This window comes from Photobacterium sp. 270122K (assembly GCF_059941365.1).
Genome location: NZ_JBPOEN010000002.1, coordinates 576,714 through 634,384, shown reverse-complemented (window position 1 = coordinate 634,384; position 57,671 = coordinate 576,714). Strand labels below are relative to the sequence as shown.

Here is a 57,671-nt window from a genome sequence, read left to right as displayed (position 1 = left end):
CTTACAGTGTTGAGTGGACTGCAGTAAGCGGCCGTCAAACGGTTAAAGTTGTTGCAACAGATGACGATGGCGCAACGGCTGAGAAGTCTGTTGTTGTTGTTGTACAAGACGTAGCAAACGAACTGCCAACCGTTGATCTTGCCCTTTCTGCATCAAGCGTTGATGCTGGCGCAGTGGTTACCTTCACATCGAATGCCGCTGACACAGACGGTACTGTCGAGAAAGTTGAGTTCTTCGTTAACGGTAAACTAGCGGGTACGGCGACATCTTCTCCTTACACTTATGCTTACACCGCGGCTGATGCAGGTACACACACTGTATTTGCACGTGCAACCGATAACGTAGGTGGCACGACCGATTCTGCAGCAGTAACACTGACTGTTGCCGGAGAAGTAACGCCTCCACCACCTCCAGGTGATAAAAACTGTCGTCCAGACGGTCTATACCAGACTGAAGGCGTAAACGTTCCTTACTGTACCCTTTACGATGAAGACGGCCGTGAGCTAATGGGTGCTGATCACCCACGTCGTGTTATCGGTTACTTCACAAGCTGGCGTGCGGGTGATGACCCACAAGCACAATACCTTGTTGACGACATTCCTTGGGAGCAGCTAACTCACATCAACTACGCGTTTGTGAGCATCGGTGCTGACGGTAAAGTGAATGTAGGTAATGTTAACGATCCTAACAACGCTGCAACAGGTAAAACATGGCCTGGCGTTGAAGTTGACCCAAGCCTAGGCTTTAAAGGTCACTTCGGTGCACTTGCAACTTACAAGAAAAAGCATGACGTTAAGACACTGATCTCAATCGGTGGCTGGGCTGAAACCGGTGGTCACTTCGGTGAGAATGGCGACCGTGTTGCTGATGGTGGCTTCTACACCATGACCACGAACGCTGATGGCTCTATCAACCACGCAGGCATCGAGACGTTCGCGACCTCTGCCGTTGAAATGATGCTGAAGTACAAGTTCGATGGTCTGGATATCGACTATGAGTACCCAACCTCAATGGCAGGTGCCGGTAACCCATACGATGCAGCGTTCATGGAACCACGTCGTCCATACCTATGGGCTTCATACCAAGAGCTAATGAAAGTCCTTCGTGAGAAGCTAGATGCGGTTTCTGCTCGTGACGGTCAACACTACATGCTAACCATCGCAGCACCATCTTCTGGTTACCTGCTACGTGGTATGGAAACGTTCGATGTTACTAAGTACCTCGATTACGTTAACATCATGTCTTACGACTTGCACGGTGCATGGAACGACCACGTTGGTCACAACGCCGCACTATTCGATACAGGTAAAGACTCCGAGCTAGCGGCTTGGGACGTATACAGCACTGCTGCTTACGGTGGTATTGGTTACTTGAACACTGACTGGGCTTACCACTACTTCCGTGGTTCTATGCCTGCAGGTCGTATCAACATCGGTGTACCTTACTACACCCGTGGTTGGCAGGACGTAACGGGTGGCGAAAATGGTCTATGGGGCCGCGCTGCATTGCCTAACCAGTCTCAGTGTGAGCCAGGTACCGGTGAAGGTGAGAAGAACAACTGTGGTAACGGTGCAGTAGGTATCGATAACCTATGGCACGATAAGAATGCTGCAGGTAACGAAATGGGTGCCGGTTCTAACCCAATGTGGCACGCTAAGAACCTTGCAGAAGGTATCTTCGGTAGCTACTCAACCGCTTACGCACTTGACCCTGTGAACAACCCTGAGCACCAACTTGTTGGTAACTACGTACGTAACTACGATAGCGTCGCTGTGGCACCATGGCTATGGAACGCAGAGAAGAAAGTCTTCCTATCGACAGAAGACAAAGACTCTATCAACGTGAAAGCTGACTACGTTATCGATAAAGAAATCGGTGGTATCATGTTCTGGGAACTAGCAGGTGACTATAACTGTTATGTTCTAGATGCAAACGGTAAGCGTACAACAATTGACTTGACTGAGAACGCATGTAAGACCGGTAATGGTGAGTACCACATGGGTAACACGATGACCAAAGCGATCTACGACAAGTTCAAGGCGGCGACACCTTACGGTAACAGCGTTGCGACTGGCGCAATCCCAACAGAAGCGGTTGACATCACCGTCTCTGTCGGTGGCTTCAAAGTCGGCGACCAGAACTACCCAATCAATCCGAAGATCATCTTCACTAACAACACCGGTGCTGCGCTACCGGGTGGTACTGAATTCCAGTTTGATATTCCAACGTCAGCACCTGACAATGCGAAAGATCAATCTGGTGGTGGTCTGAAAGTGATTGCTTCTGGTCACTCAGCAGCGAACAACATCGGTGGTCTACAGGGTGAAATGCACCGCGTTGCATTCACACTACCTAGCTGGAAAGATCTGCCTGCTGGCGGCACTTACGAGCTAGACATGGTTTACTACCTCCCAGTTTCTGGTCCTGCAAACTACAGCGTAAACATCAACGGTCAAGATTACGCATTCAAGTTTGAGCAGCCAGATCTGCCAATCGGTACGCCAGGTGAAGGCGGCGGCGGTAACCCAGATCCAGGCGGTTGTGACACAACGGGTGTTAACACTTACCCTAACTGGCCACAAACTGACTGGGGCGGTAACCCAAGCCACGCAAACCAAGGTGACAAGATGATCCACAATGGCGTTGTTTACAAAGCCAACTGGTGGACAAGCTCTACACCAGGTAGCGATGGTAGCTGGGCGAAAGTGTGTAATATCTAATTACGCTTAATCGTTCAAAAAACAAGCGCAGGGTTATCCCTGCGCTTTTTCATTTCATGTCCTCTTTCTTTTCAACCCGATGCCCTTTGCATGGTATTGCCACTCACTGTGCATACGTAACCCCAAAAAAGTGCTTTCTTTTTGCACTCTCGCGCTCAAAAAACAACCAATCAGTCAAACCAACAAGAATTCTTTGATTTCAAAATGTGTCATAAAATTTGTCTTTATCTAACAGCCAATTAAATTTTACTGACACGACTAATCCCCAAAATAACGTGATTCTGATAAAACTAGGATTAATCGTAATATAAAAAAAGCAATCGATTTTAATCGGCTGTATTGGCATCAGTTTTCACTCTCCCCCGCCAATAAAACGTGATTTTTTTGTGTTTCACGCACGCCTTTCAGGGTATACCTATAAGTCATACTTTGTGTTTTTTATGATACAGTCTGGCTCCATTAATCATAACCTACACAATATTGCGTTTTACAGGGACAATGAAAAAATCACTTATCCTTTTGGTTTTGGCATGCTTGATGGTGCCATTGCACGCCATGGCTGGTGCAACACACACTCCACATTACAGTTCTCAATCGCATCCTGATCTGCTGATTAAAGATGTTTATAAAAAAGCGAGACTGCAAGGAATTATTGATTATCAGGTATTTAAAGAGGGCTATAAGGCTTATTACAATACCAAGGGTCGTAAAAAATCATTACTGACCATCATTGACTACGGAAAACCGTCTACTGAAAAACGTTTTTACGTCATTGATTTAAAAACCAATAAGTTGATTTACCATACTTACGTGACGCACGGCGTAAATAGCGGGGGGAAAACGTCAACACGATTTTCTAACGTGGTTAATTCCCGTCAAAGTTCGTTGGGTACCTTCTTAACCGACAATACCTACTACGGTGGCAATGGTTACTCATTACGCCTAGATGGCCTCACGCACGGTGTGAATGATAACGCACGACGTCGCTATATTGTGGTTCACGGCGCCAAGTATGCGAATGAATCGTTCATTCGTCGCAATGGCTACTTGGGCCGAAGTTGGGGCTGCCCTGCACTCCCGACACAACTCGCTCGCCAAATCATTGATAAAATTAAAAATGGTAGCGTTATTTATGCCCGCGCATAAACACCATACCACGGTGTAACGCTTTATTTCGTCGATGAATACCGAAAAATAAAAGCAGTATCCGCCCGATTATATAGGCAGATGCTGCTTTTTCATTTGCACGGTAAATAAGGCAACGGCATCTAATTAAAATAACAACACGACCTCTTTATACATAGGGGCTCACCAGATAACAGCAATAAAAATCCCCCCATTAGCATGCCAATGAGGGGGGGGGGGATTAATACGAAATAAGAAGGATACCTTTTATCCTATCGCCTTATCGCCTTATCGCCGTTATGCAATTGCGGTTGCAGGGGCAACGTATGGCAAGTCGAGCGCATGCGCCACTTCTTCACAAGTCACTTTGCCACGGTAGATATTCAGCCCATTAAGCAGGTGCGGGTCATCTTGCAATGCCGCTTTATAGCCTTTATCTGCCAGCGTTAAAATATACGGCAGCGTGACGTTGTTGAGTGCAACGGTGGATGTTCTTGCCACCGCCCCCGGCATATTGGCCACACAGTAATGCACCACATCGTCCACGATATAAGTAGGATCACTGTGCGTGGTCGCGTGAGAGGTTTCAACACACCCACCCTGATCAATCGCCACATCCACAATGGCAGCACCCGGCTTCATCTTTTTCACCATTTCTGCCGTGACGAGTTTGGGCGCAGCCGCCCCTGCCACCAGCACACCACCGATCACCAAATCGGCCTCTAACACATGTTTTTCAATCGCGTCTTTGGTGGAATAAACACATTGCACAGCACCGGCAAACTGGGCATCGAGTCGACGCAGTACATCAATGTTACGGTCAAGCACCACCACATTAGCCCGTAAGCCTACCGCCATCTGCGCGGCATTGGCCCCCACAACACCCCCGCCAATCACCACCACTTTCGCCGGTTCAACACCCGGAACACCGGCTAATAACATGCCTCGGCCACCACGGGATTTTTCTAACGCAAAGGCACCCGCTTGAATCGACATGCGACCGGCGACTTCCGACATCGGTGCCAGCAACGGTAAACGCCCTGCGGCATCAGTGACCGTTTCATACGCAATGCACACCGCCTTACTCTTGATTAACTCTTTGGTTTGTTCCGGATCCGGTGCAAGGTGGAGATACGTAAAGAGCAACTGGCCTTCACGCAACATCGCGCGTTCAACCGCTTGTGGCTCTTTCACTTTGACTATCATTTCTGCTTCCGCAAAGACTGCCTCTGCCGTCGGTAAAATCTGCGCCCCTGCGGTAAGGTAATCCTGATCACTGAATCCGATCCCTTCCCCTGCTTGGGTTTCAACATACACAGTGTGACCATGAGCTACGGCTTCATTGACGGAGGCTGGTACCATGCCTACTCGGTATTCATGGACTTTAATTTCCTTAGGTACGCCAATAATCATCTCTAGTATCCTTGCTGCTGTGTTAACGGTTATATACACAATAATGAAAAACCCATGGAATGTGCGACCATTTTTTAACGAGTTTACAACAAGAGAAACCAGCATATTTGCGATAGACAGACGAAAGCTCTAACTTTGACTAGCGTCACACAAGAAAAAACCACTATTTCACTTACATTTAGGCCGGATTACTGGATTAGAGAGAAAAAGCAGATTTATAGATTGCACAAAGGCGGTTTTCTTGGTGAATATCACCATGAAAGACAAGGGTATGTGCGCGCTAATCACGCCGTTGACGGCTTTCTATTGATGCCTCACACCTTTTCCCGATTAGCACAGCATAAATGACTAAGGTATTGGGTTTCTCCCCCACAAGAGATGACACACAAAACGATCAAATATCACACACACAAGTAACAAAAAAGCCGCACAAGGCGGCTTTAGCTATACGCAGTAGCGATAGACCCTCGCGGATTATCGACAGGTGCTTAATCGGCTCGTTTCAAACAGATTAGTCTTCAAAATCCCACGGCATATCAGGTAGCGTATTCAGGTTTTCACTGTAACGCTTCAGATCAAAGCTGCCGCCATTTTTAGCCACATCAAACACTTCAATCGACAGTGCACACGCGATCATCTGTACGGCTTCTTCACGAGGTGTGCCCGTCATCATCAAACGCATCAACGTTTCTTTCACCTTGATAGGGTTGCCTTCGGCCAACTGGTTTTCCACGGTGTCTACTAGCATATCGCCAGTCATAAATTCTTCGTCTTGCATCATACTACCTGTCATTGTTTCATGACCGCTGGCGTACACTGCAATGCGTATTGTCCAACGGCTTTCGGGTTTAGCTCTAGGTCTAGAGCTAGAGATTATATGTCGAGCTTATTTGTGCGTTATGAAGCCACGCGCCAGGACGCTTGGTCAGCATGCACATCAAGCAAAGTGGCGTAACGGTAAGGTGTCATACCTTCCCCGACAGGATGAATATCATTCACCACCACCACGCGTAAGCCTGCTGACGACGCCGATTGAGCGCCGGTTTGGCTGTCTTCAACCGCCACCACTTCATGCACACCTAAGCCTAAAGTCTGGCATGCTAATTGGTAGATATCCGGCGCGGGTTTGTTCATCGGCACATCTTCACCGCAGAAGATATGATCAAAATACGACAACCAGCCTAATTTCGCCAAAATGCCTTCAACATAAGGGCGCGGCGCCCCTGTCACAACGGCCAAAGGCACTTGACCATGCAGTTCCGCTAAGAGTGCAGCGGCACCGTCTTTGGCGGGAATACCGCGCGCTAACAAGGCGTCATGCGTCAGTGCTTCCATCTTTTCCACGGTCGTTTGTGGGCAATGGGCAAAATCAAACACTTGATGAAAAGCCTCGGCCACTTTCACCCAAGGGATCCCGGCATATTCACGCAAAAAAGCATCTGGGGAGATATCTACCCCACAGCCGGCGAAATACTCATGCCAATTTTGGGCATGAAAAACTTCTGAATCGACAAGGGTTCCATCAAAATCAAAACAAACGGCGCGCATTGGTTTACTCCATTACCTTTAACCGGCGTATCTTACTCGGGATGGCCTTTCAAAGCGAACTTGCCGCGTGAATCGCGTAAACAAAAACGCCCCGATCACTCAGGGCGTTTTCATGTTGTCACCTATTCATTAACGGTTTGACGCGAGCCGCCATTAACGGTATTACGCGGTGGTGGTGTGACGCGGTAACCAAAGAGAGATCAGTGTGGTCGCCGCCAAGAAGGTGAACGAAACCCACAAACAGGCGGCCAAGCCGAACTCTTGATAAACCAGCCCTGATAACACCGTGCCGATTAAGCGCCCCATGGCGTTCGCCATGTAGTAAAAACCCACGTCTAATGAGACGCCGTCTTCTTTGGCATAGCTGACAATCAAGTACGAGTGCAGTGATGAGTTCACGGCAAACACCGCCCCAAAAATCAATAACCCCACCACAATCGTGATTTCCGGCTGCCAGCCCACTTGCACGGCCAATGCGATAGCGGCGGTGACCACGGCCAATACGCCCGCCCACCCCATGGCTGCGCGACCATCCGGTAACGTCCCTTTGGCTTTGCCTGTAATGCGCGGGGCAAACCCTTGCACAAATCCGTAGGCAATCACCCACAAGGCCAAGAAACCACCGACCATCGAATGGTTCCAGCCAAACACATGGCTAAGATACAGTGGCAACGCAATCACAAACCACACATCACGGGCGCCAAACAAGAACATGCGCGCGGCTGACAAGATGTTGATGCTGCCACTTTTTGAGAAAATTTGAGAAAACTTGATGGCTTTCTTCGCTTTCCCCATGTCTTTTTCCAGCCATTTCAGGCTCATGAGTAATACGACCACCAGCACGGACGCCATGGCGACAACCGCACCCTGAAAACCCAACAACGTCAGTAATAAACCACCGATGAAGAAGCCCGCCCCTTTCAGCGCGTTTTTCGAGCCGGTTAGAATGGCAATCCACTTATACAGGGCCCCTTGCTGACCGTCTGGTACCAAGGTTTTAATCGCGCTTTTCGCGCTCATTTTATTGAGATCTTTGGCTATCCCTGACATCGCTTGAGCGAGCATCACCCAAGGCACGGACAAGAAACTCGACGGCACGGCAAGCATTAACAACGCCACCACTTGCATGCCCAAGCCAATATTCATGGTGCGGTTCAGGCCCAATTTGGCACCCAACCAACCGCCAATCAGGTTCGTCACGACACCAAAAAATTCATAGAAAAGGAACAGTGACGCAATTTCTAACGCGGTGTAACCCAATTGATAAAAATGCAGCACCACCAACATGCGCAATGCGCCATCTGTAATGGTGAAATTCCAGTAGTTAAACGTCACCAACATATATTGGCGGACATCTTTTGAAAGCGAAGAAACGGTCGCGATCATAATTACACTCACACGATTGAATTAACCGGTCAGCCGGCAAGGCCATGGATTCGGCTTGTGAATCCATGACCTTGCGACTGAAAAACGGTCAGCTTACGCCTGACCTACCTGACGGATCAGCTCAGCGGTACGGGTTGCATAACCCATCTCGTTGTCATACCACGCATAGATTTTCACCATACGTTTGTTCACAACCATAGTCGATAGCGCATCAACGATGGTAGAACGCGGGTCGCCTTTGTAGTCAATCGACACCAAAGGTCGTGCTTCAAAGCCCAGTACGCCCGCCAGCTCATTGTCAGCCGCCGCTTCCAGTAAATCGTTCACTTCTTCCGCTGTTGTGTCGCGGCTGACATCAAAGATAATGTCGGTCAGTGAGGCGTTCGCCAATGGTACACGTACGGCGTGGCCGTTAATCTTGCCTTCAAGTTCAGGGAAAATTTCGACAATGGCTTTGGCTGAACCTGTCGTGGTTGGGATCAAGCTCATGCCACACGCACGGGCACGACGCAGATCTTTATGCGGTGCATCCAAAATAGTCTGCGTGTTCGTCAAATCATGGATCGTCGTGAAAGAAGCTTGCTCAATGCCCAACTTCTCATGGATCACTTTCACCACAGGGGCAATACAGTTCGTGGTGCACGATGCTGCTGTTACGATACGGTGAATGGCTGGGTCATACAGGTGATCATTCACACCCACTACCACGTTTAGCACGCCGTCTTCTTTGACGGGTGCAGACACCACAACACGCTGCACACCTTGTGCCAAGTATTTATTCAAGAACGCTGTTTTACGGTGTACGCCGGTTGCTTCCAACACCACGTCACACTCCGACCAATCCACCGCATCGATATCGCGTTCTTGGGTACAACGGATCACGGTATCACCGATCACCATGTTGTTGCCGTCAACTTGCACGCCATGCTGCCAACGACCTTGTACGGAATCAAACTCTAACAAGTGCGCCAAGGTTGCCGTATCACCCGCCACGTCGTTGATCTGTATAATTTCAACATCGGCCCAATCAAATGCTGCACGCAGTGCTAGACGGCCGATACGACCAAAACCATTAATACCCACTTTTACTGTCATCGTTGCTTTCCTTCTCTGAGAACGTTGAGAGATAACACATCACATATGAGCAATTACATACGAACAATCATATATACGCCTTTCCGCATATACTAGCCATTCCCACCGCGAGATGCCAGATCTTTTTTGAAAGATTCATAAGTGTATGATTTCTCAGAACCACTCAGATAACATCCTTCACTCGCGTCCCTAAGCGCACACGGTGCTTCACCAATAATAGACATAAAAAAACCCTACCGAAGTAGGGTTTTATACACACTGTTTATGGGATCACTACGTCGTCTGTTGTAGAACGATCACTTGAACATATGAATGTAGTCAATGTGCGCCTGACGGGTAAATGCCCCCGGACGTAATGCTTGGATCTGCGCAATCGTTGTATCCAATTCACAACCACGCGCCAACATAATGCGCGCCGCAATCAAGCCGGTACGGCCAGAACCGCCCATGCAGTGAATCGCAATGCCTTCACCACGGTCTAAAATCGCTTGCGCCGCTTTATTGGCTTGCGCCCAGCCCGCATCAAACAAGGCACCAGGAGCACAGTCGTCTTCAATCGGTAAGTGGTACCACTTTAAGCCCTGTGCTTGGCACGCTTCTGCCAGCTCCGCCAGGCCATCATCCGGTAAATCCGTTGGCTCTAAGGCCGTGATCACCGCCGTCGCCCCTGCTGCTTTTAATTGCTCAAGTGCGTCGACCAACGCCGTTTCTTTGGTACCCGGACACGGCGTCAAAAGCAATTGACCGCCTTCTTCTAATGGCAGTGTCCAAAATGGATGAGTTGTTGACATATCTACACCTATATAATTGCGAGGCGTCCACACAACATAAACTGGACGCAAATAATGGATCAGCTCACTTGGCTAAAACCCGGCTTCTTACGCCCGCTGAGCTGACTCAAGGTAATTTTTTCTTGATTAATGATCCCCGGCTGGCCATTACGAACGGTCGCAATGGTATGACGCACCCAGGTTGGCAATTGGGGTGACAATTGATAGAAAATCCATAACCCTTCACGTTGGGTATCCAGCACCCCGCCATCGCGCAATAACGCCAAATGACGTGACACTTTTGGCTGGCTTTCGCCTAAGACTTCCACCAAATCCCCCACGGTGACCGCGGATTCATCTTCCAATAGCATGAGGATACGCAAGCGCAGAGGATCACTCATGATCTTGAACAGTTCCACCGGCCCCATCACTCCGTTTTGCTCACCGCCATTGAGCATAAGAAACAGCGCAATGCGTTGCTCTAGCCCCGTCAGCGCATCACGGAAGGGTTGATGCCCTGCCTGCGGTTTAGGATCCAAGAAGTCCCAATGCAACAAGGCATCTGAATCGGCAAACAACGCACATTCATTGCTGGCTTTGTCACACAAGGTGATCACGAAATCAAAATGTTGATCCTGAAGATCGGCAGCCGACAGACTGTGCAGGTTATCGCTATTGATGCCCCGCTCTGCGAGTACATCGTACACACGAGGATCCACCGTTTCTGGCTTCATACCCGCGCTTAACACCTCATACTGGCTACCGCCCATGTGCCGCATCAGCGCTTCCGCCAACTGGGAGCGGGCAGAGTTACCGGTACAAAGAAAGAGAATACGTTTCATGCTAGTCAACCCACGCGATTTCATCATGACATTCTTCACACGGCTACCCATTGCATTCACACAAGGGCCGAACAATCGTGCATCAGAACAATGCCACCAATATATATGGTTTTTATTATATATGGAAGTGTGGATATATGAGCATATCGATAGCCCACGCTGTTCGATTAACTTTTACGCTGGCGCATTCGCCAATACCCATTGCACCAATTGCTTGCTGATCTGTGGATGTGAGAGTAAATCAACGTGATTAATCCCACCGACCAGCCATTGATGATTGTCCGGATAGTTCAGTGCTTGCACGTCTTTCGTCGCGGCGCCCAAGGCACTGTCAACGGGGACAAGGCCATCACCTAACCGGCGGTGTTTATCATCATGGATATGCTTGCTCAGGCACGTGGCGACCGCATAGCAGTGAGCGTTTGCTGGCAGCAAAGGACGGGCTTTCAATGCCGTATCAGTGCGGTCACCCGTTTTAAGGCTTGTTTTCAGTGGCGCTTTTTGTTGCCACGCGTGATGGGTAATATAACCACGGCTTAAATCTTTAGTCCCACTGCTGCGCATGTCACCGATTTTACGCAGTAGCGCTAACGAAGGAATGCCGGCCACATAGTCATCAATCCAGCAGGCCAAACGGGCTAATGGTGCCCCATTGTGCGGGGTACCCAATGTAATGAAGGTGGTAAGGTGTTGCGGCCAGCGCAATGGATGTTGCTCTGCATAATGACACGCGCTTCGACTGACTAGCCCGCCCATGCTATGGCCGATGATCACCAACTCTTTCACCGGACAAGGCCACGCTAACAGTAACTTCTCTAGCCGAAAAGCTAACTCCTCGCCATTAAGTGAAATATGCTTGCCGGTGTTGTAGCGCAAATATAACGGCGTATAGCCCATCGCAGCAAACTGTTGCCCGTGATCATGCCCTTTGCGCAGCCAGCCTTTATCAGCCATGCACCAACCGTGTACGCACAGCACAATCCGCCCCGTTGCGTGCGGTAATTGTGTGGCCAGTTGTGCGCAGTTATCTGCAAGTACCTGCTGCTGATCCGTCAGTACCATCGGCAAGGCTAACCGACTTTTTCGGCGAAGTAAGTGATCGCCCATCAAGCCATTGAGCAAGGCAATAAACGCTTGGCTCTGACGTGGCGGGACCCCTTGTTCCAAAAATGCCCGGGCGCGCTGTTTGGCGTGTTCAGAATTGGTTTGCAGTTTCAACGATACGCCCTGCCGGAGGGTATTGAATTGCTGACGCCAAATGTACTTCGCTTTCATGCTGACCTCACCCTGTTACGTTCATAGCGGTTATCGCCACACGAGTATCGCCACCGATTACCGCAGTAACCCATCATTACCTGAAAGTGGATAGCTGTAAATAGACGAAAAAAAGGCCGCTTTCGCGGCCTTAACACATTAGGCGGTTCTCATCACTACACGCATTACGGCGTGGGGGTGATCGCACGACGGTGCCAGTTTTCGTAGTGCCAACGATCGCTGAACGCTTCACGGTTAATCAGCCCGCGATTATCGTGATAGTCGGTCGTGAAGAAGGTTTCTACTACCGGTTCCGACACCTCATCTAAGGTTGGCTGACCGTTCTCATCATAGAACGCCGCTTCCCATTGACGTTGGATCACACAGGCTTGAACAAATGTACCGGTGGCATTGTCATACACTTCTTGTGTACCGGTATACATGTCCCAAGTCACCTGAACAAGATTATCCCGCTCTGGCGTTGCCAATAATGGTTTGCCAGTGACCATACGAATCTCCGGCAACAAATAACTGCCGGGCACTGACTGCAAGACATTACTCACAAGGTCATTACCCCACGCCGTTTCCAGACCACCATTTTGCGTGGCTTCTAGCCCAACCATGGTACCTGCAGTGTCTTCGTAATACTTTTCAGTAAATGTATAGAACGGCGGCAGATCCGGCTGCATCTCGTCATAGAACGCCCCTTGCAGCATGGATTCCGTCAGGTTATCTTTCCCTCGCCAGCTGACATTCTCAGCGGTCAACGGACGCATGGTATAGATCCCCATCTGGAAGCTATCTGTATCGAAATTACCACGATTCATGTCGTACTCAAGGCTGTCACCCATTGCTGGGGTGTAGCCCTGATCCGGTAATGACGCCAGACACTGTTCAAAGTTAAGCGGTAGCCCTTCCGGTACGCGATCCAAGATCGGATCGCGACCGTAAGCCTCCCCACCAATCGTGGCACCCACTAACACTTTGTTATAATCGGTGTAACCCCAAGTCACCACATCCGACACTGGATCGCGCTCAAGGTACGTCACCGCCATCTTCTGTATCAATTCGCCGGTGTCGATATATTGCTTACGGGTGTCTTCCACCTTCGCTACCGCGTAATGATTCATCGGATCGGGGTCCTGATTATTCACCAGCGTCATGTTTGACCGTTGCTCCACCACACACACTTCACGCAAGCCCATGGTGGTATCAATGATGTCTTTACCCATGTAAGTGGTAGAGACATCGTCATGGCGCACGGGTGTCACCGGTGCGAATTTATCAATTCGCTCAATCCAGCCAAAGGTAGGAATACCGAGATTAATATCGCCAAGCTCCCCGATGGCAACATTCGTGCCCCACCAGCGACTGAACGCTTCACGGAACCCGAGGAATTGCCCCGTATTGGCATCTATATATTCATGCTCAAAGGTCGGATTTAAGCTGTAAGGTTCAAGAGTCGACACCTGAGTCACATTCACGTCACGATCTTGCAAATGCCCGCTCGGCAGACCTCGGCGTGTTTCAACAAAAATTTCGTTTTGTGAATACGTCGATGGCGCCTCTGCGCCCCACATCACACGAGAAACATCATACAACTTGGCATTCGGTTTACCCTCGGCCGTCATCTCACCGCTCGGTAGTGGTGGCAATGTTGTCTGACACTCCGCCAGTGTCATCGGTGTGACCAATGGTTCTAGCGGTAAGTTATCCTCGTCATCATTGTAGCCATCGCCGTCGTCATCAAGATCGGCGTTGTTACCGATACCGTCACCATCGGTATCCACACTTTCCGTTGGATCCAATGGGAAAGCATCAAACGCATCACTAACACCATCGTTGTCATCATCCGTATCGGCGTTGTTACCAATGCCATCACGATCGGTATCCACAGATTCTGAAGGATCCAACGGGAAGGCATCAACCGTATCCGCCACGCCGTCATTATCGTCATCGGTATCGGCGTTGTTACCGATGCCGTCGCCGTCAGTATCGACCGATTCGTTCTTATCGAGTGGGAACGCATCGTCAGCATCCGCTACGCCGTCGTTGTCATCATCAGTGTCAGCGTTGTTACCAATGCCGTCGCCGTCAGTATCGACCGATTCGTTCTTATCAAGTGGGAACGCATCGTCAGCATCCGCTACGCCATCGCCATCGTCGTCGGTGTCAGCGTTGTTACCGATGCCATCGCCGTCAGTATCGACCGATTCGTTCTTATCTAACGGGAACGCATCGTCTTCATCGTTCACACCATCGCCATCGTCGTCGGTGTCAGCGTTGTTACCGATACCATCACCATCAGTATCGACCGATTCGTTCTTATCGAGTGGGAACGCATCGTCTTCATCGTTCACACCATCGCCATCGTCGTCGGTGTCAGCGTTGTTACCGATGCCATCGCCGTCAGTATCGACCGATTCGTTTTTATCGAGTGGGAACGCATCGTCAGCATCCGCTACGCCGTCATTGTCGTCGTCGGTGTCTGCGTTGTTACCGATACCATCACCATCAGTATCGACCGATTCGTTCTTATCGAGTGGGAACGCATCGTCAGCATCCGCTACGCCGTCGTTGTCATCATCAGTGTCAGCGTTGTTACCAATGCCGTCACCATCAGTATCGACCGATTCGTTCTTATCTAACGGGAATGCATCGTCTTCATCGTTCACACCATCGCCATCATCGTCGGTGTCAGCGTTGTTACCAATGCCGTCACCGTCGGTATCGACCGATTCGTTCTTATCTAACGGGAATGCATCGTCTTCATCGTTCACACCATCGCCATCGTCGTCAGTATCGGCGTTGTTACCGATGCCGTCGCCGTCGGTATCGACCGATTCGTTCTTATCTAACGGGAATGCATCGTCTTCATCGTTCACACCATCGCCATCGTCGTCAGTATCGGCGTTGTTACCGATACCGTCACCATCGGTATCCACACTTTCCGTTGGATCCAATGGGAAGGCATCAAACGCATCACTAACACCATCGTTGTCATCATCCGTATCGGCGTTGTTACCAATGCCATCACGATCGGTATCCACAGATTCTGAAGGATCCAACGGGAAGGCATCAACCGTATCCGCCACGCCGTCATTATCGTCATCGGTATCGGCGTTGTTACCGATACCGTCACCGTCAGTATCCACACTTTCACTTGGATTCAATGGGAACGCATCGTCGGTATCAGGCACGCCATCGTTATCATCATCCGTATCAGCGTTGTTACCGATACCGTCGCCGTCCGTGTCCATCCATTCGCTGCCATCTAACGGGAAAGCATCCGCATTATCGGCAACACCATCACCGTCATCATCGGTGTCCGCGTTGTTACCGATACCGTCACCGTCAGTGTCCACGGATTCATCTTTATCTAACGGGAACGCGTCGTCGGTATCCGCCACGCCGTCACCGTCATCGTCGGTGTCCGCGTTGTTACCGATGCCATCACCGTCAGTGTCCACGGATTCATTTTTATCTAACGGGAACGCATCGTCGGCATCCGCCACGCCGTCACCGTCGTCATCGGGATCCGCATTATTACCGATACCATCACCGTCGGTATCGACCGATTCGTTTTTATCTAGTGGGAACGCATCGTCGGGATCCGCTACGCCGTCGCCATCATCATCGGTGTCAGCGTTGTTACCGATACCGTCACCGTCCGTATCAACGCTTTCTGATGGGTTAAATGGCAACGCATCCTCGTCGTTTTCAATGCCATCATTATCCCAATCGGAATCCAGACTGTTTTCAATACCGTCGTTATCGGTATCATTATCGACTTCATCGGCAATGCCATCATCGTCGAGATCTTGTGAGTACTCAGCCTCTAATGGGAACGCATCGTCGGTATCAGGCACACCGTCGTTATCATCATCCAGATCGGCATTATTACCGATACCGTCACCGTCGGTATCCAACCATTCTTCAGCATCGTTCGGTAAATCATCTAACGCATCAATCACACCGTCGGCATCGCTGTCGATGTTATCAACCAGTTCGATCTCCTTATTCTCATTGATGATCACAAACTGATCTGCCCCTGCCTCAGCAACAGCCGCGTTGATCTGGCGGGCTAATGCTAATACTTCGGGCGCGTTTTCGGTTAAATCCGTAGCACTATTAGGTAATGAGCCTGATGCGACAAGGGCTGCGGCTGACTTGGTTAACAATGCCGTTTGTTGAGCATTATCCGTGGCAAAGTTTGACAACAGCAACTGAGGGTCGCTAAGGCCTAAATCACTGGCTACTGTTTCCAATGCAGTGATCAGACTCTTCGTATTACCCGTTTGACGCACCTGCATATCAACCAAACTGGTCAACGGGCTGATCACAATGTGTTTAACGGTGTCTACTGGCGATGCTTTCGGCACACCATCAAACACCAACGGTGCCGTCATCAGATAACTTTGTTCAGCATGACGATTTGTGTCTACGTGCAGGGTTTTACCGGCGGTTACTTTCGCCACCAAAACGTAATCTTGAAGGTTTTCAAAATCCACATTATCAAAATGAATCGTACCGTCACCCAATGTTGTGCCACGCACTTCATCAGCATCCGGCTGGTAGTTTTGATTCGCCACTTTATCCAACCACACGATCGCACCTTCTAAGGGGATGTCAGCCAGCACGGTTGCATTGATAGACGTTGGGGTAACAACGGGAGGGGGAACGACGGGTTTTGTTTTATCATCTTCTCCGCCACCACACCCCGAGACAAATAACACGGTAGAAATCGCGAAAGCAACCTTGCTTTTTTTCATAACATCATCCTATTGCTTAGAATTACTGCACGTTACATAAATATTGACACTCCCCACGATAACGAAAGTAATGACTTTGTAGTCACTTTGTTTCCCAATGCGCCTCTACCGTCAATAAAGTAACAGTAACGCAAAATCACTTGCGTCAAAAAATCAACATCCGCAACATTTACAACAACACAAACCTATCCCTTTCCGTAAAACAGCGCGCTTTTCCCCCTCCGATTTTTCAAGAGAATGTCCCATCTTCAATACGGTCCCTTAAACCCTCACCGAGATGTGGCACGTTATCTTCCTGAGTGACTATGCTGTAAAGAAAACCGTATTAATCTTCACTATGTTGTTGAATGACACGACTATCTCGCCCTCATTTGTCTTGTGGCATGAGGGGGAAGATATCAGGGGGAACGAGTATGGAAGTGATGAAAGCGATCTTTTTCGGGCTGGTGTTATCGCTCACCGTTGGGCCAGTGGCCATTTTGGTGCTGAATAACGGCTTACATCACGGCTATCTGGCCGCAATAAAAAGTGCCATTGGTGCCGCGTTTGGGGATTATTGCTATGCCCTGCTGAGCTTTACGGCGGGGGTGATGCTGATCAATAAACTGCCTGAATACCACTTCCAGATCATTTTGCTTTCATCTTGGGTGCTGATTTTTATGGGATTTTATATGATGTGGAATGCGCTCAAAAACGCCAAATTATTAGCAAGGGTGCACTGCCCCAACAAAAAAATGGGGTTCAGGTCAGCATTTCTGCTTACGCTGGCCAATCCCATCGCCATGATTGGCTTAGCCGCATTCATTGGCCATTCGGTCGAACAATTACAGCTGCGCTTGGCCATACAATTGGCGGGCGCGGTATTTATCGGCAGTTTATTGATTCAATGTTTATTGGCAATTTCAGGGTCGGCATTGAGGGACGACGACGATATCGTCACATTTCCGTTTTATCTGCAAATTTTAGGGGGATTATTGATGTGCTTGTTTGGCGTGTATAACTTTGTCGAATTGGCCGGTTAATGCGGTTGCTTCACCGTGCAAACAGCACACACCCACACAAATTTCAGATACAAAAAAACCAGCATTTTCATGCTGGTTCTTTGTAGAATGGAGGCGCGTCCCGGAGTCGAACCGAGGTACACGGATTTGCAATCCGCTGCATAGCCACTCTGCCAACGCGCCATAATCTGTGCAGTGCTGACAATAACGTTATCATCAGAACGAAAATCTGTTTTCACAAGGTTGCCCTTGAGTACGAGGCGTACTTTAACGGATCCTGATAATGAGTCAACCCATTATTTACCACCGACTGATCAACCGTTCACAAAACACCCCAGGCAATGCTTTTTTCACCATCCTCGCGTCGCCCCCTCCGTTCTCAATCACAACGGTAACGGATCATCTCGCACAACCTGCTATTTATGACAATAATGTTATTGTGCTTTATCTTCACTTTTCACGCCGTTTTTGTCGTAACAAGAACACCGATTGAGGAGACCACTATGCATTTTCATCACCTCTTAGTCCCCATCGCCCCAGAGCAAGAGATGAACGACGCGCTGCATCACGCCTTTCGCTTTGCCGACAGCCAATACGCCCATGTGACGTTATTAGTGGTTATTGACGATCTCGCCGAGTTTAGAGATATTCATCGCCATTCAGGCACCGCGTTAGATGTTCTTGATAATGCGACAAACATTTACCATGACATCGTCAAGCAACAGGTCGCTGAATTACAAAAGCACTATAAACACATTGTGTTTAAAACCCAAATTCGCATTGGCATCCCCTTTATTGAAATCATTAAAGAGGCCAATCTCATACACGCGGATATGATCATCATTGACTCACACCGACAAAATAAAACGATCCCCTGCCAAAAAGACAGCAACACGCTGCATCTCATGCGTAAATCCGACATTCCCATTTGGTCTATCAGCACCACCGTTGCACCCATTCAGCATGTTGTCGCCGCGATTGACCTGACCAACCAGGCGTACCAAGACTTCAATGCCAACATTGTCGCCTTGGCAATGGCGTTTTGTGCGATCACGGGGGCTAAGCTCACCCTTTGCCATGCTTGGCGGTTAGAATCCGAAGGCTTTTTGCGAAAATGGAGCGGGTATAACGATTTAGATATCGCTCTGTTATCAAAGAACATGCGTAACGAACGCCTCGAACGCATGACGTCTTTGTTACTGCCACACGAACATAGCACCGTGAACACGCAGATCCGTTTATTGGAAGGTGAAGCCCGTGAGATATTACCGCAATACATTCAGGAAAATGACGTCGACTTGGCTATTCTTGGCTCCCTCTCGCGCACAGGCATTGCCGGTTTTTTAATGGGCAATACCGCGGAATCCATCCTTAATCAAATTCAGTGCTCCGTGATCACCTTGAAACCTGACAGCTTTACTTCTCCGGTATTGCCGTCCTAAATGCAACGAAATAGCCATTGCTGATTACACTCCCAACGAGCGTGGCAAATGGCTAATCCTTCCCTTCTCGCACAAAAGCCATTAAATGAAATGATCGGCTAAATTCCGTGACATCACTCCACACTCACTATCCGCACAATTTTATTAAGCAGCATTCTCGCTATGATCGGCATCTTTATTTCAGCAGGGCTTTCTACCAGCCATACTGCTCTTCGTACTTTCCATAAAAAGGATGCTTTTGGATGTACACACATCGCTATTTTCATGTGGGCTTGCTCGGCACCGCACTCTTTTTGACTGGTTGTGATCAGAATGTCACCTTCACTCCCGAGCCGGGGGACGAGAAGCGGTATTGGGTGTACTCTGCCAGCCAAAACGCCGCACAAAATAAAATTGAATACCGCCTAAATAGCTTATTGCATTACAAAATGGCGTCAGTGGATGACACCGTCAATCTGCATATTACCCCCGAGTACCTCGACCTGAATAAAGGCGACAAATACGATTCGCTTAACTCGGCCAGAAGCCGAGCACGGAGCATTCAGGTCTTTCAATCTGGCTTCGAGCTGGAAGTGGATACAAAAAGTGGCACATTACTCAGTTTAACTGGACGAGATGCCGAGAAATGGCCTGACTATGTGAAACGCTATGGTGAAGATCATCCACTGCTCAATACGTTGCGCCATCAAGTCAGCTTACCGGGCTTTCTTACCACTCTCCCCACAGAAGTCGGCAGTCAGACCACTGTTGCTCATCTTTTGGGGATGCCTGCAACATTAACCATCACGCAGGTGACATCCGATACCATCAGCGCAATCGTCGAAGGCAAAACAAACAACCACCAGCTATACGGGCAGCTCACTGTCGAACGCGATAATGGCTGGATTGATAGCCTGTATGCCGTCGTGATGAAGGACGATCAATCCACTCACTTCGTTGCCATACAGCCCGAAGAGGATCTTCAGCATATTGTCGATCCTGGTCAGGTCCCGACTCACCCAGCGCATTTTTGGAAACAGAACAACCAGCTCCAAGGTACACCACTTACCCCCCATGTTTTGACGAAAGAAGACCTCTTTGCTTATGAGTCAGGCATTCTCCGTGCAGGCGTACATCCCTATATCAGTGCGACCATCGTACACAACCTAGATCAAACCACTCACAGCGGTCACATCACCTTGACGGATTTCAGCGTGCGAAATGAAGCAGGGGAAGATCTCGGCCTGCCGTTTGTGGCACCGACGAATTATCATTATTTTGATTGGCATAAGAACAGCGAGAATGCCGTATTACTGACAGGCTGGAACCATCGCGATACCCTTGAGCAAACACGATCCGCGACGGCCACCGCACATTATTACCCTGATACCCTCACCCCCTATACGGTGCAATGGCGTAAAGGTGAGGCGCAGAGCTTTACCTTGGGTGACATTACCCTTAACGTGATCCCTTATCCGCAACGCACGGGCGAATATCACGCCACCTATAATCGCGGCGCGTCAAACATCCTGTTAACCACATTCGACGGTCTGAAAGGTGACATTGATATTAAAACATTAGCTGCTGGCCCTGAATGGCTAACGGATGCCGCACGGTTTTGGCTCGCACACGTTGGCGATCAGACGCAAGCAATGACCACGGCCAACCTCAAGCTCACGGAAGAATCAGATAGCGTCACTTTTTACGTCAAAGGACGTGCAAGTAACCCAATGTATTCAGAAACCGTGACGTTTCTTCACGAGCGCCTATATGCGGCGACGGCTACCCTGCCGCCGATTGATGGCAAGGGTCCTTACAATCGCCGAGCGCTATCTGATGAAGAAAAACAAGAAGCCGAAGCCATCAGACAGAGACTGGCTGAACGCTATGTCATCACACCATTCTCCGATATCACGGCCGACATGCACCACCCGAATGCAGGTACGCTCTTTCTACCGATGGGATGGGGCAGTATTTGCCAAGCCGACGTGGTTAATGATGTGGAAATCAATGGCAATGGCTTGATATGGCAAGGCCGCACACGAGGGCCATTCCCTGCTGAAGCCTTCCAATTAATGACGGAAGACGGCGTTAAAAAGTACTTTTATGATTTGACGGTCGAAACCCGGCTGCAATGTAAAGGTTCACCGCAATGGACAGCCATGCCGGATGTCGTTGACCGTACTTACCCATGGCTGGTTGATCTTTCCCTGTTACCGACGATCACCGCCGATCAACCGATTAGCGCCCTCTTTGAACACTACCGATTCAGCGGGTACGAAAACGACCTGCTTTGGTTATTAGATCAGGAAGGTGAAGACATCCATCGTTTTGACCGCCCGATTTCAACCATTCTCCATGATGGCAAATACCTGAAATTCTCAGGCAACATTGTCAACGCCTCCCAATTACAGGCCACCGGTGAGCCGCAAGAAAAAACCTGGATCACCACTTTCCCACCGCTACCTAAAGGATAAGACGATGCGCCATTTCCCTCTTCGTTTAATCACGCTTGGCATACTCGCCTCACTCACTATGGCGACGCCATTACACGCCGAAACACGGTGGCTCAATGCGGATGGTGATCCCGTCAACAACAAAAAGAAAGCGACCTACTTCTTACAAGGCTCGCCAGATGCAGCCAACGGAAAACCCCTCTTCAGCGGCCAAGATAACAACGACGGCCAACTTGAAGGACAGGTACGTTTCTATGATAAAGACGGCATTCTGATCGAAGAAAAAAACTATGTCGCAGGAGAAGCCAAAGGCAGTTACAAGACTTTTCACCCCAATGGGCAAGTCCATATTGAATCTCAACTACTGGACGGGGAACGTAACGGTATCACCCTTTATTATGACAAACACGGGGTATTGAAAGAGCGCCACCACCTTATCAATGGCAAGCTCGACGGCGAACAGTTGACCTATTATTCCGACGGTTCGGTCAGATACCGCGCCAATTTCGTCAATGACATCCGCGAAGGTAAACAAACCCGCTATTACAAAAGTGGCCTGACCTACTCCATTTCCCACTATGAAAACGGGTTATTACACGGGGAACGAATCAACTTCTTTGATAATGGTGTGAAAAGTAGCACCACAGCCTTTAAGCATGATAAGTACCATGGTCCGATGCGATTTTATACCGAGCAAGGCCGCTTAAAAAATGAAAAAATCTATGTGGATGGACGCCAACATGGCATAGAAACCAGCTACTACGACAACGGGCTTCCTTATGGTATTTACCCCTATAAAGACGGTAAAGAAGTGGGTGTGGTGAAAATGTTCCATCCCAATGGGAAAAGCATTAAATACCTTCAAGAACTGGATGATAAAAGCCGCACACTGCGTTCACAATATTTTGATCTTGAAGGAAATAAAACGGAAGAATACACCGCTAACTATGCCAATAATAACGAGGTATCGGAAAGGCGCCGGTTTAAAGACAATGTCCTGTCCTCACTCCAAAAAGACGATGAAAACCGTAAATGGTCACTGAAAGAGTACTACGATGCCTACGGCTCACTCACTGATCGTGAAGAGCTACTGGACAAAAAACGTCAAGGGCTTTACCTGTCGACCCTCACCCAGAACGGTAACACGCGTACCACCCGCATTGAATACCGTAATGGCCTGCGTGACGGCTTATATCATGTATCAGAAAGCGGTTCGCAGTATGGCAAAGAAGGCCATTACCGCAATGACAAACGCGTGGGTGATTGGCGTATCGTTAATCGTGATGGGGCGCATGATATTCAGTACAATGCGCAAGGCGAAAAAGACGGCAAAGAACAACGCGTAATGCCAGATGGCAAACTGTCATTCGTTACCCACTACACCAAGGGGCAACGTGACGGCCTGCATGAGAAATATGACAATGACGGTAAGGTGTTAGAAAAAGGCGAATACCGCAACAACGAACGTCATGGTGATTGGCAATTTTACGATGACAGTTTTTATAGCCCTACCTTTTGGCAAGGCGAATTCCGTGACGGGAAAAAGGTCGGGGAATGGAAAGGCTTCTCCGAACATGGTTATGAAACAGAGCGTGAGCACTACAATCTGGAAGGCTTGAAAAACGGTGTCTCTTATAGTTTTTCAAATGATGGTGAACTGAAATTTGTGGAAAACCTCAAAGACGGTGTCCGCCATGGCAACCTCACCCACTACTCAGAAGGCAAAGTCTACTCCATCCAATACTTTGAGTATGGCGAAATGGTCAGTAAAGAAAAGCCGCTGAGTGGGTCATAGCACGAAACTCAGCCCAAATAAAAACCAGCTTTCGAGCTGGTTTTTTATTTCAATCGTTACGGTATATCACATCGACTATTGCTGGATACGTTCCATCACCAATTTGCCATCCTTTTCTACGTATTTCACGCTACCGGCGGGATAGGTTTCTGTGATTGTTTCACTCAAAAACACAGTTTCTATATCAACTGAAATTTCAAAATATCCATTATTTCTACTAACATCCAAGTAAGGGATAAGTGAATTACCATCATCTTCACTAGCGGTGATTACTGGAATATCACCTAACTTAACTGGTTTTTCACTACCAGTTGGCCAAACATACACATCAACCCCCCAAGGATATTCCGCTGCGGATTCCAATAAAAGCAACCAATCCGTATTCTCTGTCGATGCTGTTTTCTTTGGCGCAAAGAAATAAGGATCGACTGAGTACGCATCCATGAACCCAGCACTCATAAACGTCTCTTTCCAAACGGTATCTTGCTGTTCAAAGATAACAAAACGCCAACCATAACTCTTATCCGTATCCCTATCAGGAAACCGACACATGCCAAGCACTAAATCCTCTTGGTATCTTGCAAAGCTTGAACACTGTTGATCGTATTCAGGAATGTCTACCGCAGGGAGTTCAACATTTTTATAAGACTCTGACGATGCGAACGTCATAACAGGCAGGCATACGCCGAGAAGGTAGAATAAACGTTGTACAGTCATCATCAAACGATCCAGATTATATAATTAAGCGCATTTATACGCCTAATCATGCCTGTGCCGCGAATTGTATCTCCTGTATTTATCCCATTAATCGAGTGAGATCTCGCCTATCACTCAAACATCAATACCATCTCAAAGGCAAGATACCGCGCCCACAAAACACCCAACTTCACACTTTTCGCATAAACTCACACCACAAAGTGATAGACGCTAACTGCAGGCTGTCGTAATGTGTTGCTACGCAATTGAAAATACAGAAAGAAAAGGATAATTCATGAAACTGCAGGTACCAGAAAACTACCAGCCGCTGCTAGGACTGCGCGATACCGAAGTCGCCATCAAAAAACTCAAAGACTACTTTGAAACAGCGTTGGCGTACGAACTCTATCTAACTCGCGTGTCTGCGCCGTTGTTTGTGAAGCCAGAAACAGGCCTGAACGACAACCTGAATGGTACTGAGCGTCCGGTAAGCTTTGACTTGCTTGATGACAATGGTGCGAACGTTGAAGTGGTACATTCATTGGCAAAATGGAAACGTATGGCGTTGGGGCGCTACGGTTTCCAGATTGATGAAGGCCTGTACACCGACATGAACGCAATCCGTCGTGATGAAGAGTTCGATAACATCCACTCTATCTATGTCGATCAGTGGGACTGGGAAAAGGTACTCGACAAATCGATGCGTCATGAAGACTACCTGCGCACAACGGTAGAAAAGATTTATAACGCCTTCCTGAAAACAGAAAACTACATCTACCAAGAATACCCGGTGCTGAAAAAGCGTCTGCCTGCGCAAGTAACCTTTATCACCTCACAAGAACTGTTGGACAAATACCCAGACCTGACGCCGAAAGAGCGTGAGAATGCTATCTGTAAAGAGTATGGCGCGGTGTTTATTCAAAACATCGGTCATACCCTGTCTCACGGTGAAAAACACGATGGCCGCGCCCCTGACTACGATGACTGGAATCTCAACGGTGACTTGCTGTTCTGGAACCCAGTACTCGAAAGCGGTTTAGAACTGTCTTCTATGGGTATCCGTGTGTGTGAAGACAGCTTAAAAGCGCAGCTAGACATCGCTGGCTGTGAAGATCGCGCTTCTCTGCCGTTCCACAGTGCCGTGCTGAATAAGACCCTGCCATACACCATTGGTGGCGGTATCGGTCAGTCACGCATTTGCATGTTCTTCCTGCAAAAAGCCCACATCGGTGAAGTGCAGTCGTCTATCTGGCCAGATGCGATGATTGAAGAGTGTGAAGCAAACAAGATCATTCTGCTTTAACGCCCTATCTGTTCATTGATCCGTTTTCACAGGTCAAAGCTTCACTGATACGAAAAAGCCCCAACATTGCTGCTGGGGCTTTTTTATGGATTCTGTCTGGGTTTCGAACAATCTGACATTTTTCAGACACAAAAAAACCAGCATTTTCATGCTGGTTCTTTGTAGAATGGAGGCGCGTCCCGGAGTCGAACCGAGGTACACGGATTTGCAATCCGCTGCATAGCCACTCTGCCAACGCGCCTTAATCTGGAGCGACACACGAGGTTCGAACTCGTGACCTCAACCTTGGCAAGGTTGCGCTCTACCAACTGAGCTAGTGTCGCATTTTGTAAATGGTGCCCCGGGCCGGACTTGAACCGGCACAACGCGAACGTCGAGGGATTTTAAATCCCTTGTGTCTACCAATTTCACCACCAGGGCACGCAAAGCTTTGCGGTGCCTGAAAGGTACACCATCCGATACCACTCTCTGAGTCATACCGTTTAATTTGGAGCGACACACGAGGTTCGAACTCGTGACCTCAACCTTGGCAAGGTTGCGCTCTACCAACTGAGCTAGTGTCGCATGTCATTCTATAAAGAATGGAGGCGCGTCCCGGAGTCGAACCGAGGTACACGGATTTGCAATCCGCTGCATAGCCACTCTGCCAACGCGCCGTTATGTTTCTTACCGTGCTTAACAAGCTGCTCCGCCGCGGTACGAGGTGTAATTTACTGATTTAAATTTTTGAGTCAACACTATTTCTGATAAATTTTCTCAACTGGTTGCTTTGTAACACATAAAGTCAATTTTCAAGCCAAAATCGCTTACCAAACCACCACCCATTTTCTTTTGCCCTGCTGCTCAATCTCACTCGAAATCACGGCAAATTATCAATGTCTTGGCTTAACGTATACTTTTTATCCGTTACAATCGCCTCTAACACTTCCACTCTGGCCTTCAACTGGGCCACTTCTTCTTTTAACCGTGACTGTTCGTCATTCTCTTTTAAAGCTTGCTCGTGCTTATAGGCAAGCTCTCGCATCTCTCGTCGATGCTGCAAGAACTTCCGCACTAATTCAGCACCAAAGATAATCATGATAATAGCAATCGCAATATTCACTCGCGCTCCCCTCTACCTGTCCTTTTCATTCATTAAATCGCGCTCTCACGGTGAATGCAAATAAGCGCTATGATTTCACCCTCTTCCTGTGGCGATGTCGTGGGCAAAAAAAGAGGAGCAACAGCTCCTCTCTTACCATTATCACTATAACGTCACTATCGCGAAATCCGCGATTACGCGATTGACCACTGCGACAATGAACGCTTGAAATCGTCATAGCCAAATTCATTCAGCTTTTGGATATCACCGTTGCTGCGCTCACAGTATACCGATGGCATTTTCAGGCCGTTGAACCAGTTCAGCTTCACCATGGTGTAACCCGCACTGTCCAGAATGTGAAGACGCTGGCCAATCTGTAGTGGCTCATCAAACTGCGTGACACAGAACTGATCGCCCGCCAAGCAAGAACAGCTGCCGATAATATACTGGTGATCACCGGTTTCACTGGCTTCTGCAATGGCTGCCGGCTCGTTGTAGATCAGTGTGTCCAAACGGTGCGCTTCGGTTGCACTGTCGACAATCGCGGTCTTCATACCATTTTCCACGATATCAACCACGGTCACGACCAAGTCTGCCGTCTTAGTAATGATCGCTTCACCCGGCTCGAGGTACAGTTGCACACCGTGCTTTTCAGAGAAGGCTTTCAATGCCGCCGCCAGTTTTTCGATCTCGTAACCCGGCCACGTGAAGAAGACGCCGCCGCCCAAGCTCACCCAATCCAGCTTATCCAGGTAAGCACCAAACTGGTCAGAAATCGCGTTCAACAGGTTGATAAATGCGTCAGCATCTTTGTTCTCACAGTTCATGTGGAACATCACGCCATCCAATGTATCAAACAGTGCAGGATCAATGTGATCGGTCTGTACACCTAAACGTGAGAACTGACGCGCTGGGTTTGCCAAATCCTGCCCCGCGTAGCTCACGCCCGGGTTCAAACGCAAACCGAGTGACGCTTTCCCTTCTACCAAGTGACGGTAAGCGGCAAGCTGTGACTGAGAGTTAAAAATCATCTTGTCACAGATATCAGCCACTTCTTTCACATCATCTTCGCTGTAGCCTACGCTGTATGCATGCGTTTCACCACCGAAGGTTTCATAACCCAGTTTAACTTCAAACGGACCACTGCTGGTTGTGCCATCTAGGTATGGCTTGATGATGTTAAACACACCCCAGGTCGAGAAACACTTCAGTGCAAGCACCAATTTCACACCAGACAGCTCTTTTAGCTGCTTAGCTTTCTCTAGGTTCGCAATCAACTTGTCTTCATTGATCATGAAGAATGGGGTTTTCAATTCACTTTTTTGCATGGCTTGCATCGCTCTTAAATCGAATAAAGCCGATGCATAAGCATCGGCTAAAATACGTATTTACTGGTCAATTTTAAACATAATTCGCAGGAATTATTTCAAAATTTGGATATTCGGCTGACCTACTTCTAACTCCAATACATCCCAATTCAAGCCGATCTGCGGCATGGTTTCTAGGAATGGATCCGGATCAAGCTGTTCCATGTTAAATACGCCTGCATCGGCCCACTCGCCACGGAAGTATTGCAGCGCAGCCGTGATAGCCGGTACACCCGTGGTGTACGCAATGGCTTGGTGCTCAACATCGTTGTAAGCCACTTCGTGGTCTGCATTGTTGTAAATGAATACGCTACGGGCTTTGCCGTTTTTGGTGCCTTGTACCCAGGTACCGATACACGTTTTACCGGTATAACCCGGTGCCAATGAAGTAGGATCAGGAAGCAATGCTTTTAGGACGTGCAGTGGCTGTACCACGGTACCGTCATGCAGGGTTAGCGGATCGGGGCTCAAAAGGCCAATATCACGCATGCAGTTGAAGTAGTTCAGGTAACGGTCACCGAAGCCCATCCAGAATTCAATGCGTTTGGCGGGAATGAATTCTTTGAGTGAACGCACTTCGTCGTGTGCCATGGAGTACACTTTAAGAGTGCCACATTGTGGGAAATCGAATTCAAGCATACGTGAGTGACACGGTACTTGTTTCCACTCTTCATTTTCCCAATAGAAAGAGTCGCCCTGAATTTCAAGCATATTGGTTTCAGGGTCAAAGTTGGTGGCAAATTTTTTGCCATGATCGCCAGCGTTAACATCCATGACATCGATGGTGTCGATCTCATCGAACAGATGCTTCACTGCATAAGCAGCAAATACGCTTACGACACCCGGATCAAAGCCGGCGCCTAAGATGCCGGTGATACCCGCATCTTTGAATTTTTCACGGTATTCCCACTGCCAGTCATAGGCTTGTGGAACTTGTTGGCCTTCAGAGCATAGGTCGACAGCAACAGAAGTATCCAAGTAGGACACTTTCGCTTGTAGACAGGCTTCCATGATGGGCATGTTTACCCATGGTGGACCTGCATTAATCACCAGATCAGGTTGTACCTCTTTGATCAGGGCTACAAGGGCTTCAACATCGTCGGCATTGACGGCACGAGATTCTAGTTTCTTGGATGGATCCTTAAGGTTGTTCTTACCCTTGATAGACTCGATAATCTTGTCACACTTATCAACGGTACGAGATGCGATAGTCATATCCCCTAGCACATCATTATTTTGAGCAGCTTTGTGTGCAACTACCCAACCAACACCACCTGCACCAATCTGTAGAATTGCCATTTCGTCTGTATATTCCTTATATTCATGAGTAAATCTTTATACCCAAACTCGCCCAACGCCTTGTTTGGGTGTAGAAACAGCCGAGCGAACCCGGCTGTTTCTGGTCTTTCAATTAACCTTATGCACGCTCAATTTGAGCAGCAAGTTGGCGAATAGCTTGCAGTAGTGATTCAAAATCTGACAATGCTAGGCATGGGTTCAGAATAGTGAATTTCAATGCAATTTTGCCATCAACCACGGTTTCGCCCATCACAGCGATACCTTTCACTAACGCATCAAAACGCAGTTTCTTGTTGATCGCATCAATAGCAGCGTCTTCGTTGCTACCCACATAACGGAATAGCACGGTTGAAAGCGCAGGATCAGCCAATAGCTCAAAGTCTGATGACTGGTTAATCATGTCAGCCACTTGCTGCGTTTGATTCAGCAGGTGATCGTACATCGCACCCAGAGCCTGAGGACCAACGCTCTGCATGGTCATCAACACTTTCAACGCATCGAAACGCTTGGTTGTCGCGATAGATTTGTCGACAAGGTTTGGCAACAAATCATCTTCACGGTTCAAGTAATCTGCATGGTGTAGCAAGAACTTGAAGTTCGCTTTGTCTTTGATCAGCACCGCACCACAGCTAATTGTTTGGAAGAACAACTTGTGGAAGTCAACGCTCACAGAATCCGCTTTCTCGATACCTTGCAGACGCGTTTTGTGACGGCTAAGGATCAACGCACCGCCGTAGGCACCATCAACGTGGAACCATAGGTTATGCTGCTGAGCAACCTCAGCAAGGCCATTCAGATCATCAATCGCACCGTGGTCAGTCGTACCCGCCGTACCTACTAGGGCAAATGGCAGTAAACCTTCCGCTTTTAGCGCTTCAACCGTTTCAATCAGTGACGCCAGTTTGATCGTACCGTTTGGATTGGTATCCACGGTAACCACTGAATGCTCACCCAAGCCCATCAGCGATGCTGACTTCTGCACGGTAAAGTGTGATTTCTTCGAGCAAAGAATACGCATCTTACCGGCGTACTCAGGCAGACCTTGCTTCTGGATGTTGTGACCAGACATCGCTTCAGCCGCTTTGTCGCGCGCCAACAACAAACCCATTAGGTTTGACTGCGTGCCACCGCTGGTGAATACACCATCAGCTTGCTCACCCAATTGGTACTGCTCGCAGACCCAATCCACCACTTTTTGCTCAACAAACGTTGCCGCACTTGACTGATCCCATGAATCCATTGACTGGTTCAGGGCTGCAATGAAGGCTTCTGCAGCAACAGAAGACAACAATGGCGGTGTGTGTAGGTGCGCAATACAACGTGGGTGCTGAACCATGATTGAGTTCTTGGCGATCAGATCACCGGTTTGCTCAATCACCATGTCCAACGGCATCTGCTGGTTATCCAAATCAATATTATTGATCAGGGTTTTCAGCACCTGCGGATCCAAACCTGAGTATGGCGAGTCTGTATTTTCAAACACGTTTTTCATCACACGTGTTGTTTGGTTCAACGCAGATTCAAATGCGTCTGCACCGCCTTTACCCGTGTGGATAAAGTGCTCGCGCCACATTTCAGATGCGTTACTCGCTGACGACTTTTTTGCGGTTGCTGGCCCCGCTGTCACCATCATGGCTTCTTCTAGGGTTGCCAATGCAAAATCAAGCTGCTCGAAGCTGATGATCAACGGTGGAAGGAAACGCAGAACAGAACCCTGACGGCCGCCTTTCTCGATGATCAAACCACGCTCTAGCGCCGCACGCTGAATCGCCATGGTTAGCGCAGGTGCCGCTTCTGGTTCACCAAACTTGTTCTTAGCACCGTCTGGATTACAGATTTCAACACCCAGCATCAGGCCTTTACCGCGAACTTCTGCGATACAATCCACTTTCTGAGCAATACGCTCTAGACCTTCGCGCAGGTACTGACCCGCGTTACGTGCGTGCTCAACCAAGTTATCACGACGGATAATCTCAAGTGCTTTTGCACCGGTTGCCATCGCTAGCTGGTTACCACGGAACGTACCGGTGTGCTCACCTGGACGCCATGTATCAAACTCTTTATCGAAGATAAGCAGTGACATTGGCAGACCACCGCCCACTGCTTTAGACAGACACAACACATCCGGTGTAATACCCGCTTCTTCGAACGCAAAGTTGAAACCTGTTTTACCGATACCACACTGGATTTCATCAAAAATCAGTAGGATGCCGTGTTCTTTAGTGATACGACGCAATTCACGCAGCCAGAACGCAGGCGCAGGCAGTACACCGCCCTCACCTTGTACAGGCTCAACGATAATAGCAGCAGGTTTCTGCACGCCACTTTCGTCATCATTCAGCATACGCTCGATGTAACGGATGCTTTGCTTCGCACCTTCTTCACCGTGAAGACCAAACGGGCAGCGTAGGCTGTATGGGAACGGCAAGAATTGCACGTCTGCCATCAGGCCAGTACGGCGCGCTTTGGTATTCAGGTTACCCATCATCGCCATCGTACCGTTGGTCATACCGTGGTATGCACCGTGGAACGCAGCCATGGTGTTACGGCCCGTGGTTTGCTTCGCCAGCTTAATTGCCGCTTCAACCGCATCGGCACCCGAAGGGCCACAGAATTGAATGCGTGCATTTTTGGCAAATTCAGCAGGCAGGAAGTTCATCACTTCCTTAATAAATTTGTCTTTCACTGGTGTGGTGATATCAAGCGTCTGATAAGGCAGACCTGCGTTTAGCTGATCAATGATCGCTTGATTAATTTCAGGGTGGTTGTAACCCATTGCCAACGTACCAGCACCCGCTAGGCAGTCCAAAAATAACTGACCGCGGCTGTCTTCGACCAAAACACCAGACGCTTTAGCAATAGCCAGCGGCAGGCGACGCGGATACGAACGCACTTCTGATTCATAATGCTCTTGGCTAAGCAATAATTCATCAGGCGTTAGATCATACACACCCTGTACAACAGGGACATTCGAACCGAGTTTTAGCTCATCAAGGTCAAACACGTTACTCATGCTTTATTCCATCTCATCACAGCGCACGTATACGACTAACATCGCTCCTTTGCCATTGTTGATTAAAACAACTGACGATTTGACTATTCATTTTTATTATTGGGAATAGTGCATCTCTGGCTTAGGGAGTGAGGGGTCACCGATACAGTGCCAATAACATCATTTCTCATGATGCATTAACTATAAACAGCCGAAATTGCTATACATTCTCGGCGTGACCAATAACAAACTGACAACCGTGACAAACGTTTGCCTTATGGCAAATAAATTCGTTCAATCGGCAGTCAAGGCGTTATGAAACCAGTAATTGTGATCAGAAAGATCAAGGCTCAGTAATAATACTGCAATTGGGTAAGACAAAGCTGATTAGGTTTGATAATGTTAAAAATTTCACGTTGGGTTCCCTCAATATGCGCCTGCTTTCCTAACAGGTCAGCGCTATTAATGCCCTTCTATTGACTACCGAAAATAGCCAATACCTACAGCGTACCAAGAGCAATCAGCCCGAATACTTCTTGATACAGTATGCCTCAGTACAACTTCCCCCTGAGATTGCGCAGAAAAGTACCATAGAGCGGTTATGTCTGCCAAGTAATATTTCCCTCATTTCTTTCATAATTTCGACTTAATTGGTCATTTCTACAAAAAAGTCACATTGACGCAGCGGTAGCAAAACAATCGCTAATATAATCGTAATATCTGACATGTTTTGACATATTTACTCTATGTATGATGATTTTAATGAGATATATCCCTCAGCCTCATTTAACGTATTGGCTATATATTCTCAAGATTGCTGCTGAGTACAACGTTAACGAAAGCGGCTATCATCAGCCCCCCAATACGCGTATTTATCCGTGACTAGGCTGCACTCAATGCGGCGGATCGCGGGATATGTATCGGGGACATAAGGGCGTGTGAGAAAAAGCAAAAAGGCTGTTTATAGGGCTTGGATTTGAACAGGAACAGGCACATATAGCGGAAGCTGAACGGCAGATACAAAAAAACCAGCATTTTCATGCTGGTTCTTTGTAGAATGGAGGCGCGTCCCGGAGTCGAACCGAGGTACACGGATTTGCAATCCGCTGCATAGCCACTCTGCCAACGCGCCTTAATCTTTGTTTAATGGTGCCCCGGGCCGGACTTGAACCGGCACAACGCGAACGTCGAGGGATTTTAAATCCCTTGTGTCTACCAATTTCACCACCAGGGCACGCAAATCTTTGCGGTGCCTGAAAGGTACACCATTTGATATCGCTCATGAGCCATATCATTTAATCTGGAGGCGCGTCCCGGAGTCGAACCGAGGTACACGGATTTGCAATCCGCTGCATAGCCACTCTGCCAACGCGCCATTTTTCATTCCGTTGGGGTTGTTCCCCGTCGGTATGGCAGCCATTCTACACAACCCTCACAGGCTGTCACGCATAAAATACAGAAAAACGTATCGTTCGGCTTATTTTCAATCAATTAAGATACTTCAAGATCAAATATGAGAGAAAATAGACAGTTCAATCGACAATAACGCCACACAATCTATTGTGGTAATGTCATCAAAAACAAAAAAAGCAGCCAATAGGCTGCTTTTTTTATGCGTATACGTGACGTCTGTTTACATATGTTCAGGGTTAAATAAGTCGTCTTTAGCGGCACGCAGATAGATATACATGGACCAGTAAGTCAAAATCATCGCAATATACAACGAGGCATAGCCCAGCCATACCAACCATTCATGCGGGTGCCATAGCAATAGCAGCAACGCCAGCATCTGAGAGGCCGTTTTCACTTTACCCACCCAAGATACCGCCACGCTCGAACGTTTACCCAGTTCAGCCATCCATTCACGCAAGGCAGAAATAATGATCTCACGGCCAATCATGGTGATCGCAGGAATGGTTATCCACAACGAATGATACTGCTCAACCACCAGCACAAGTGCGGTAGCAACCATCACCTTATCAGCAACCGGATCAATAAACGCACCAAAACGCGTCGTCTGGTTCAGTTTTCGAGCCAAATAGCCGTCAAACCAATCTGTTACGCCAGCCACAAAGAAAATCATCGCCGTCGCAAAGGGCGACCAACTATACGGCAAATAAAAAGCAAGTACGAAAAATGGAATGAGCAATAGCCGTATGAAACTTAAAATGTTCGGAATAGTTAAACGCATAAATACTAATTCTTATTTTGAATTTTTGTCTGGCCACACTGCTTAATGTTGCAATGCGTCATATATTTTTTCCGCCAACGCCTTGCTGATGCCCGGTACCTTGGCGATTTCTTCTCTGCTTGCTTTCTTCAGTTCCTGTAACCCACCCATGTATTTGAGCAATGCTTGACGCCGCTTTGGCCCGATCCCTTCCACATCTTCGAGTGCACTGCGTTTTCTCACCTTTGCACGCTGTGCACGGTGACCACTGATCGCATGGTTATGACTTTCATCACGAATATGCTGGATCAGATGCAATGCCGGTGAATCTGAAGGCATCGAAAATTCTTCACCTGTGGTCATGATCAGGGTTTCTAGCCCAGGCTTACGCGTAGTGCCTTTCGCTACACCGATCAACATTGACCGTTTTGGCCACTCCGCCATTAACGGATTGACTACATCATACGCTCTTGAGAGCTGACCTCTACCCCCATCGATAAAAATAATATCAGGAATCTTGTCGGGATCGACCTGTCCACCGTAACGGCGGGCAAGCACTTGCGCCATCGCGGCATAATCATCCCCGCCGGTGATATCGGTGATGTTGTAACGGCGATATTCCTGCTTCAATGGCCCCTCTTGATTGAAGACCACACACGATGCCACGGTTTTCTCGCCCATGGTATGACTAATATCAAAACATTCCATCCGTTCCAGCGTATTCAGGCTAAGTGCTTCTCTTAACGCCACAAAACGTTGGTGAATGGTCATTTTATGATTCAGTTTACTGATCAATGCCGTGCGCGCATTGGTTTGTGCCAAACGCTGAAACTTTGCTTTATTACCACGTGTGGTGACTTTAATGGTGATCTTACGCCCAGCCAGCTCAGACAACGTACGCGCAATCACATCCTGCTCATCCCCCAGCGATTGACCGAGTAAGATTTCATTGGGTATCACACGCCCTTCAGCCTGATTCAAATAGTACTGGCTAACAAAACTCGATAATACATCGGTCATGGCGGCGTCTTGTGGCATACGCGGAAAATAACTGCGGCTACCTAAAATTTTGCCCTGTCGGATAAACAACGCATGAATACACGCCATGCCCCCCTCGTGAGCAATGCCGACCACATCCAAATCATCATCGCTGTCTTGGCTAACAAACTGTTGCTCTTGCACCCGTCGTAGCGCTTGGATCTGATCGCGGTACGTCGCTGCTTTCTCAAACGCTAACTGTTGGCTCGCGATCTCCATTTTCTCGACCAGTGCGGTGATCACCTGCCGATCTTTGCCTTTTAAGAATAACCGGACGAAATCAACCTGCTCTTGGTATTCCGCCTCACTGACTAAGCCTTTGACACACGGTCCTAAACAGCGACCAATTTGATACATCAAACAAGGACGGCTTCGATTAGCATAGACCGAGTCTTCGCATTGGCGAATCGGGAAGATTTTCTGTAATAAATGCAGGCTTTCACGTACTGCCCCACCATCAGGATACGGGCCAAAGTACTCCCCTTTACGTTTTTTCACGCCACGATGAAGGCTTAAGCGCGGATGCGCAGTTTGGCTTAAAAAGATGTAAGGGTACGATTTATCGTCCCGGAGCAGGACATTGTATTTAGGAAGGTAAAGCTTGATGTAATTGTGCTCAAGAATGAGCGCTTCGGTTTCGGTGTGTGTCACCGTCACGTCAACCTTGGCGATATTTTTCACCAACGCACGTGTTTTCTCACCGGCTACCTGAGTACGAAAGTAACTAGACAGCCGTTTTTTGAGATCTTTCGCTTTTCCGACATAGATAACCTCATCAGCCAAGTCATACATGCGATATACGCCTGGCTGGTGAGTAACCGTTTTCAGAAAGCTTTTTGCATCAAACAGTTCTGACACTACAACGTCTCTGCGTCTAGCATTCCATGGCGTATAGCAAGATGGGTTAACTCGACATCGCCGCTAATATTCAACTTATTGAACAGACGATAACGGTAGCTATTCACGGTTTTAGGACTCAGGCTTAACTGCTCAGAAATGTCAGTGACCTTTTGCCCTTTGGTGATCATCATCATGATCTGCAATTCGCGCTCAGAGAGATCTTTAAACGGATTTTCAGAATTTGGCGCAAACTGGCTTAATGCCATTTGCTGCGCGATCTCAGGTGAGATATAGCGTTGCCCACTGTGCACCATGCGAATTGCGTTGACCATTTCATTTGGCCCCGCCCCTTTCGTCAGATAGCCCGCCGCACCAGCTTGCATCACTTTCGTTGGGAATGGATTTTCCGTATGAATGGTTAAAACAATAATTTTAACATCAGGACTAAAACGTAGAATTTTACGCGTCGCTTCAAGGCCACCAATACCTGGCATATTCATGTCCATAAGAATGATGTCAGCGTGCTCCTGACGACACCACTTTACGGCTTCTTCACCACTGTCGGCTTCCCCTACCACTTTAATACCACGGACATCTTCGAGAAGACGTCGGATCCCTGTGCGAACCAGTTCGTGATCATCTACAAGGAATACATTAATCAAGCTGTATCTCCGATATGATTTGGCTCTGCACCCAGCCGAAATGGCGGGATTGCTGCTACTGATACTACCCAATTTTACCTTAATTTCCACTATGAACACAGGCAGATTCTGTGTCTCAGCGCAAATTTTGACTGCAACTTAACGCTTGACAAAATTGGGTTTGTTTATATTTTACGCGCTTCGAAATAAAGCGAGTACCAAACGCAGTATTTACTATAAATCCAGAAAAATAAAGCACAATATTCAACATTTAAAGTCATTAACATTCACTTTCATTTTTCGACTGAATTCGCTATTTTCTATAAAAAAATCACTGCGTTAAAAGCATCCCTACAAGGCATACTGGTTATATCTTCGCCATTGGCTGCTATTCTTTTCATAACTCCAATTTACTGGCTGTCCATTACTGCCATTTTACGGCATTTAACACGATATTAACCGATGGCTTCTCGTCTAAATCCCACTTTGTCAGGGTTGTGCGGCCAAGCCATAGCCTGCCTAACTTTCTAGGCGTTTACGATCATCACTTTTTACGTTAAATAACGCAATATGGTTCATTGAATTGCATATTATTTTGTGAGTATAGCCCTTAGAATACATGAATTGATTAAGAGTTAGACGTCTAGAAGTAAAGGTTTCCTTTCTTTATTCGGTTCATGTATGATGCGCCCCTCTTATGTCTCCCGACATAACTGCTCTTGCTCAAAACGGATATTTTCCCGCGAGTCGCGACCCTATTGCTACTCACACCTCGCTAATGACAGCGCCCCGCAAAGCAGCCTCGTGGTTGACAAAAAAACGCAAATACCCCCAAGAGTATATAAAGGTTATGTCATGAATCTCTCGGCTAAGACAGTTGTGGTCATCGCTATTGGTGCTGCCTTGTATGGAATAGGCGGCTTGCCTATGTTCGGTATTCCTGTCTTCGCAAATACCACTTTAAAACCCGCAATGGCCGTGCTTGCCCTGTTTGGCGTGCTATTTGGCCCTTTAGTGGGTTTCCTCGTTGGTTTCATTGGCCACTGGGTCACGGATCTGTTCGCCGGTTGGGGCGTGTGGATCACTTGGGTAATTGGCTCTGGCATTGTGGGGCTACTGATTGGCCTCTACCCAAAAATCACCAAACAGCGCATTGAAAAAGGCATCTTCACCCGTTGGGATTTCTGCCTGTTCGTTTTGCTGGCCTTCCTTGGCAACGTCATTGGCTACGGCACCTCCGCATTCTTAGATGCCGTACTGTACGCCGAACCGTTTACCAAAGTATTGGCACAGCTCACTATCATTGCCGCTGGCAACACCCTGCTCATTGCAATTGTTGGCCACTTCATTTTGACGTCTGTCGCCAAACGCAAGCAACAAAGCTATAACCTGAAAGAGGCTTACTAACGCATGTCCATTGAGTTTTCTAATTTCTCGTTCAAATACTGGGCGTTGGAACAACCGACCCTAAAGAACATCAATTTAACGATCGAGAAAGGTGAAAAGGTCGTGATTGTCGGCCCTAGCGGCAGCGGCAAATCCACCCTTGGCCAATGCCTGAATGGTTTAATCCCGTTTGCAATCAAAGGCGACATCACCGGCTCTCTGCGCATTGGAGGCCATGACACGCAGCACATGGATCTTCACCAGTGCACCAACCTTGTGGGCACCGTACTGCAAGATACTGACGGCCAGTTTGTCGGCCTGAGCATCGGGGAAGACATCGCTTTTGCACTGGAAAACCAGATGGTGGCACCGGGCCCTATGCACCGTGTCGTAGAAGAAACAGCGGCCATGCTGGATCTGGATACCATGCTGCACCTGTCACCGTTTGATCTTAGCGGCGGTCAAAAGCAACGTGTTTCACTGGCTGGCGTCATGGTTGATGATGTCGACATCCTGCTATTTGATGAACCGTTAGCAAGCCTTGACCCTAAAACCGGCAAATCCACGATTGAAATCATTGATCGCTTACACCGCGAAACGGGTAAAACGGTCGTGATCATCGAACACCGTCTGGAAGATGTGCTGCATTGTCCGGTTGACCGTATCATCATGATGGAACGCGGTGAAATCGTTGCTGACATGACGCCAGATGCCCTGTTGGCCAGTCCGCTACTGGCTAAGCACGGTATCCGTGAGCCGTTATATCTATCCGCAATGAAAGCGGCAGGCTGCGAAATCACTGAAGCCGACAAACCCGCGAATTTAGGCGCGATGGATCTATCCCGCTTTGCCCCTACCCTCTTGGATTGGTATCAACAGCAAAGTGAAACGTCTGGAAAGGTGACAAAAACACCGTTACTGGCGCTAAACAATGTCAGCTACTCCTATGATGATGTACGTCAGACATTGAGTGATGTCAGCTTCACGATTAACCAAGGTGAGTTTGTTTCGATTCTGGGCAAAAATGGATCGGGCAAATCCACGATCACCCGTTTAATTATGGGTGTATTAGAAGCCGATGCCGGCTCCATTCACTTCAACGGTGAAGACATTGCCTCGCGTTCTATTTTTGAACGCAGCCAAGACATCGGTATTGTGCTGCAAAACCCGAATCATATGATTTCACACCATATGATTTTTGATGAAGTGGCATCGGGTCTGCGTAACCGTGGCATGGCTGAAGATCAAATCAAAGAAAAAGTGATGGCAACGCTAGAGCTATGCGGCTTGGGTCGTTACCACCACTGGCCGATCGACGCCCTGAGCTACGGCCAGAAAAAACGTGTGACGATTGCGACTATGCTGGTGCTTGAGCCAAAACTACTGATTTTGGATGAACCAACATCAGGTCAGGATTATTACCACTACACCAAAATGATGAATTTCATTCGTGAGATCAACCAGTCACTGGGATTAACCATTGTGATCATCTCTCATGATATGCATCTGGTCTTGGAATACACCGACCGTGCCATCGTAATTGCTGACAGCCTGCTACTGGCCGATGAAGCGGTGAACCTGGTATTCAGCCAGCCTGCGTTGCTTGAACAAGCCAACCTGACTGTCACCAGTTTATATACTCTAGCAGAGCGCTTAGGTATTGAACGTATTGATAACTTTATTCGTTGCTTCATTAACCATGAGGCAAAAGCATAATAATGAAAACCAATAAAATTAAATTCGGTATTAGCTATGTGAATACCGGTTCACCGTTGCATGCGCTCAACGGTATTACCAAATTTTTACTGTTCATGGCATGGGTAACGGTCGTGCTTATGACCTTTGACCTGCGCGTTATTCTTGCACTGATCTTGGTCGGTTTTGGTCTATTACGTCTGTCTCGTGTGCCGTTTTCTGCATACAAAACATTGATGACGGGTACGGTCAGCGTGTTGCTCATGAACGCTGTGTTTATGTTCGCTATCGCGCCACAGCAAGGCACCGAATACATGGGGAGCCAAACGGTGTTACTGCCGGTGGCGGGGAATTATTCCATCACCCTAGAAACCCTGTTTTATCTGCTGACGGTCACGCTGAAATACTTCAGTATGTTCCCGATTGCACTGGTGTTTGTGTTTACAACGCACCCGACAGAGTTTTCTGCTAGTTTGAACCGTTTAGGCGTGCCTTACCGTATTGCTTATGCTGTTAGCCTAACCTTGCGTTATCTACCGGAAGTGACCAAAGATTTCATCAACATCATGCATGCACAGCAAGCGCGTGGTGTGGACATTTCTAAAAATGCACCTGTTTTTACCCGCATTAAAAATGTGGCGAAAATTCTGGGTCCCTTGATTTTCTCAAGCCTTGATCGCGCAGATGTGATTTCTAACGCCATGACACTGCGTGGCTTTGGCCGCAATAAAGCACGTAGCTGGTACAGCCAAAAGCCACTGACGAAGGCTGACTTTGCCGTGTTGGCCGTGTTAGGTCTGGTACTTGCAGCAAGCTTTGCTAACCGCTATCAGGCTGAGCAGCTATTCTGGTATCCGTTCGGCTGATATCACAAATAAAGTGGCTTTTTAGGTAACACCACTCACACGTCTCCGACACATGGCCAGCTTTGCTGGCCATGTTCGTCTTCCCCCCTGTCATTGAACTATTCTTGCTAGCAGCACGTATTTGTCACATGTAACGCTAGCCTGAATGGATGATGATAATCGCAATGACCGATAAAAAACGCCCTGTTCCTACCTCGCTGTTTGACAATCACTCCCCCTCTTCTGAGCAAGAGTTCGCCCCGGTACCTAAAAGCCGGTTGTCGCGCATGAGTAAGCTGGGAATGCTGGCATCACGGGTTGCAGGCAGCATGGTATCAGAAGGGGTCAAACAACTTGCACAAGGCAACAGGCCTCGCGCCAGTGATTTACTGCTAACGCCCGCCAATGCCAAACGGGTTGCCGAGCAGCTCGCCCAATTACGCGGCGCGGCAATGAAAGTCGGCCAATTAATGTCGATGGATGCCGGTGACTTACTCCCGCCAGAACTGGCCGACCTGCTTGCGCGACTTCGCTCTGAAGCCAAAGCCATGCCTATCAGTCAGCTTAATCATTTACTGGAGCAAGAATGGGAGCTGGATTGGCAAGACCGCTTCCAGCGTTTCTCTTTTTATCCCATTGCCGCCGCGTCCATCGGGCAAGTCCACGAAGCCACGACACTGCAAGGCGAACGGGTTGCACTCAAAATCCAATATCCAGGTATCAAAGAGAGCATAGATAGCGATGTCGATAATGTGGCTACTCTGCTTAAGATCTCAGGACTGATCCCCAAAGAGGTCGATTATCAGCCTTTATTGGCCGACGCCAAAAAACAGCTGCATGATGAAGCCGATTATTTGCTCGAAGCTTCACTCCTCAAGCAATACAAAGCGCTATTACGAGATGATCAGCGTTATCGCATCCCCGCTGTGTATGACGATCTCACCACGGAACATATCCTCGCCATGCAGTTTGTGGAAGGTGAACCTGTTGAGCACCTGCACACTCAACCGCAAGCCGTACGTAATCGTGTCATGGCGTTAGCGTTTGAACTGTTATTTAAAGAAATGTTTGCTTTCCGCTTGGTACAAACCGATCCCAATTTTGCCAACTTCCTGTATGACCTTGAAAGCCGCCAATTGGTACTGTTGGATTTCGGTGCGACCCGGCAGTATCCCGAACACATAGCCACGGGCTACCAAGCGCTGATCAGCCAGGCGATGCATAACAACGATGCGGGAATGCAGGGGGCGCTCAAACAAATTGGTTTCTTTAGCCAGCCCATTACTGATCGCCAACAACACGCCGTGGTGGAGCTGTGTAAAGAAGCCTGTGAGCCCGTTATTTATGATGGCATCTTTGACTTTGGCCAAACCGATTTAGCACAGCGCATTCGCGATGCCGGCACTGCGCTGAGTACGCGAGAAAACTATTGGCATACGCCCCCGGCCGATGCCATTTTCTTCCACCGTAAATTGGGCGGATTATACCTACTGGCAGCGCGTCTGAAGGCGCAAGTGAATGTGCGAGCGCTGTTTATACCTTATTATCAGTCAGTGTGACCGCTTTTATTGCCCGCTTACAGACGTCATAATGTGTGAGATCTTGGTCACATTTTCTGTTTTTGTCTAACACATCATCAATGTCTGTCCAGCCCTTCAGCGTATGCGTCTGACGCATACCATAGTTGAATTTTGCTCATTTGAGTCATGTCATTGAATCCACTATCATCCGGCCTCTTTTTTCGATTGAGGTATTCATGTTCTCGCAATCTCTACGTGCGCAGTTGATCCGTATGACGATTTTACTGGCGATCACTTTAGTGGGTGTGCACCACTGCCAGCCTTTGCTGGACGCATTGGCTGCACATGCGATGAGCGGTGGTTGCCATCAGCAAAATTCAACAAGCCCTAACTATTCAGGACTTTAAACACAATGAGTATTTTTCGCTTTCCCCTTCTAGTTTGGATGGGAATTGGTACATTGATTATCAGCCTAGGGATCAGGCAGTCATTTGGTATCTTTATGATGCCCATCTCGACCCACTTTGATACCGGTCGAGAATTTTTTAGCCTTGCGATTGCCTTGCAGAACCTTCTTTTTGGTGTATTCCAACCTTTTGTCGGCATGGCAGCAGACCGCTGGGGCGCTCAACGTGTTATTTGGACCGGGGCCATTGCGTATGCGTTGGGCCTTTACTTAACGTCTATCGCCCTTGAGCCCAACTGGCTATTCCTCACATTAGGTGGGTTGGTCGGCCTTGGCCTGAGCGCAACCAGTTACGTCATCGTGCTGGGTGCGGTTGCACGTGTCGTTCCAGCGGAACACACAGCCAAAGCCTTTGGCTTAACCACGGCGGCAGGTTCGTTCGGCATGTTTGCCGTGATCCCGGGTGCGCAGTACCTACTGAGTGATTTCAACTGGCAAACCGCACTGCAAGTCTTTGCCATGTTGTGTGGCCTGATTTTGGCATTTTCATGCTTCATGAAAACCAAAACAGCGGCAACGCCAGCAGGACAAGCACCTGTGCATGAGCAGACGCTACGCGAAGCCTTGAGCGAAGCCTTTCATCACCGTGGCTACTGGTTAATTCATCTGGGCTTTTTCGTGTGCGGTTTCCACGTGATGTTCATTGCCACCCACCTACCAAGCTATCTGGCTGATAAAGGCCTGCCGGCATCAGCAGCGGCAATGGCATTGGCGTACGTGGGGATCTTCAATATCTTCGGCAGTTACTTCTGGGGCGTGATGGGCGACAAGTTCAGCAAGCGCTATGTGATGACGGCATTGTACCTGATGCGTACTGTCGTGATTGCGTGTTTCGTGCTGTTCCCCGTGACGGTTGAAACCGCTGCCCTCTTTGGTGGCGCGATCGGTTTCTGCTGGCTGGGTACCGTACCGTTAACGTCTGGCTTGGTACGTCAGATCTTCGGTGCTCGTTACATGTCTACCCTGTACGGTTTGGTCTTCTTCACGCACCAAGTCGGCAGTTTCCTGGGGGCATGGGCCGGTGGCCGTATTTACGATTACTACGGCAGTTACGAACCTATTTGGTGGAGCACCGTTGTGTTGGCCTTCTTGGCTGCGTTAATCCATATTCCAGTGGATGACAAACCGATTGTGCGTCAACCAAGCATGGCATAACGCCGCACTGACAAGCAACGTAACATTTAGCGATAAAAAAACGGGCAGCCCACAAGGCTGCCCGTTTTATTTTTTCACGTTATCACACGGATATTCATACCGCATTCAATCTGCCATTGCCGCGTTATACTCGGAACTGTGCAATCAACCCATCCAACACTTCGCTTTGTTTCGCGAGGCTCTGACAGGCTAGCTGTGCGTTTTGTACATGGCCCAAGGTTTCCGTACAACCCGCCACGATATCATGGATGTTATGGGTCAACTCATCCGTTACCGTCGTTTGCTGCTGCGCGGCTGTCGCCACTTGCGTATTCATGTCATTGATCAACACAATAGACTGGCTCATTGCATCTAGCGCAGTATTGGTTTGCTGGGCACGTTCTACCGTGTGTGTACCGGCTGCGGAGTTATTACGCATCGCCTGTACCGAGTGGTCCACCGTTTCTTGCAGCTTCTCAATCATGGTATGGATTTCACCGGTACATGACTGCGTCTTGCTCGCCAGAGAACGCACTTCATCAGCAACGACGGCAAAACCACGCCCTTGCTCACCCGCACGCGCAGCTTCAATCGCAGCATTCAATGCCAGCAAGTTGGTTTGATCGGCAATCCCACGGATCACTTCCAGAATAGACGCAATGCCACCTACGTTCTTTTCAAGCTCTTGAATCAAGCCACTCGACTGATCGATTTCATTCGCCAACTGACCAATTGCACTCACCGATTCATCCAGTGTCACTTGTACTTGGTGTGACTGGATACTGATATCAGTGGTCACGTTCGCGGCATCACTGGCGTGACCACTCACCGTCTGGCTGGTTGCACTCAACTCTTGTACCGCTGCAGCCACTTGATCATACTGACTTTGCTGCTCTTGCGAGGCATACAGAATATTATTGGTCAATGCGGTTAACTGTTCCGCTTCAGAGCGCACTTGATGCGAGGTTGCCACCACTTTACCTAAGGTGTTATGGATTTTTTCCACGAACGTATTGAACGCTACCGCCAACTGACCAACTTCGTCCTCACCCGACACATGTACGCGCGCAGACAAATCACCATCACCCGCTGAAATTTCTTTCAACGTATCCGTTAATTGCTGCATTGGGTTCACCACCAAACGGGTCACCACCAAGGTGATCGCTGCTGATAGCAACAAGGTCAAAATCGAGCCCACCACCAGCATGGTATTGGTTTCTTCCGCATGCGCTTTCACGTCGGCTAATAACTCAGCGCGGTGTTTTTCAATGTCATTGCGGATCAACTTCAGCTGCTTGCGCATTGACTCAAAGTCTTTTTCGGCCAACTGTTCGTTAGCACGGTAAAACGCGTTGGCATTCGCAGGATCGGCGATCATGATCTCGTAGCGTTTTTGCCACGTGTCGAAGTTACGTTCCAATTCTTGGATATTACGGCGGCTGGATTCAGGTAGGAAACCGTTGTCGACCAGTGCATGGACAGAAGAAATACGTGGTGCGGCTTTCGGCGCATTATCGTAAAAATTAAAACGGTGAAGTTCAATGGACGCCGTTTCATGCTGCTCTGTCAGAGCCATCCCCATACCGGCAGCCATGACTTGGTACATATCGCGATAGGAATCTTCCAAATTGTCCAGCACAGGCTGAACGTCTTCACGGAGTAAGGTATCTACTTGTTGTTGCTCGTTATAAGAACGGAAAACCTGTGCAATCAAGCCAGAGAAGGCCAATGCAACAATCAGGACCGGAAATACCAACTTATACTTAAAACTTATATTATTAAACCAATTCATATCTATCCTTGATCAAAAACTTTGTCGTGCTTTATCTATTTGCACCTCAAAGGAATTTGATGTTTCGCTTCTTGTCAAAATCATACCTATGTCGGCATGTTAACTGCAAAGTTGAGCATATTCTCCATGAAAAATTTTCATCAACTTAATAAAAATCATGAAGATTTATTTCAGTTATGGAAAAGGTATATAAAAAAAGCCCCTGACGGATTCGTCAGAGGCTCATATTTCACTTATTACGTAATTTATCAATACGTTAAGACATAACGCTTTACAAATGCTCACCACGACGAAGTGCATCAATGCGCTTATCTAATGGTGGGTGTGTCATGAACAACTCAGACAGCGACTTCTTACCATTGATACCAAACGCCATCATTGACCCTTCAAGATGCGATTCTTGGCTCATCTTCAAACGTTCCAGCGCTGCGATCATCTTTTCTTTGCCGACCAAATGTGCTGAACCTGCATCCGCTTTAAATTCGCGGTGGCGGCTGTACCACATGGTGAGAATGCTCGCCAAGAAACCAAACAACACTTCCATGATTGAAGACACGATAAAGTACGTCATGTAACTGCCGCCTTCGCCTTCTTCTTCATTGTTGTTCACACCACTGATTGCACCCGCCACCAAGCGTGACACAAAAATCACAAAGGTGTTCACCACACCCTGCATCAATGTCATAGTGACCATGTCACCGTTCGCAATATGGCTCACTTCATGTGCCAGTACGGCTTCTGCTTCATCACGGGTCATGTTCTGCAGTAAACCAGTAGAAACCGCTACCAGCGAATCATCACGCTTGGCACCGGTTGCAAACGCATTAATATCACCCGAGTCGTAAACCGCAACGGTAGGCATACCAATACCGGCTTGTTGCGCCTGACGAGAAACGGTTTCCATCAACCAATGTTCTGTCTCGTTACGTGGGTGTTCAATCACCATACCGCCCACTGAACGCAAAGCCATCGACTTTGACATGAACAGTGAGATTAACGAGCCACCAAAACCAAACAAGGCAGCCATCACCAATAAGCCAGAAAGGCTACCTGGTTGCATCCCCGTCACTGCATAAACCACATTCAAGACAACACTGAAAACCAGCATGACTGCCAGGTTAGTTGCCAAAAACAATGCAATACGCTTCATAGTAAACTCTTTCTCCAGAAAAAGGCGTTGTTATTCCAACATAAGAATGACAGTACACACCAACGTGTCCGTCCTCCTGTTTCATCTTATAGTATGGTCGTCTAATCGAAAAACAAGGGAAAGAGATAAATTGTTACGTTTCGTGAGTTTGCCTGCTAGCTATGCTGTCAGCTTCCCTCAATACTAGAAAAGGCGGCTTGCTGCCCCTCCCTCACGAAACCGTTCACTGATCACATTTATTCCATGTAAACATAGTATGTAATGCAGATTAGACTTTAGTCTTATTGAATGCCTAGGTACATTGCACTATTGTCAGTACCAGTTAAAAGAAATTGTTGCGCTGTTGATTATCAAGGAGGAATGATGGCTGACCACGAGAACTACCAAGTAGCTATTGATATTTTGCGCTGTCATCTTGGTATGTCAGCTGAAGAGGCGCGTAAGGAACTAGGTCTAGATGGAAGTAAGACTGGCCTATCCGATACGCAAGATGCACTCATCGGCTTGATCCAAGACTAGCACTACCGGCTCCACCCGAACACACGCATCCGGCTTCAGTCATGAAGCCGGATTTTTTTGTTATCGCGATCACACCCCAACACTATCCCACCATTTTCTTCCTTCATCGTTGAATTTTTACCTGAATACATCTCACATTTTTACCAGTGATATTCATATTAATATGCATTGTTTAAGCACGTCACAATTTATGTTTATGGATACAGAAGTCCAGTTGAGGCGATATTTATCCACTCCTCATTCCATACAAGGCATATTAGACTGTTCTCATAGCAAAGGAAGATATCAGGTCTGAATAAACGGAATGAAACATGACCTAAAAATCATTTATTACACGCTCGATGTTTTTATTTCGAGCGCGAATAAAAAATATAAATATAAACAACGTTACACGCTAGGATAATGCCCTATTTCCATTCTAGGGCATTGATTTTCACTTGCTTAACTCTTTAATGGCATTTCACTGGGTGCATTTATTCTGCACCTCATAAATTCCATCGCGATGACTCGCTTTCAATAAAGGCTTTCGTTTTTCAAATAAACAGTGGCCGGTTTGGGGTTAAGTGATGGTTTTGCATTGCCTCTCTATTCACGCTTTAACAAATGAATTATCAAGTAAGGACGCTCTATGCTATTTAAAGCGAAATCTTCTCGACTTGCGTTAGTCATTCTTGCTGCATTGTCCGCCCAAGGCGCAATGGCAGAAGTAAAGAATCAATTGACCATCGTGTCTGACTTCTATCCGGTTCTCATTCGTAACTTCAACCCTTACCTCTCAACCAACTTACGTACGACAACAGACTTCGTCTACGAACCCTTAGTGATTTTCAACCAAATGCACGGCAACAAACCGGTCATGCGTTTGGCGAAAAACTACTACATGTCAGATGATTTGACCCAAGTAACGTATGAAATCCGTGACGGGGTGAAGTGGTCAGATGGTACGCCTTTCACAGCAGCCGATGTGGTGTTCTCGTTTGAATTGATCAAAGCAAAACCAGAACTTGACCCACGTGGTATTAACCGCTGGCTGAAAGATGTGCGTCAGGAAGGCAACAACGTGGTGTTTGATTTAACCGAAGCCCACTCTAACCTGCCGTATGAAATTGCCAACGTACCTGTTGTACCGATGCATATTTGGAAAGACGTTGAGAAGCCAGAAAGTTTCGCGAACGAAAACCCCGTCGGCACCGGCCCATTCACTGAAATCGATACCTTTACCCCGCAGCTTTACGTGCAGTGTCGTAACCCACATTACTGGGATAACGACAACCTTGAAGTCGACTGTCTACGCGTCCCTCAAATCGCCAACAATGATCAGCTACTGAGCCGTATCATCAAGTCTGAGCTCGACTGGTCAGCGGCTTTCATTCCTGACATCGACAGCACATACGCAGCCCGTAGCGAGCACCACAAATACTGGTACCCAGCGGCGAGTACACAAGCGTTCATGCTGAACTTCAACTCCCCGAAACCGGGTAACCATGAAGCGATCAACAACGTCGACTTCCGCCGTGCCTTCTCTATGTCGATTGACCGTCAGAAGATCATTGATATTGCCTTCTACGGTAACGGCGTGGTCAATGATTACGCGTCAGGCCTAGGTAAAGTGTTTGAATTTTGGGCTGATAAAGACATTTACAACAAGTACAAAGGCTATAACACCTACAACCTAAAAGGGGCAAAAGCGCTTCTTGAAAAAGCCGGCTTTAAAGACATTGACGGCGATGGCTATGTCGAAACCCCAACCGGCAAACCGATTTTGATGGAAGTGCAGTCACCCAATGGCTGGACCGATTTCAACAACACCGTACAGTTGGGTGTCGAACAACTACGCGCTGTCGGGATCAATGCGACTGCCCGTACGTCTGACTTTGCCGTGTACAACAAAGCCATGGTATCTGGGACATATGACGTGGCCTACACCAACTACTTCAACGGCGCCGATCCGCACCGTTACTGGAGCAGTGGTTACCACTCACAGAACCAAACCGGCGGCAACATGCCTCGCTTTGCGATGCACTTCTTTAAGAATGCCCAGCTTGATGCACTGCTAGACAAGTTCTATAAAACCGCGGTCCTTGAAGAACAAAAAGACATCGCTCACCAGATCCAGCAAATCATTGCTGAAAACCAAGTCACTGTCCCTGTGATGTCTGGGGTCGACGTGTACCAGTTTAACGAAAGCCGCTTTACCGGTTGGTGGAGCGAGAGCAATCCAAAAGGTCGTCCATTGTCATGGGCGGGTGTACCGGAGCGTTTATTGCACGTACTGGACTTAAAACCACGTACATAACCGCGCCAATATAACATCACACCTTGATGATAACAGCGTGTAGGGGATGTCCTGCACGCTGTTACGTTGTTTATCTTTTTTATTAGGAAAAGACTATGTCCTTTTTTGTTCGACGGCTTTTATTCTATTTTTTAGCGTTAATTTTTGCTGCCACGTTAAACTTTATTCTACCCCGCGCCATGCCGGGTGACCCGGTTACCATGATGTTTGCCAATGCGATGACGTACGTCAGCCCAGAACGCATTGATGCCATGAAAAAACTGCTGGGGTTTGTTGACGCCCCTTTATATGAGCAGTACTTCACCTACCTTGCCAATATATTCACCTGGAACTGGGGAACATCCATTAAGTTCTACCCTATTTCCGTGAATGAGCTATTAGGCAATGCCATTGGCTGGTCTTTATTCCTCACCGGTACGGCTGTTGTTCTGTCATTCTGTATTGGTTCTGTGCTGGGTATTTTTGCCGCATGGCGCCGTGGCAGTTATTACGATGCCTTTATTTCTCCGGGTATGTTGGTGGTGCAATCCATCCCCTCGGTGGTGGTGGCCATGCTGGTCATGTTTATTTTCGCCATCGGTCTGGAATGGTTCCCTGCTGGGAATGCCTATACCTCCGGCACCACACCTGACTGGTCCAGTTGGGCCTTCTACAAAGACGTGCTCTATCACGCGGCCTTGCCGCTGTTGTGTGCCACGTTATCCCAGATTGGCGGGTTCTTGATCAACATGCGTAACAACATGATCAACCTGCTCAATGAAGACTTCATCACCATGGCGAAAGCAAAAGGCCTGAGCGAAAACCGCGTTGTTTTCAACTACGCCGCCCGTAACGCCATGCTGCCAAGTGTGACCGCGCTGTCGATGGCACTGGGTACCGCGATCAGCGGCCAGTTGATTGTCGAAATGATCTTCAACTACCCCGGCCTCGGCACGGTACTACTGAACGCTATTCATGCCCGTGACTATCAGGTACTGCAAGGTCAGTTACTGCTGATGACACTGTTCATGCTGTTCTTCAACTTCATGGCTGACATTTTGATTGTTTACTTAGATCCTCGCCTGCGTAACGGAGATAAATAAGATGAAAGGATTATTTCTCTTACTGACCCGCAACCATAAATCACTGGCTGGTTTGTGTATTTTACTTGTGTTCATCTTCATTGCGTTGTTTGCACCGTTCCTGACCAAACACGCCCCGGATGTCGGTACCGGCAACCCGCATGAGTACCCGTCTTTTGTCGTGAAAGCCGCGCAAAATAACCCTGAAGGTTGGGTCGCACAAAATCTGGCGGTGAACAAGCGTACCTTGTACATGTCAGAAAAAGCCGATCATGTACTGGGCACGTCCCGTATGGGCCGTGACATTTGGTCACAGTTTGTTTACGGCACCCGTACGTCCCTTTCTGTTGGTTTGGGCGCAGGGATCTTGGTGTGTTTCTTGGCCACCTTCATCGGTGTATCTGCGGGTTACTTTGGTGGCCGTGTGGATGAAGTGCTAACCGCCGCCATGAACATCATGCTAGTGGTGCCGCAGCTTCCCTTGCTGTTCATCATTGCGGCCTTTATTGGTCAAGCCGGCCCCGCCACCATTGCCATCGTGATCGCGATAACCTCCTGGGCGTGGGGCGCACGTGTTGTGCGTGCGCAAACCTTGTCACTGCGAGAGAAAGAGTTTATCCGCGCCGCTGAGCTACTCGGTGAATCACCTTGGCGCATTATCGGCGCAGAAATTCTGCCTAACTTGATCTCTATCGTAGGCGCAAGCTTCATTGGTTGTGTGCTGTTGGCCATCATGACCGAAGCCAGCTTGTCGTTCTTGGGTCTGGGCGATCCGAACGCCATCAGTTGGGGCGTCATGCTCTACAACGTGCAAACCTCATCCTCGATGCTGGTTGGCGCATGGTGGGAAATTCTGACGCCATGTTTGGCACTGACCTTCATTGCCATTGGCCTCTCACTGCTGAACTTCGCGGTCGATGAAATCGCGAACCCACAGTTACGTTCACACAAAGGCTTACGCCGCTGGCAGAACGTGGCAAATCAGGCTAACACACAAAAAGCACCGGCTGCCGCTGCAACGGGTACGCCGATCGCCCAAGCACCTGGGGAGATGAAATAATGACAACCCCACAAATCTCTATCCGCGACCTGTGTGTGGATTACATTACCGAAGCGGGTGACATCCGCGCAGTGAACAATGTCAGCTTTGATATTGGTAAAGGTGAGATCTTCGGACTGGCCGGTGAATCCGGTTGTGGTAAATCGACCGTGGCGTTCTCCTTGATGCGCCTGCATAAGCCGCCTGCATTCATTACTGGCGGAGAAGTGCTGTTTGATGGCCACGGTGATCTGCTCAAGAAAACCGATGCCCAAATGTCTGCATTCCGTTGGAGCGAAATGTCGATGGTGTTCCAGAGCGCCATGAACGCCCTGAACCCTGTGCTGACACTGGAAGAGCAATTCTGTGACGTGATCATGCGTCACACCGGCTTTACCCGCCAGCAAGCGATTTCTCGCGCCCAAGGACTGCTGGAGATCGTCGATATTCACCCAAGCCGTTTGCGCGATTACCCGCACCAGTTCTCAGGCGGTATGCGTCAACGTCTGGTAATCGCCATTGCGTTGGCCTTGAACCCGAAAATGATCATCATGGATGAACCGACCACTGCGCTGGATGTGGTGGTTCAGCGTGAGATCTTGCAAAAGATCTACGCGCTGAAACAAGAGTTCGGTTTCTCGATCCTGTTTATCACCCATGACTTGTCGTTAATGGTCGAGTTCTCGGATCGCATCGGCATCATGTACTCCGGTGAACTGGTGGAAGTCGCGCCGTCGCGTGAAATCCTCACCCACCCTTATCACCCGTACACAGAAGGGTTAGGCCGCTCATTCCCACCGCTGACAGGGCCAAAAACCCGCCTTGCGGGGATCCCGGGCAACCCCCTTAACCTGCTAGAGATCCCACAGGGTTGCCGCTTCCAAGCGCGCTGCCCCAAAGCACACGACGTCTGCTTCAAGCAAGCCACACAGATAACTGAAATCGATGCGGGCCGCTTTAGTAACTGTCACCTCTTTACCCAAGCACAAACAGCGGAGTCACTATGAGTCAGTCACTCGGCCAACCGATCATTGAAGGCAAAAATCTGATCAAAGATTTTGCCGTAAACAGCAATTCCTTGAAGAAGTCGAAGATGCGCGCCATCAACGACGTCTCTTTCAAAATGTACAAAAGCCGTGGCTTGGCGGTCGTGGGCGAATCCGGTTCCGGTAAGTCCACCACCGCCAAAATGATTGCCAAAATGTACCCGCAAACCGCGGGCACCATTGAGTACTACGGCCGTGATATTCAGACCATCACCAAAGGTGAAGATCTGATGCAGTACCGCCGTGGGGTACAAATGGTATGGCAGGATCCGTTTGGATCCTTAAACCCGACCCATACGATCTTCCACCACATTGCGCGCCCGCTGTTGATCCACAACAAGGTCAGCAAAGGCAATCAGAAAGAACTGGAAGAAATGGTGTATGCCCTGCTTGAGCAAGTGGGCTTGATCCCGCCCAAAGCCACGGCCGAAAAATACCCGCACCAGCTATCAGGCGGACAACGCCAGCGTGTGAACTTGGCCCGTAACATTGCCGTGGGCGCCGAAGTGGTACTGGCGGATGAACCGACCTCCATGTTGGACGTGTCGATCCGTGCCGGTGTCCTCAACCTGATGGAAGAGATGAAGTTCGACCGCGGTATGGCGCTGTTGTACATCACGCACGACATTGCCACGGCACGCTACATCGCCGAAGACTTGGCCGTGATGTATGTCGGCCACATGGTGGAATGGGGTGACACGGAAACCATTATTCATGATCCGCAACACCCGTATACCCAATTGTTAGTTTCCGCCGTGCCCGATCCCAGCAAGTCGATCCACACGCGCTTAGAAGGCAACAAAGGGGAGATCCCACTGTGGACACCGGAAAGCGTGGGCTGTCCGTTCGCTGGCCGCTGCACGCACACGATGGATCGTTGTCGTCAACAACTGCCGGACGTGACCCAGTTGTCAGACAACCATTTTGTCCGTTGTTACTTATACGAAAAATAAGCACTGAATAAGAAAAAGGAACACTCCATGCAACAGTTCGATTTTGTCCGTGGCGATGACACTATTTACACCGCCACCAAAACGATTTTTCTGACCAAAGGCAGCAGCCCAACGATCGAAATGGATCGTGACAGTCTGGATTACGACGGTGAGATCAGCCCGCACGTGTACACCGTGGCGGATATTCAAGACATTGGTTACCTGATCGCGACCACATTTAAAACTGCCTCTACCCTGAGTGTGATGATTGATGATCACGTTGCGCCGTGCTTTGAACGTGATGTGTGGGTGAAGTGGATCGCGTTCGGGTTGGCATTATCAGCGTACCGCTATCAGCACACCACCAGTGCACAACTGCAACCTGACGTGGCGACTTTCCGTTTGGCGACCGGCTGCAAAACACTCACCGCCGCGTTTGACGAAGGCCAAACATTGGCCCGCAGCCAGTTGATTGCCCGCGAGTTGATGAACAAGCCCGGTAACGTACTTTACCCCGCCACGTTTGTTGACGCCGTTGAAGGACTGGCGCTGCAGGGTGTGTCGCTGTCTTACTTGGGTGATGAAGAGATGCTGGCGCAAGGCTTTGGCGGTCTGATGGGCATTGCGCAAGGCAGTGATCGCGAAGCACGCCTACTGTGTTTGGACTACCACCCTGCTGACGCACAAGCCACGATTGCTTTGGTCGGCAAAGGGGTCACCTTTGATTCCGGCGGTATCAGCATCAAACAACCGCGCTACATGAGCACGATGAAAGTCGACATGGGCGGTGCTGCCTCAGTGGTGGGCGCACTGCATGCCATTGCCAGTCTGAAATTGCCGGTTCGCGTGATCGGTCTGTGTGGCTTGGTGGAAAACATGCCTTCCGGCAACGCAGTCAAACCGGGTGACGTGGTCACCATGCTGTCTAAAACCAGCGTGGAAATCATTACTACCGATGCTGAAGGCCGCATGGTGCTGGCTGATGTGCTGCATTACGCCCAGCAAACGTATCAGCCGGATTATTTGATTGATATTGCCACCCTGACGGGCAGTACCGGTATTGCATTGGGTAAAGCCTATGCCTCACTCATGGGCAACAGTGCTTCGCTTATTGCACTGGCACAACAAGCCGGTGATGCCTGTGCCGAAGCGGTCTGGCCAATGCCGTCCAATCACGCCATGTTCCAATCTGCATTGAAGAGTGATTTTGCTGATTTGCGCCATGGCAGTGAAGAGCCTGATGGCAGCCCGTGTGTGGCCGCCACCTTCTTGCAGCACTTTGTCGCACCAGAGCAAAAGTGGATCCACATCGACTCAGCCGCGATGTCTCTGGGCATGAACCACCGTCACATTCACCCGAATGCGGCCAGTGGTTATGGTGCTTTGTTGCTGACGCACATTTGCCAGAAAATTATCGCGCAATAGCCCGTAAGCCTAACAAATAGAACGACCAATAGAAAAACAGACACACCATGAGGACGCGGGTTTCGCGTCCTCACTCTCGCATTTTGAATTTGAACCATTAAATGAATAACAAGGTAAATAACATGATCTTGCTTGCTAACTCCGAAGCTTACCCAGGTATTGAAGAATCTGCACGCCGTCTACAGGCCGGTGAAGATGGCCTGCGTGCATTGATTGAAGGCATTAAACTGGTCGAGCTGGATCCACGCGTGCGTACCGTGGGCTACGGCGGTTGGCCGAATGTACTGGGTGAAATGGAACTGGATGCGTCTGTGATGGACGGCGACAGCCTACGCACCGGTGCGGTGGGTGCACTAAAAGGCTACATGCACCCGGTGGAAGTGGCGTATGACGTCATGAAAAAGCTGAACCATGAGATTTTGGTCGGCGAAGGCGCGGCGATTTTTGCTAACGAAATGGGCGCGGTAGCCGGTGACAACCTGATTGAAGACTCTAAAACGGTTTGGTGGGAAAAACTGGCTGACGCGATGACGCCGGAACAACAGGCGGCATTCCCGAACGTGCCGCTGGCCCCACTATCGAATAACGCGACCGATCCTGAACGCGTCCGCGATACGACCGTCTTTTTGTCTTCTGACAGCCGTGAAAGCATCAGTGCGGCCACGTCAACCTCTGGCTGGGCATGGAAATACCCAGGTCGTTTAGGGGACAGCCCAATCATTGGTGCGGGCTCTTATGCTGACAGCCGCTACGGCGCCTGTGCATGTACACATACGGGTGAAATGAGCATTCGTTGTGCCACCGCCCACGCCGTGGTGCTGTACATGAAGATGGGGATGTCATTGGATGAAGCGGTGTATGAAGCGATCAACGATCTGAAATACCTCAAAGACGGCTACACCGAAGGCGTCACCATCCATGCGATTGACAACAAAGGCAACCATAAAGTAGTGAGCTTGAACTGCCCGGGCAATATCACGTACTGGTTCTGGGAATCTGGCATGGATAAGCCAGAAGAACGCCAAGCCGAAGTCATCATGACCAAGTAACGCGGCACCGTGTTGCTGACGCAATACAAACGTTCTACTGGTGCAATATAAACAAGAAGGGGGCGCATTATGCGCCCCCTTCTTACTCTACTCGGCTTTAATCTATACCCAGCTTTAATCTATACCCAGCTTTAACGTTACTGCGTTAAACCCAGCGGTGATAGATCAATAAACTGTCCCAAATCACGCTTTTTGATACCCGGCATGTAAGGGATTTCGCCCAATTTCTGACCTGGCAAATTTTCTTCCAACATACGGATAATTTCAGCGTAGTTCTCCGTGCCCGGATTGATGCGGTTAGCCACCCACCCCACCACTTCCAAGCCATCATGGCCAATGGCTTCTGCGGTCAAAATGGCATGGCTTAAACAACCCAGTTTGACACCCACAACCAAAATGACCGGCAGCTTTTCACGCTTCACCCAGCTAGATAAAAAATCGGTACGCGTCACAGGCACGCGCCAGCCGCCCGCGCCTTCGACCAACACAACCTCAGACTTTTGCTTGAGGTGATCCAAACCTTGAGACAACACATCAAAATCAATCTGACGGTTTTCTTGCTCAGCGGCCAAATGCGGCGACACTGGGGCTTCAAACGCGTACGGGTTCACTTCGTCGTACGCCAATGCAACCGGTGATGCTTCTTGAATATACAGAGCATCAGAATTTCGCATCCCTTCTGCGGTCAGGGCGCTGCCTGATGCCACAGGTTTATAACCCGCCATCTTAATATTCGCGCTGGCTGCTGCATGAAGAATGGCGCGAGAGGCAACAGTTTTACCCACTTCGGTATCTGTCCCTGTTACAAAGAAAGCGTTAGTCATTAATTATTACTCCAAAACAGACTTGATAGGTGGCGGGCAGTTGATGGTTCTCATCTCGATACGCTTCATAAGCGCGTTCCAAAGCCAATATCGTCTTTCGACCGGCCAAGCCTGCTTTGCGCCCCTGTTGCAGATGTGTGGCTCCAATGCCTTTCAGATCTTTCATGAGCTCAACTGCCGCGTTGTAATACATGGTGATCGGCAGAAATTCTAGGTGACTGGTTTGGCATCCCGCTTGCGCCAGCGCAAGTTTTATGGCCTTTTGCGAAAGAAACTCGTTCACATGTTGATATTGATCAACCTGCTGCCACGCCTGCGCCAACTCATGGAGGGAGCCTTGGACCAAGGTACTGAACACGATGCGTCCGCCGGGCTTCACCACCCGGCGCAATTCACGCAAAGGTACCGACAAGTCATCACACCATTGCAAGGCAAGGCTACTGAAGGCCACATCAAACTGATTGTCG

General features: G+C 48.7%; 41 protein-coding genes and 9 tRNA genes (2 of these 50 cut by a window edge). 20 read left to right on the top strand and 30 right to left on the bottom strand.

What is annotated here, in order from left to right; genetic code table 11:
- A protein-coding gene (locus ACSF8W_RS05940; RefSeq protein WP_500845871.1) for a chitinase C-terminal domain-containing protein crosses the window boundary here: on the top strand, positions 1-2,720 show its 3' portion. Its footprint begins 457 nt before the window's first position; only the last 2,720 of its 3,177 coding nucleotides appear in the window; its start codon lies beyond the left edge, outside the window; it ends in the stop codon at positions 2,718-2,720.
- A gap of 498 nt (positions 2,721-3,218) precedes the next feature.
- Positions 3,219-3,866: a murein L,D-transpeptidase catalytic domain family protein gene (locus ACSF8W_RS05935; protein ID WP_500845869.1), complete on the top strand. Its 648-nt coding sequence runs from the start codon at positions 3,219-3,221 to the stop codon at positions 3,864-3,866.
- A 276-nt stretch (positions 3,867-4,142) separates the two neighbouring features.
- Here ACSF8W_RS05935 and ald read toward each other — a convergent pair whose 3' ends face one another.
- The 9 genes from ald to ACSF8W_RS05890 all read right to left on the bottom strand — a co-directional run bounded on the left by ald (position 4,143) and on the right by ACSF8W_RS05890 (position 16,925).
- Positions 4,143-5,258, bottom strand: a complete 1,116-nt coding sequence (gene ald / locus ACSF8W_RS05930; RefSeq protein WP_500845868.1) for an alanine dehydrogenase — start codon at positions 5,256-5,258, stop codon at positions 4,143-4,145.
- A 511-nt stretch (positions 5,259-5,769) separates the two neighbouring features.
- Positions 5,770-6,036, bottom strand: a complete 267-nt coding sequence (locus tag ACSF8W_RS05925) for a hypothetical protein (protein ID WP_500845936.1) — start codon at positions 6,034-6,036, stop codon at positions 5,770-5,772.
- A 119-nt stretch (positions 6,037-6,155) separates the two neighbouring features.
- Positions 6,156-6,806 carry an HAD family hydrolase gene (locus tag ACSF8W_RS05920; protein WP_500845866.1) on the bottom strand — a complete coding sequence of 217 codons (651 nt, stop codon included), beginning with the start codon at positions 6,804-6,806 and terminating at the stop codon, positions 6,156-6,158.
- A 162-nt stretch (positions 6,807-6,968) separates the two neighbouring features.
- Positions 6,969-8,192, bottom strand: coding sequence for an organoarsenical effux MFS transporter ArsJ (gene arsJ, locus ACSF8W_RS05915; protein ID WP_500845865.1), 1,224 nt, complete (start codon positions 8,190-8,192; stop codon positions 6,969-6,971).
- Between the two features lie 93 nt (positions 8,193-8,285).
- A complete protein-coding gene (locus ACSF8W_RS05910; protein WP_500845863.1) occupies positions 8,286-9,287 on the bottom strand; it encodes an ArsJ-associated glyceraldehyde-3-phosphate dehydrogenase in 1,002 nt (333 codons plus the stop codon).
- Between the two features lie 296 nt (positions 9,288-9,583).
- The gene (locus ACSF8W_RS05905) at positions 9,584-10,078 is read right to left on the bottom strand and encodes a phosphatase domain-containing putative toxin (RefSeq protein ID WP_500845861.1); all 495 of its coding nucleotides are present in this window, start codon (positions 10,076-10,078) and stop codon (positions 9,584-9,586) included.
- A 59-nt stretch (positions 10,079-10,137) separates the two neighbouring features.
- A complete protein-coding gene (locus ACSF8W_RS05900; RefSeq protein WP_500845859.1) occupies positions 10,138-10,899 on the bottom strand; it encodes a metalloregulator ArsR/SmtB family transcription factor in 762 nt (253 codons plus the stop codon).
- A 174-nt stretch (positions 10,900-11,073) separates the two neighbouring features.
- Positions 11,074-12,174, bottom strand: a complete 1,101-nt coding sequence (locus ACSF8W_RS05895; RefSeq protein WP_500845857.1) for a PGAP1-like alpha/beta domain-containing protein — start codon at positions 12,172-12,174, stop codon at positions 11,074-11,076.
- 164 nt (positions 12,175-12,338) lie between these two features.
- Entirely contained in the window at positions 12,339-16,925 is a 4,587-nt protein-coding gene (locus ACSF8W_RS05890) for a thrombospondin type 3 repeat-containing protein (protein WP_500845855.1), read from the bottom strand.
- A 413-nt stretch (positions 16,926-17,338) separates the two neighbouring features.
- On the opposite strand from ACSF8W_RS05890, the gene ACSF8W_RS05885 reads away from it, so the two are divergent.
- Entirely contained in the window at positions 17,339-17,947 is a 609-nt protein-coding gene (locus ACSF8W_RS05885) for a LysE family translocator (protein WP_500845853.1), read from the top strand.
- An 88-nt stretch (positions 17,948-18,035) separates the two neighbouring features.
- Here the strand turns inward: ACSF8W_RS05885 and ACSF8W_RS05880 are convergent.
- Positions 18,036-18,109: transfer RNA gene (locus ACSF8W_RS05880), tRNA-Cys, on the bottom strand.
- Between the two features lie 320 nt (positions 18,110-18,429).
- Between ACSF8W_RS05880 and ACSF8W_RS05875 the strand changes: the two genes are divergently transcribed.
- The 3 genes from ACSF8W_RS05875 (at position 18,430) to ACSF8W_RS05865 (ending at position 23,598) form a co-directional block, all read left to right on the top strand.
- A complete protein-coding gene (locus ACSF8W_RS05875) occupies positions 18,430-19,368 on the top strand; it encodes a universal stress protein (protein ID WP_500845851.1) in 939 nt (312 codons plus the stop codon).
- A 242-nt stretch (positions 19,369-19,610) separates the two neighbouring features.
- The gene (locus tag ACSF8W_RS05870) at positions 19,611-21,824 is read left to right on the top strand and encodes a hypothetical protein (RefSeq protein WP_500845850.1); all 2,214 of its coding nucleotides are present in this window, start codon (positions 19,611-19,613) and stop codon (positions 21,822-21,824) included.
- A gap of 4 nt (positions 21,825-21,828) precedes the next feature.
- A complete protein-coding gene (locus tag ACSF8W_RS05865) occupies positions 21,829-23,598 on the top strand; it encodes a toxin-antitoxin system YwqK family antitoxin (RefSeq protein WP_500845848.1) in 1,770 nt (589 codons plus the stop codon).
- A 75-nt stretch (positions 23,599-23,673) separates the two neighbouring features.
- Here the strand turns inward: ACSF8W_RS05865 and ACSF8W_RS05860 are convergent, their stop codons facing one another.
- Positions 23,674-24,318, bottom strand: coding sequence for a hypothetical protein (locus ACSF8W_RS05860; protein WP_500845847.1), 645 nt, complete (start codon positions 24,316-24,318; stop codon positions 23,674-23,676).
- A 271-nt stretch (positions 24,319-24,589) separates the two neighbouring features.
- On the opposite strand from ACSF8W_RS05860, the gene asnA reads away from it, so the two are divergent.
- Positions 24,590-25,597, top strand: coding sequence for an aspartate--ammonia ligase (gene asnA / locus ACSF8W_RS05855; protein WP_500845845.1), 1,008 nt, complete (start codon positions 24,590-24,592; stop codon positions 25,595-25,597).
- A gap of 167 nt (positions 25,598-25,764) precedes the next feature.
- Here asnA and ACSF8W_RS05850 read toward each other — a convergent pair.
- The 15 genes from ACSF8W_RS05850 to uvrY all read right to left on the bottom strand — a co-directional run bounded on the left by ACSF8W_RS05850 (position 25,765) and on the right by uvrY (position 37,046).
- Positions 25,765-25,838, bottom strand: a tRNA-Cys gene (locus ACSF8W_RS05850).
- 6 nt (positions 25,839-25,844) lie between these two features.
- Positions 25,845-25,920: transfer RNA gene (locus ACSF8W_RS05845), tRNA-Gly, on the bottom strand.
- A gap of 10 nt (positions 25,921-25,930) precedes the next feature.
- Positions 25,931-26,017 (bottom strand) — tRNA-Leu (locus ACSF8W_RS05840).
- Between the two features lie 68 nt (positions 26,018-26,085).
- Positions 26,086-26,161 (bottom strand) — tRNA-Gly (locus ACSF8W_RS05835).
- Positions 26,162-26,179: 18 nt separating this feature from the next.
- Positions 26,180-26,253, bottom strand: a tRNA-Cys gene (locus ACSF8W_RS05830).
- 203 nt (positions 26,254-26,456) lie between these two features.
- On the bottom strand, positions 26,457-26,699 hold the full coding sequence (locus ACSF8W_RS05825) for a nitrite reductase (protein ID WP_500845844.1): 243 nt from the start codon (positions 26,697-26,699) through the stop codon (positions 26,457-26,459).
- A 173-nt stretch (positions 26,700-26,872) separates the two neighbouring features.
- Positions 26,873-28,006 (bottom strand): carboxynorspermidine decarboxylase, encoded by a 1,134-nt coding sequence (nspC, locus tag ACSF8W_RS05820; RefSeq protein WP_500845842.1) that lies wholly within the window; start codon positions 28,004-28,006, stop codon positions 26,873-26,875.
- Positions 28,007-28,099: 93 nt separating this feature from the next.
- On the bottom strand, positions 28,100-29,344 hold the full coding sequence (locus ACSF8W_RS05815) for a carboxynorspermidine synthase (RefSeq protein ID WP_500845840.1): 1,245 nt from the start codon (positions 29,342-29,344) through the stop codon (positions 28,100-28,102).
- A gap of 118 nt (positions 29,345-29,462) precedes the next feature.
- Positions 29,463-32,357 (bottom strand): pyridoxal phosphate-dependent class III aminotransferase, encoded by a 2,895-nt coding sequence (locus ACSF8W_RS05810; protein WP_500845838.1) that lies wholly within the window; start codon positions 32,355-32,357, stop codon positions 29,463-29,465.
- A gap of 1,037 nt (positions 32,358-33,394) precedes the next feature.
- Positions 33,395-33,468 (bottom strand) — tRNA-Cys (locus tag ACSF8W_RS05805).
- 15 nt (positions 33,469-33,483) lie between these two features.
- A tRNA-Leu gene (locus ACSF8W_RS05800) sits at positions 33,484-33,570 on the bottom strand.
- Positions 33,571-33,637: 67 nt separating this feature from the next.
- Positions 33,638-33,711 (bottom strand) — tRNA-Cys (locus ACSF8W_RS05795).
- Between the two features lie 258 nt (positions 33,712-33,969).
- Positions 33,970-34,527 (bottom strand): CDP-diacylglycerol--glycerol-3-phosphate 3-phosphatidyltransferase, encoded by a 558-nt coding sequence (gene pgsA, locus ACSF8W_RS05790; RefSeq protein WP_500845836.1) that lies wholly within the window; start codon positions 34,525-34,527, stop codon positions 33,970-33,972.
- A gap of 42 nt (positions 34,528-34,569) precedes the next feature.
- On the bottom strand, positions 34,570-36,402 hold the full coding sequence (gene uvrC, locus ACSF8W_RS05785; RefSeq protein ID WP_500845834.1) for an excinuclease ABC subunit UvrC: 1,833 nt from the start codon (positions 36,400-36,402) through the stop codon (positions 34,570-34,572).
- A complete protein-coding gene (gene uvrY, locus ACSF8W_RS05780; protein WP_500845832.1) occupies positions 36,402-37,046 on the bottom strand; it encodes a UvrY/SirA/GacA family response regulator transcription factor in 645 nt (214 codons plus the stop codon). The genes uvrC and uvrY overlap by 1 nt, the downstream gene beginning before the upstream one ends.
- Before the next feature lie 834 nt (positions 37,047-37,880).
- On the opposite strand from uvrY, the gene ACSF8W_RS05775 reads away from it, so the two are divergent.
- From ACSF8W_RS05775 to ACSF8W_RS05750, 6 genes are all read left to right on the top strand, one after another.
- Positions 37,881-38,432, top strand: coding sequence for an ECF-type riboflavin transporter substrate-binding protein (locus tag ACSF8W_RS05775; RefSeq protein ID WP_428476305.1), 552 nt, complete (start codon positions 37,881-37,883; stop codon positions 38,430-38,432).
- 3 nt (positions 38,433-38,435) lie between these two features.
- The gene (locus tag ACSF8W_RS05770) at positions 38,436-40,127 is read left to right on the top strand and encodes an ABC transporter ATP-binding protein (RefSeq protein ID WP_500845831.1); all 1,692 of its coding nucleotides are present in this window, start codon (positions 38,436-38,438) and stop codon (positions 40,125-40,127) included.
- A 2-nt stretch (positions 40,128-40,129) separates the two neighbouring features.
- Complete coding sequence (locus ACSF8W_RS05765; RefSeq protein WP_500845829.1) at positions 40,130-40,972, top strand: energy-coupling factor transporter transmembrane component T family protein; 843 nt, start codon at positions 40,130-40,132, stop codon at positions 40,970-40,972.
- A gap of 266 nt (positions 40,973-41,238) precedes the next feature.
- Positions 41,239-42,510 carry an ABC1 kinase family protein gene (locus ACSF8W_RS05760; RefSeq protein WP_500845934.1) on the top strand — a complete coding sequence of 424 codons (1,272 nt, stop codon included), beginning with the start codon at positions 41,239-41,241 and terminating at the stop codon, positions 42,508-42,510.
- A gap of 197 nt (positions 42,511-42,707) precedes the next feature.
- A complete protein-coding gene (locus ACSF8W_RS05755) occupies positions 42,708-42,878 on the top strand; it encodes a hypothetical protein (RefSeq protein ID WP_169749957.1) in 171 nt (56 codons plus the stop codon).
- Between the two features lie 5 nt (positions 42,879-42,883).
- On the top strand, positions 42,884-44,092 hold the full coding sequence (locus ACSF8W_RS05750) for an MFS transporter (protein ID WP_500845827.1): 1,209 nt from the start codon (positions 42,884-42,886) through the stop codon (positions 44,090-44,092).
- A gap of 124 nt (positions 44,093-44,216) precedes the next feature.
- Here ACSF8W_RS05750 and ACSF8W_RS05745 read toward each other — a convergent pair whose 3' ends face one another.
- Positions 44,217-45,863, bottom strand: coding sequence for a methyl-accepting chemotaxis protein (locus ACSF8W_RS05745; protein ID WP_500845825.1), 1,647 nt, complete (start codon positions 45,861-45,863; stop codon positions 44,217-44,219).
- A 271-nt stretch (positions 45,864-46,134) separates the two neighbouring features.
- The gene (gene htpX / locus ACSF8W_RS05740) at positions 46,135-47,013 is read right to left on the bottom strand and encodes a protease HtpX (protein WP_500845823.1); all 879 of its coding nucleotides are present in this window, start codon (positions 47,011-47,013) and stop codon (positions 46,135-46,137) included.
- 1,147 nt (positions 47,014-48,160) lie between these two features.
- Between htpX and ACSF8W_RS05735 the strand changes: the two genes are divergently transcribed.
- The 7 genes from ACSF8W_RS05735 to ACSF8W_RS05705 all read left to right on the top strand — a co-directional run bounded on the left by ACSF8W_RS05735 (position 48,161) and on the right by ACSF8W_RS05705 (position 56,380).
- A complete protein-coding gene (locus ACSF8W_RS05735) occupies positions 48,161-49,828 on the top strand; it encodes an ABC transporter substrate-binding protein (protein WP_500845821.1) in 1,668 nt (555 codons plus the stop codon).
- A gap of 95 nt (positions 49,829-49,923) precedes the next feature.
- Positions 49,924-50,910 (top strand): ABC transporter permease, encoded by a 987-nt coding sequence (locus ACSF8W_RS05730; RefSeq protein WP_428476312.1) that lies wholly within the window; start codon positions 49,924-49,926, stop codon positions 50,908-50,910.
- Between the two features lies 1 nt (position 50,911).
- Complete coding sequence (locus ACSF8W_RS05725) at positions 50,912-51,949, top strand: ABC transporter permease (protein ID WP_500845819.1); 1,038 nt, start codon at positions 50,912-50,914, stop codon at positions 51,947-51,949.
- Entirely contained in the window at positions 51,949-52,935 is a 987-nt protein-coding gene (locus ACSF8W_RS05720) for an ABC transporter ATP-binding protein (protein ID WP_500845817.1), read from the top strand. The genes ACSF8W_RS05725 and ACSF8W_RS05720 overlap by 1 nt, the downstream gene beginning before the upstream one ends.
- Entirely contained in the window at positions 52,932-53,927 is a 996-nt protein-coding gene (locus ACSF8W_RS05715; RefSeq protein WP_500845815.1) for an ABC transporter ATP-binding protein, read from the top strand. The genes ACSF8W_RS05720 and ACSF8W_RS05715 overlap by 4 nt, the downstream gene beginning before the upstream one ends.
- 27 nt (positions 53,928-53,954) lie before the next feature.
- Positions 53,955-55,331 (top strand): leucyl aminopeptidase family protein, encoded by a 1,377-nt coding sequence (locus ACSF8W_RS05710; RefSeq protein WP_500845813.1) that lies wholly within the window; start codon positions 53,955-53,957, stop codon positions 55,329-55,331.
- A gap of 122 nt (positions 55,332-55,453) precedes the next feature.
- Positions 55,454-56,380 carry a glycosylasparaginase gene (locus ACSF8W_RS05705; RefSeq protein ID WP_500845933.1) on the top strand — a complete coding sequence of 309 codons (927 nt, stop codon included), beginning with the start codon at positions 55,454-55,456 and terminating at the stop codon, positions 56,378-56,380.
- A 137-nt stretch (positions 56,381-56,517) separates the two neighbouring features.
- Here ACSF8W_RS05705 and bioD read toward each other — a convergent pair whose 3' ends face one another.
- Positions 56,518-57,204, bottom strand: coding sequence for a dethiobiotin synthase (gene bioD / locus ACSF8W_RS05700; protein ID WP_500845811.1), 687 nt, complete (start codon positions 57,202-57,204; stop codon positions 56,518-56,520).
- A protein-coding gene (gene bioC / locus ACSF8W_RS05695; protein ID WP_500845810.1) for a malonyl-ACP O-methyltransferase BioC crosses the window boundary here: on the bottom strand, positions 57,197-57,671 show its 3' portion. The gene runs 332 nt beyond the window's last position; the window shows 475 of its 807 coding nt (coding positions 333-807); the start codon falls outside the window, past its right edge — the gene reads right to left on this strand; it ends in the stop codon at positions 57,197-57,199. The genes bioD and bioC overlap by 8 nt, the downstream gene beginning before the upstream one ends.

What these genes read in the sequence shown, in the direction of transcription:
- pgsA (WP_500845836.1), bottom strand. Translation starts at nt 34,527, where the DNA reads ATGCGTTTAACTATTCCGAACATTTTAAGTTTCATACGGCTATTGCTC.
- bioD (WP_500845811.1), bottom strand. Translation starts at nt 57,204, where the DNA reads ATGACTAACGCTTTCTTTGTAACAGGGACAGATACCGAAGTGGGTAAA.
- ACSF8W_RS05745 (WP_500845825.1), bottom strand. Translation starts at nt 45,863, where the DNA reads ATGAATTGGTTTAATAATATAAGTTTTAAGTATAAGTTGGTATTTCCG.
- ACSF8W_RS05705 (WP_500845933.1), top strand. Translation starts at nt 55,454, where the DNA reads ATGATCTTGCTTGCTAACTCCGAAGCTTACCCAGGTATTGAAGAATCT.
- ACSF8W_RS05765 (WP_500845829.1), top strand. Translation starts at nt 40,130, where the DNA reads ATGAAAACCAATAAAATTAAATTCGGTATTAGCTATGTGAATACCGGT.
- ACSF8W_RS05730 (WP_428476312.1), top strand. Translation starts at nt 49,924, where the DNA reads ATGTCCTTTTTTGTTCGACGGCTTTTATTCTATTTTTTAGCGTTAATT.
- ACSF8W_RS05715 (WP_500845815.1), top strand. Translation starts at nt 52,932, where the DNA reads ATGAGTCAGTCACTCGGCCAACCGATCATTGAAGGCAAAAATCTGATC.
- nspC (WP_500845842.1), bottom strand. Translation starts at nt 28,006, where the DNA reads ATGCAAAAAAGTGAATTGAAAACCCCATTCTTCATGATCAATGAAGAC.
- ACSF8W_RS05860 (WP_500845847.1), bottom strand. Translation starts at nt 24,318, where the DNA reads ATGATGACTGTACAACGTTTATTCTACCTTCTCGGCGTATGCCTGCCT.
- ACSF8W_RS05870 (WP_500845850.1), top strand. Translation starts at nt 19,611, where the DNA reads ATGTACACACATCGCTATTTTCATGTGGGCTTGCTCGGCACCGCACTC.
- ACSF8W_RS05770 (WP_500845831.1), top strand. Translation starts at nt 38,436, where the DNA reads ATGTCCATTGAGTTTTCTAATTTCTCGTTCAAATACTGGGCGTTGGAA.
- ACSF8W_RS05710 (WP_500845813.1), top strand. Translation starts at nt 53,955, where the DNA reads ATGCAACAGTTCGATTTTGTCCGTGGCGATGACACTATTTACACCGCC.
- arsJ (WP_500845865.1), bottom strand. Translation starts at nt 8,192, where the DNA reads ATGATCGCGACCGTTTCTTCGCTTTCAAAAGATGTCCGCCAATATATG.
- ACSF8W_RS05735 (WP_500845821.1), top strand. Translation starts at nt 48,161, where the DNA reads ATGCTATTTAAAGCGAAATCTTCTCGACTTGCGTTAGTCATTCTTGCT.
- ACSF8W_RS05775 (WP_428476305.1), top strand. Translation starts at nt 37,881, where the DNA reads ATGAATCTCTCGGCTAAGACAGTTGTGGTCATCGCTATTGGTGCTGCC.
- ACSF8W_RS05725 (WP_500845819.1), top strand. Translation starts at nt 50,912, where the DNA reads ATGAAAGGATTATTTCTCTTACTGACCCGCAACCATAAATCACTGGCT.
- ald (WP_500845868.1), bottom strand. Translation starts at nt 5,258, where the DNA reads ATGATTATTGGCGTACCTAAGGAAATTAAAGTCCATGAATACCGAGTA.
- ACSF8W_RS05910 (WP_500845863.1), bottom strand. Translation starts at nt 9,287, where the DNA reads ATGACAGTAAAAGTGGGTATTAATGGTTTTGGTCGTATCGGCCGTCTA.
- ACSF8W_RS05810 (WP_500845838.1), bottom strand. Translation starts at nt 32,357, where the DNA reads ATGAGTAACGTGTTTGACCTTGATGAGCTAAAACTCGGTTCGAATGTC.
- ACSF8W_RS05905 (WP_500845861.1), bottom strand. Translation starts at nt 10,078, where the DNA reads ATGTCAACAACTCATCCATTTTGGACACTGCCATTAGAAGAAGGCGGT.
- ACSF8W_RS05815 (WP_500845840.1), bottom strand. Translation starts at nt 29,344, where the DNA reads ATGGCAATTCTACAGATTGGTGCAGGTGGTGTTGGTTGGGTAGTTGCA.
- ACSF8W_RS05885 (WP_500845853.1), top strand. Translation starts at nt 17,339, where the DNA reads ATGGAAGTGATGAAAGCGATCTTTTTCGGGCTGGTGTTATCGCTCACC.
- ACSF8W_RS05720 (WP_500845817.1), top strand. Translation starts at nt 51,949, where the DNA reads ATGACAACCCCACAAATCTCTATCCGCGACCTGTGTGTGGATTACATT.
- asnA (WP_500845845.1), top strand. Translation starts at nt 24,590, where the DNA reads ATGAAACTGCAGGTACCAGAAAACTACCAGCCGCTGCTAGGACTGCGC.
- ACSF8W_RS05760 (WP_500845934.1), top strand. Translation starts at nt 41,239, where the DNA reads ATGAGTAAGCTGGGAATGCTGGCATCACGGGTTGCAGGCAGCATGGTA.
- ACSF8W_RS05890 (WP_500845855.1), bottom strand. Translation starts at nt 16,925, where the DNA reads ATGAAAAAAAGCAAGGTTGCTTTCGCGATTTCTACCGTGTTATTTGTC.
- ACSF8W_RS05750 (WP_500845827.1), top strand. Translation starts at nt 42,884, where the DNA reads ATGAGTATTTTTCGCTTTCCCCTTCTAGTTTGGATGGGAATTGGTACA.
- ACSF8W_RS05900 (WP_500845859.1), bottom strand. Translation starts at nt 10,899, where the DNA reads ATGAAACGTATTCTCTTTCTTTGTACCGGTAACTCTGCCCGCTCCCAG.
- ACSF8W_RS05865 (WP_500845848.1), top strand. Translation starts at nt 21,829, where the DNA reads ATGCGCCATTTCCCTCTTCGTTTAATCACGCTTGGCATACTCGCCTCA.
- ACSF8W_RS05875 (WP_500845851.1), top strand. Translation starts at nt 18,430, where the DNA reads ATGCATTTTCATCACCTCTTAGTCCCCATCGCCCCAGAGCAAGAGATG.
- ACSF8W_RS05935 (WP_500845869.1), top strand. Translation starts at nt 3,219, where the DNA reads ATGAAAAAATCACTTATCCTTTTGGTTTTGGCATGCTTGATGGTGCCA.
- htpX (WP_500845823.1), bottom strand. Translation starts at nt 47,013, where the DNA reads ATGAAGCGTATTGCATTGTTTTTGGCAACTAACCTGGCAGTCATGCTG.
- ACSF8W_RS05755 (WP_169749957.1), top strand. Translation starts at nt 42,708, where the DNA reads ATGTTCTCGCAATCTCTACGTGCGCAGTTGATCCGTATGACGATTTTA.
- ACSF8W_RS05895 (WP_500845857.1), bottom strand. Translation starts at nt 12,174, where the DNA reads ATGAAAGCGAAGTACATTTGGCGTCAGCAATTCAATACCCTCCGGCAG.
- ACSF8W_RS05920 (WP_500845866.1), bottom strand. Translation starts at nt 6,806, where the DNA reads ATGCGCGCCGTTTGTTTTGATTTTGATGGAACCCTTGTCGATTCAGAA.
- ACSF8W_RS05925 (WP_500845936.1), bottom strand. Translation starts at nt 6,036, where the DNA reads ATGCAAGACGAAGAATTTATGACTGGCGATATGCTAGTAGACACCGTG.